General features: G+C 30.5%; 57 protein-coding genes (1 of these 57 running past the window's edge). 32 read left to right on the top strand and 25 right to left on the bottom strand.

Annotated features, from left to right (window positions below; translation table 11 throughout):
* Both G4L40_RS08005 and G4L40_RS08000 read left to right on the top strand, forming a co-directional pair.
* On the top strand, nt 1-745 hold the final stretch of the coding sequence (locus G4L40_RS08005) for a transglutaminase-like domain-containing protein (RefSeq protein ID WP_166236682.1). Its footprint begins 1163 nt before the window's first position; only the last 745 of its 1908 coding nucleotides appear in the window; the start codon falls outside the window, past its left edge; its stop codon occupies nt 743-745.
* 10 nt (nt 746-755) lie between these two features.
* Nucleotides 756-2900: a DUF3857 domain-containing protein gene (locus tag G4L40_RS08000; RefSeq protein WP_166236681.1), complete on the top strand. Its 2145-nt coding sequence runs from the start codon at nt 756-758 to the stop codon at nt 2898-2900.
* Nucleotides 2901-2937: 37 nt separating this feature from the next.
* Here G4L40_RS08000 and G4L40_RS07995 read toward each other — a convergent pair whose 3' ends face one another.
* From G4L40_RS07995 to G4L40_RS07980, 4 genes are read right to left on the bottom strand one after another with little or no spacing between them, the layout of a single operon-like run.
* On the bottom strand, nt 2938-3834 hold the full coding sequence (locus tag G4L40_RS07995) for a DUF5777 family beta-barrel protein (protein WP_235922616.1): 897 nt from the start codon (nt 3832-3834) through the stop codon (nt 2938-2940).
* 9 nt (nt 3835-3843) lie between these two features.
* A complete protein-coding gene (locus G4L40_RS07990; protein WP_166236680.1) occupies nt 3844-4620 on the bottom strand; it encodes a T9SS type A sorting domain-containing protein in 777 nt (258 codons plus the stop codon).
* A 6-nt stretch (nt 4621-4626) separates the two neighbouring features.
* Nucleotides 4627-5139 (bottom strand): ankyrin repeat domain-containing protein, encoded by a 513-nt coding sequence (locus G4L40_RS07985; RefSeq protein ID WP_166236679.1) that lies wholly within the window; start codon nt 5137-5139, stop codon nt 4627-4629.
* A gap of 2 nt (nt 5140-5141) precedes the next feature.
* Nucleotides 5142-5528, bottom strand: coding sequence for an OB-fold protein (locus G4L40_RS07980; RefSeq protein WP_166236678.1), 387 nt, complete (start codon nt 5526-5528; stop codon nt 5142-5144).
* A gap of 84 nt (nt 5529-5612) precedes the next feature.
* On the opposite strand from G4L40_RS07980, the gene G4L40_RS07975 reads away from it, so the two are divergent.
* The 4 genes from G4L40_RS07975 (at nt 5613) to G4L40_RS07960 (ending at nt 7946) form a co-directional block, all read left to right on the top strand.
* A complete protein-coding gene (locus G4L40_RS07975) occupies nt 5613-5975 on the top strand; it encodes a c-type cytochrome (protein WP_166236677.1) in 363 nt (120 codons plus the stop codon).
* Nucleotides 5976-5986: 11 nt separating this feature from the next.
* Entirely contained in the window at nt 5987-6526 is a 540-nt protein-coding gene (locus G4L40_RS07970) for a YceI family protein (protein ID WP_166236676.1), read from the top strand.
* A 38-nt stretch (nt 6527-6564) separates the two neighbouring features.
* Entirely contained in the window at nt 6565-7236 is a 672-nt protein-coding gene (locus G4L40_RS07965) for a hypothetical protein (protein WP_166236675.1), read from the top strand.
* 293 nt (nt 7237-7529) lie between these two features.
* Nucleotides 7530-7946, top strand: coding sequence for a hypothetical protein (locus G4L40_RS07960; RefSeq protein ID WP_166236674.1), 417 nt, complete (start codon nt 7530-7532; stop codon nt 7944-7946).
* Nucleotides 7947-8059: 113 nt separating this feature from the next.
* Here G4L40_RS07960 and carB read toward each other — a convergent pair whose 3' ends face one another.
* Complete coding sequence (carB, locus tag G4L40_RS07955) at nt 8060-10915, bottom strand: carbamoyl-phosphate synthase large subunit (RefSeq protein ID WP_166236673.1); 2856 nt, start codon at nt 10913-10915, stop codon at nt 8060-8062.
* A 172-nt stretch (nt 10916-11087) separates the two neighbouring features.
* Entirely contained in the window at nt 11088-11249 is a 162-nt protein-coding gene (rpmH, locus tag G4L40_RS07950) for a 50S ribosomal protein L34 (RefSeq protein ID WP_007136275.1), read from the bottom strand.
* A gap of 169 nt (nt 11250-11418) precedes the next feature.
* Between rpmH and G4L40_RS07945 the strand changes: the two genes are divergently transcribed.
* Together G4L40_RS07945 and G4L40_RS07940 are read left to right on the top strand one after the other, a co-directional pair.
* Nucleotides 11419-11934 carry a DUF2892 domain-containing protein gene (locus tag G4L40_RS07945; protein ID WP_166236672.1) on the top strand — a complete coding sequence of 172 codons (516 nt, stop codon included), beginning with the start codon at nt 11419-11421 and terminating at the stop codon, nt 11932-11934.
* A gap of 138 nt (nt 11935-12072) precedes the next feature.
* Nucleotides 12073-12771, top strand: coding sequence for a TlpA family protein disulfide reductase (locus G4L40_RS07940; protein ID WP_166236671.1), 699 nt, complete (start codon nt 12073-12075; stop codon nt 12769-12771).
* Between the two features lie 107 nt (nt 12772-12878).
* Here G4L40_RS07940 and G4L40_RS07935 read toward each other — a convergent pair whose 3' ends face one another.
* From G4L40_RS07935 to G4L40_RS07925, 3 genes are read right to left on the bottom strand one after another with little or no spacing between them, the layout of a single operon-like run.
* On the bottom strand, nt 12879-13247 hold the full coding sequence (locus G4L40_RS07935) for a sulfite exporter TauE/SafE family protein (RefSeq protein ID WP_166236844.1): 369 nt from the start codon (nt 13245-13247) through the stop codon (nt 12879-12881).
* A 9-nt stretch (nt 13248-13256) separates the two neighbouring features.
* A complete protein-coding gene (locus G4L40_RS07930) occupies nt 13257-14135 on the bottom strand; it encodes a lytic transglycosylase domain-containing protein (RefSeq protein ID WP_235922615.1) in 879 nt (292 codons plus the stop codon).
* 14 nt (nt 14136-14149) lie between these two features.
* Complete coding sequence (locus G4L40_RS07925; protein WP_166236669.1) at nt 14150-14809, bottom strand: alpha/beta hydrolase; 660 nt, start codon at nt 14807-14809, stop codon at nt 14150-14152.
* 51 nt (nt 14810-14860) lie between these two features.
* On the opposite strand from G4L40_RS07925, the gene G4L40_RS07920 reads away from it, so the two are divergent.
* Nucleotides 14861-15142 carry a GNAT family N-acetyltransferase gene (locus G4L40_RS07920; protein ID WP_166236668.1) on the top strand — a complete coding sequence of 94 codons (282 nt, stop codon included), beginning with the start codon at nt 14861-14863 and terminating at the stop codon, nt 15140-15142.
* A 54-nt stretch (nt 15143-15196) separates the two neighbouring features.
* Here the strand turns inward: G4L40_RS07920 and mtaB are convergent, their stop codons facing one another.
* The 3 genes from mtaB to G4L40_RS07905 all read right to left on the bottom strand — a co-directional run bounded on the left by mtaB (nt 15197) and on the right by G4L40_RS07905 (nt 18970).
* Complete coding sequence (mtaB, locus tag G4L40_RS07915) at nt 15197-16525, bottom strand: tRNA (N(6)-L-threonylcarbamoyladenosine(37)-C(2))-methylthiotransferase MtaB (RefSeq protein ID WP_166236667.1); 1329 nt, start codon at nt 16523-16525, stop codon at nt 15197-15199.
* A gap of 877 nt (nt 16526-17402) precedes the next feature.
* A complete protein-coding gene (locus tag G4L40_RS07910; RefSeq protein WP_166236666.1) occupies nt 17403-18578 on the bottom strand; it encodes a GlmU family protein in 1176 nt (391 codons plus the stop codon).
* A gap of 140 nt (nt 18579-18718) precedes the next feature.
* Nucleotides 18719-18970 carry a type B 50S ribosomal protein L31 gene (locus G4L40_RS07905; protein ID WP_129433046.1) on the bottom strand — a complete coding sequence of 84 codons (252 nt, stop codon included), beginning with the start codon at nt 18968-18970 and terminating at the stop codon, nt 18719-18721.
* Nucleotides 18971-19196: 226 nt separating this feature from the next.
* Between G4L40_RS07905 and G4L40_RS07900 the strand changes: the two genes are divergently transcribed.
* From G4L40_RS07900 to G4L40_RS07880, 5 genes are read left to right on the top strand one after another with little or no spacing between them, the layout of a single operon-like run.
* Nucleotides 19197-19724: a DUF4199 domain-containing protein gene (locus G4L40_RS07900; RefSeq protein WP_166236665.1), complete on the top strand. Its 528-nt coding sequence runs from the start codon at nt 19197-19199 to the stop codon at nt 19722-19724.
* A 4-nt stretch (nt 19725-19728) separates the two neighbouring features.
* On the top strand, nt 19729-20670 hold the full coding sequence (locus G4L40_RS07895) for a glycosyltransferase family 2 protein (protein WP_166236664.1): 942 nt from the start codon (nt 19729-19731) through the stop codon (nt 20668-20670).
* A 40-nt stretch (nt 20671-20710) separates the two neighbouring features.
* On the top strand, nt 20711-22438 hold the full coding sequence (locus G4L40_RS07890; protein WP_166236663.1) for a phospho-sugar mutase: 1728 nt from the start codon (nt 20711-20713) through the stop codon (nt 22436-22438).
* Nucleotides 22439-24286 carry an ABC transporter ATP-binding protein gene (locus tag G4L40_RS07885; RefSeq protein WP_166236662.1) on the top strand — a complete coding sequence of 616 codons (1848 nt, stop codon included), beginning with the start codon at nt 22439-22441 and terminating at the stop codon, nt 24284-24286.
* Between the two features lie 12 nt (nt 24287-24298).
* Complete coding sequence (locus G4L40_RS07880) at nt 24299-25000, top strand: hypothetical protein (protein WP_166236661.1); 702 nt, start codon at nt 24299-24301, stop codon at nt 24998-25000.
* Between the two features lie 46 nt (nt 25001-25046).
* On the opposite strand, the gene G4L40_RS07875 is transcribed toward G4L40_RS07880, so the two are convergent.
* Genes G4L40_RS07875 through G4L40_RS07865 form a run of 3 tightly spaced genes read right to left on the bottom strand, consistent with a single transcriptional unit; the run spans nt 25047 to nt 29968 of the window.
* The gene (locus G4L40_RS07875) at nt 25047-25760 is read right to left on the bottom strand and encodes a hypothetical protein (RefSeq protein ID WP_166236660.1); all 714 of its coding nucleotides are present in this window, start codon (nt 25758-25760) and stop codon (nt 25047-25049) included.
* 44 nt (nt 25761-25804) lie between these two features.
* Nucleotides 25805-28267: a TonB-dependent receptor gene (locus tag G4L40_RS07870; protein WP_166236659.1), complete on the bottom strand. Its 2463-nt coding sequence runs from the start codon at nt 28265-28267 to the stop codon at nt 25805-25807.
* 15 nt (nt 28268-28282) lie between these two features.
* Nucleotides 28283-29968, bottom strand: a complete 1686-nt coding sequence (locus G4L40_RS07865; RefSeq protein ID WP_166236658.1) for a M23 family metallopeptidase — start codon at nt 29966-29968, stop codon at nt 28283-28285.
* Nucleotides 29969-30160: 192 nt separating this feature from the next.
* Here G4L40_RS07865 and G4L40_RS07860 point away from each other — a divergent pair, with 192 nt between their 5' ends.
* The 3 genes from G4L40_RS07860 to rny all read left to right on the top strand — a co-directional run bounded on the left by G4L40_RS07860 (nt 30161) and on the right by rny (nt 32526).
* Entirely contained in the window at nt 30161-30451 is a 291-nt protein-coding gene (locus tag G4L40_RS07860; RefSeq protein ID WP_166236657.1) for a V-type ATPase 116kDa subunit family protein, read from the top strand.
* 7 nt (nt 30452-30458) lie between these two features.
* Nucleotides 30459-30752: a cell division protein ZapA gene (locus G4L40_RS07855; RefSeq protein ID WP_166236656.1), complete on the top strand. Its 294-nt coding sequence runs from the start codon at nt 30459-30461 to the stop codon at nt 30750-30752.
* Nucleotides 30753-30963: 211 nt separating this feature from the next.
* Complete coding sequence (gene rny / locus G4L40_RS07850) at nt 30964-32526, top strand: ribonuclease Y (protein ID WP_166236655.1); 1563 nt, start codon at nt 30964-30966, stop codon at nt 32524-32526.
* A gap of 50 nt (nt 32527-32576) precedes the next feature.
* Here the strand turns inward: rny and G4L40_RS07845 are convergent, their stop codons facing one another.
* The 4 genes from G4L40_RS07845 to G4L40_RS07830 all read right to left on the bottom strand — a co-directional run bounded on the left by G4L40_RS07845 (nt 32577) and on the right by G4L40_RS07830 (nt 36468).
* The gene (locus tag G4L40_RS07845) at nt 32577-34073 is read right to left on the bottom strand and encodes a sensor histidine kinase (RefSeq protein ID WP_166236654.1); all 1497 of its coding nucleotides are present in this window, start codon (nt 34071-34073) and stop codon (nt 32577-32579) included.
* A 105-nt stretch (nt 34074-34178) separates the two neighbouring features.
* Nucleotides 34179-35078: a site-specific tyrosine recombinase gene (locus G4L40_RS07840; RefSeq protein ID WP_166236653.1), complete on the bottom strand. Its 900-nt coding sequence runs from the start codon at nt 35076-35078 to the stop codon at nt 34179-34181.
* 74 nt (nt 35079-35152) lie between these two features.
* Nucleotides 35153-35737, bottom strand: a complete 585-nt coding sequence (locus tag G4L40_RS07835) for a porin family protein (RefSeq protein ID WP_166236652.1) — start codon at nt 35735-35737, stop codon at nt 35153-35155.
* Nucleotides 35738-35871: 134 nt separating this feature from the next.
* Entirely contained in the window at nt 35872-36468 is a 597-nt protein-coding gene (locus tag G4L40_RS07830; RefSeq protein ID WP_166236651.1) for an outer membrane beta-barrel protein, read from the bottom strand.
* Nucleotides 36469-36779: 311 nt separating this feature from the next.
* Here G4L40_RS07830 and G4L40_RS07825 point away from each other — a divergent pair, with 311 nt between their 5' ends.
* The 3 genes from G4L40_RS07825 to G4L40_RS07815 all read left to right on the top strand — a co-directional run bounded on the left by G4L40_RS07825 (nt 36780) and on the right by G4L40_RS07815 (nt 40332).
* On the top strand, nt 36780-37334 hold the full coding sequence (locus tag G4L40_RS07825) for a porin family protein (RefSeq protein ID WP_166236650.1): 555 nt from the start codon (nt 36780-36782) through the stop codon (nt 37332-37334).
* 74 nt (nt 37335-37408) lie between these two features.
* Nucleotides 37409-37822 (top strand): type II 3-dehydroquinate dehydratase, encoded by a 414-nt coding sequence (gene aroQ, locus G4L40_RS07820; protein WP_166236649.1) that lies wholly within the window; start codon nt 37409-37411, stop codon nt 37820-37822.
* Between the two features lie 44 nt (nt 37823-37866).
* Nucleotides 37867-40332, top strand: a complete 2466-nt coding sequence (locus tag G4L40_RS07815) for a DUF5686 and carboxypeptidase regulatory-like domain-containing protein (RefSeq protein ID WP_166236648.1) — start codon at nt 37867-37869, stop codon at nt 40330-40332.
* Between the two features lie 52 nt (nt 40333-40384).
* On the opposite strand, the gene ribH is transcribed toward G4L40_RS07815, so the two are convergent.
* A complete protein-coding gene (gene ribH / locus G4L40_RS07810) occupies nt 40385-40870 on the bottom strand; it encodes a 6,7-dimethyl-8-ribityllumazine synthase (protein WP_166236647.1) in 486 nt (161 codons plus the stop codon).
* A 2-nt stretch (nt 40871-40872) separates the two neighbouring features.
* Nucleotides 40873-41652 carry a tetratricopeptide repeat protein gene (locus G4L40_RS07805; protein ID WP_166236646.1) on the bottom strand — a complete coding sequence of 260 codons (780 nt, stop codon included), beginning with the start codon at nt 41650-41652 and terminating at the stop codon, nt 40873-40875.
* A 135-nt stretch (nt 41653-41787) separates the two neighbouring features.
* On the opposite strand from G4L40_RS07805, the gene recF reads away from it, so the two are divergent.
* From recF to G4L40_RS07765, 8 genes are all read left to right on the top strand, one after another.
* Nucleotides 41788-42867 carry a DNA replication/repair protein RecF gene (recF, locus tag G4L40_RS07800; RefSeq protein WP_166236645.1) on the top strand — a complete coding sequence of 360 codons (1080 nt, stop codon included), beginning with the start codon at nt 41788-41790 and terminating at the stop codon, nt 42865-42867.
* Between the two features lie 36 nt (nt 42868-42903).
* Nucleotides 42904-43911: a UDP-N-acetylmuramate dehydrogenase gene (murB, locus tag G4L40_RS07795; RefSeq protein ID WP_166236644.1), complete on the top strand. Its 1008-nt coding sequence runs from the start codon at nt 42904-42906 to the stop codon at nt 43909-43911.
* Between the two features lie 65 nt (nt 43912-43976).
* Nucleotides 43977-45083 (top strand): glycosyltransferase, encoded by a 1107-nt coding sequence (locus G4L40_RS07790; protein WP_166236643.1) that lies wholly within the window; start codon nt 43977-43979, stop codon nt 45081-45083.
* On the top strand, nt 45074-45640 hold the full coding sequence (locus tag G4L40_RS07785) for an RNA polymerase sigma factor (protein WP_166236642.1): 567 nt from the start codon (nt 45074-45076) through the stop codon (nt 45638-45640). The genes G4L40_RS07790 and G4L40_RS07785 overlap by 10 nt, the downstream gene beginning before the upstream one ends.
* Nucleotides 45641-45753: 113 nt before the next feature.
* The gene (locus tag G4L40_RS07780; protein WP_166236641.1) at nt 45754-46557 is read left to right on the top strand and encodes an energy transducer TonB; all 804 of its coding nucleotides are present in this window, start codon (nt 45754-45756) and stop codon (nt 46555-46557) included.
* 145 nt (nt 46558-46702) lie between these two features.
* Complete coding sequence (gene lipA, locus G4L40_RS07775) at nt 46703-47575, top strand: lipoyl synthase (protein WP_166236640.1); 873 nt, start codon at nt 46703-46705, stop codon at nt 47573-47575.
* Nucleotides 47576-47641: 66 nt separating this feature from the next.
* Complete coding sequence (gene gap / locus G4L40_RS07770; protein WP_166236639.1) at nt 47642-48652, top strand: type I glyceraldehyde-3-phosphate dehydrogenase; 1011 nt, start codon at nt 47642-47644, stop codon at nt 48650-48652.
* 89 nt (nt 48653-48741) lie between these two features.
* A complete protein-coding gene (locus G4L40_RS07765; RefSeq protein ID WP_207785349.1) occupies nt 48742-50916 on the top strand; it encodes a tetratricopeptide repeat-containing hybrid sensor histidine kinase/response regulator in 2175 nt (724 codons plus the stop codon).
* Here the strand turns inward: G4L40_RS07765 and G4L40_RS07760 are convergent.
* Together G4L40_RS07760 and lpxK are read right to left on the bottom strand one after the other, a co-directional pair.
* A complete protein-coding gene (locus G4L40_RS07760) occupies nt 50891-51703 on the bottom strand; it encodes a purine-nucleoside phosphorylase (protein ID WP_166236638.1) in 813 nt (270 codons plus the stop codon). The genes G4L40_RS07765 and G4L40_RS07760 overlap by 26 nt on opposite strands.
* Entirely contained in the window at nt 51675-52691 is a 1017-nt protein-coding gene (gene lpxK, locus G4L40_RS07755) for a tetraacyldisaccharide 4'-kinase (protein WP_166236637.1), read from the bottom strand. Before lpxK ends, G4L40_RS07760 begins: the two co-directional genes overlap by 29 nt.
* Nucleotides 52692-52794: 103 nt before the next feature.
* Here lpxK and G4L40_RS07750 point away from each other — a divergent pair, with 103 nt between their 5' ends.
* From G4L40_RS07750 to G4L40_RS07735, 4 genes are all read left to right on the top strand, one after another.
* Nucleotides 52795-53889, top strand: a complete 1095-nt coding sequence (locus G4L40_RS07750) for a Nif3-like dinuclear metal center hexameric protein (RefSeq protein ID WP_166236636.1) — start codon at nt 52795-52797, stop codon at nt 53887-53889.
* A gap of 2 nt (nt 53890-53891) precedes the next feature.
* Complete coding sequence (locus G4L40_RS07745) at nt 53892-54671, top strand: zinc ribbon domain-containing protein (protein WP_166236635.1); 780 nt, start codon at nt 53892-53894, stop codon at nt 54669-54671.
* Nucleotides 54672-54815: 144 nt separating this feature from the next.
* On the top strand, nt 54816-55604 hold the full coding sequence (gene rluF / locus G4L40_RS07740) for a 23S rRNA pseudouridine(2604) synthase RluF (RefSeq protein ID WP_166236634.1): 789 nt from the start codon (nt 54816-54818) through the stop codon (nt 55602-55604).
* Between the two features lie 24 nt (nt 55605-55628).
* Nucleotides 55629-56258: a class I SAM-dependent methyltransferase gene (locus tag G4L40_RS07735; RefSeq protein ID WP_166236633.1), complete on the top strand. Its 630-nt coding sequence runs from the start codon at nt 55629-55631 to the stop codon at nt 56256-56258.
* An 8-nt stretch (nt 56259-56266) separates the two neighbouring features.
* Here the strand turns inward: G4L40_RS07735 and G4L40_RS07730 are convergent, their stop codons facing one another.
* Both G4L40_RS07730 and G4L40_RS07725 read right to left on the bottom strand, forming a co-directional pair.
* Nucleotides 56267-56758, bottom strand: a complete 492-nt coding sequence (locus G4L40_RS07730; protein WP_166236632.1) for a GNAT family N-acetyltransferase — start codon at nt 56756-56758, stop codon at nt 56267-56269.
* Nucleotides 56759-56826: 68 nt separating this feature from the next.
* Nucleotides 56827-57671, bottom strand: an 845-nt coding sequence (locus G4L40_RS07725; RefSeq protein WP_166236631.1) for a T9SS type A sorting domain-containing protein, incomplete at its 5' end; no start/stop codon positions are given.

Raw genomic sequence — 57671 nt, 5'->3', positions numbered from 1 at the left:
GGATGGAACTGAAAAATACAATTCCTTAGGTGAATATGCCCAAAGAATTCAAGGCAAAGAAGTAATGATTGAAGATGGGGATAAATTTATTTTAGACAAGATACCTATACAAAATGCAATTTCTAATACAGAAAAAAGTATCTTAAATTATACTATTGAAAATGTAACATTAAAAGGAAAAATAAAAAAAGAATTTTTAGGCGAAAGTAAAGCTTCATTTTTATACAGTTATAACACCATTAAAAACGATAAAAAAGAAGATGCTTTAAGATGGTATTTAAATTCAAAAGATAAAAACTGTTCAGTTAGCAATATTAAAACATCCGATTTATTAAATAGAGATCAGAAACTCACATTGGAATATGACGTATCAATCGCTAACCATATTTCTTCATTCGATAATGAAATTTATATTGATTTGAATTATGACAAAGAATATAACTCTTTTGATTTTAAAGAACGTAAAACTGATTTCGTTTTAGATTATAAATCTTTTGATGACATTACAATTAATTTGCAAATTCCTGAAGGGTATAAAGTAACTAAAGTGCCTGAAAATATTTCAATTGAAACTGACGATTACACAATTACTATGAAATATGAAATTAAAGACAATACTTTAATATATACCAAACAGTTCCTATTTAAAAATGGAATCATCAAATCATCAAAATTTAATGACTGGAAAAACCATTATGAAGCCATTCAAAAAAATTATTCTGAACAAGTTGTTTTAACCAAATAAAATTCTAAAAATGAAATTTAAACTATTTTTACTAACTTTTATAATGATTAGTATTTCTCAAGCACAAACAAAAGATGAAATAAAAGATTTCTTTTGGGGTAAAAATGACAATTATAAAATTATAAATGAAATTCCAGAAAAATATAAAAACGAATCTGCAGTAGTAATTTATAAATATGAAGATTATGATTTTCATAAATTTGGCAAAAATGTTACATTTAGATCTGCTTACAGAAAAAAAGTAAAACTAAATGACCAAGCTGCAGTAACAAACTTTTCTGAATTTAATTATTCTGAAAAAACAAATCCTAGATATGGAGCAGTAATCAAAACTGTTATTGGAATAAAAATCATCAAACCAAATGGGAATGAAATCATAATAAACACTGAAAAAGAAGCAGTTACATTAGATAAAGAAAAAAAAATAGCTGTGCCTAATTTAGAAATTGGTGATATTATTGATTTTTATAATTATAGTACTGAAACTTTTAGTTCCACGTTTGAATTTGGATTTGACCCAGTTGAAAGAACATTGGGAGAAAATTATCCTATACTAAATTACAAATTAACTTTTCAAACAGAGAATGATTTCTTTGTAAACTTCAATACATACAACAATGGTCCTGAATTAAAACAAATCCCATTAGAAAAAAGTGGCGAACGTAAATATGAGATTATAGCTAGCGATATTCCAAAAAACGATTTCCCTAGATGGTTTTTACCTTTAGTAGAACTTCCTTGTTATAAGTTTCAAGTTTTCTTTGCTCGATCAGGTAAGTTTGAACAAAGAGCAGAAGCTTTTTTACCTGAAAAAGAAAGCATTATAAAAAAAACTGTTACTAAAGAAGATATTTTTAATTACTATGATTCTAAATTTTTCCCTTCTGCTGATTTAAGAGATGTAAATGATTTTCTTGAAGGAAAAAATTTCAACTCAAAAGAAGAAAAAGTAAAAGAAGTATATTACTTCATGAGACATCAGTTTTACACAAGGTATATAGAAGCTTTTGTAATAAACGAGGCTCAAATAATGAATCCTTTTTACTTATATGGTAATTATCCAACATTTTTTAATAAGGAAGAACAATTCATTAATTATTTCATGCAATTTCTAAAAAAACAAAATATTGAATTTGACATCATTGTAGCAACAGGAAGAGAAAATGGACCTATAAGTGATGTTTTAATTCAACAAAATATTAGAATATTATTAAAAGTAAATACAGAAAATCCTATCTATTTCGGAATTTTTGATCCATTTGCAATTCCAAATCAATTTGATAGTTCTTTAGAAAACACTCAAGCCTATGCTTTAAAAGTTTCTAAGAGTAAAAAGGTTAGTGATATTGAAGAAATAAAACTTCCAAGTCTTTCATACAAAGATAATGTTAGTAAAGTAATAACAACTATTTCTTTAGCTTCAGATTTTTTAACTGCAAATGCAACAAAAACATCTTCACTTTATGGTCATAATAAAGAATATGAGCATAATAGCAAAATTTTCTTTTATGATTATGTGACTGAAGATTACGAAAAATACGGTACTAGTCCAGTTTTAGAGTTAGTGAAAAATAAAAAAGATAAAGAAAAATATAAAAAAGAATATGCTGCTTTAATTGAAAAATACAAACAAAATCAAGTAGATAAATTCAAGAAAGAGATAGAAGATGAATATGACATTAAAGTTGATAAACACAACTTAAAAGTTTCTAAAACTGGAAGATTTGGCATTGACGATCCATTAGTAATAACAGAAAATTTCTCAATCACATCAAATTTTATTAAAAAAGCGGGGAATAATTACATATTGGATATCGGTAAATTTATAAGTTCACAAGTTGATATTGAAGAAAAAGAGTATGAAAGAACTAATAATATTTACACACAGTTTCCGCGTTCATTTGAATATAGCATAATATTAGACATTCCTACAGGATATTCAATCAGCGGCGTAGAAAAACTAAATATAAAAATTGAAAATGAAACTGGAAGTTTTATCAGTAAAGCAGAAATAAAAGATAGCAAACTAATCATTACTTCTTCCAAGAATTATATTAATTCCTATGAACCAAGTAAGAATTGGAAAAAAATGATTGCCTTTTTAGATGCTGCATATCAATTTTCTCAAGAGAAAGTGTTACTTAAGAAAAATTAAAAACATAAAAAAACCGAGCTAAGCTCGGTTTTTTTTATTAAAACACTCTTATCAAATTAAATCCAAAGGCAAATTCTCCTTTTCCCCAATCACCAACAGTTTGTCCGAGATAACCTGTTTCATGCATAGCGTTTGCGTTTGTAAAGTGCATTTGAAAAACATGTCCTCCGGTTTCTAAATCAAACCCAATCGATAATGGATTTTTATAGATCGATTCACTTGCTCTATTCAAATGTGCCGCATAATCTACATTTACAGACCAACGATTTGTTAACTTATATCTTCCACCTAATCCAACAGCAAATTGCGTATTATCCTGAGGGTTTGGAGAAATCACAACATTATTTTCATCTAAAATATCTCGTAAAGTATTTTCATGAAATACACTAGGAGCAATTTCAAAAGAAAATTTATCAGAAAATTTTCTAGAAATTAATATTTGTGTAACATAGCTTAATCGGTTATTAAATTTCAATTTTGGATAATCTTCCTCTTTCATTTCTGAATTAATTGCTAAGCTATTGTATCCAACAATTGTTACCGGAAATCCATTTTCTTTTTGAGAATACAATCTATATTTTACACCTAAATCATATGTTTCTTGAAACCCACTTCTTGCCGCATGAACTGTTAACCAATCATTTACACCATATAAAAATTTAATTTGTGTATTTGCATTATCCAATCCAAAAAAATCATCAAACCCTTTATCTACAAATCCAAACCTATGCGCTACAACAAAATATAAATCGCCTTTAGCTGCTAATTTAGTAGATTCTAAATTTATAATTTTCAATGACTTAAAAGCCGACTCAACAGTTACATCTGTAGCAGTTGTATCAATTTCGTTTAATAAATCATCTTGTGCATAGATAGTTAGTGGAAATGTTAATAACATCAATACTTTCCACATGTTTTCTTTAATATTTAACATATATTAGATTTAATTTACAATTACTTTTTTCCAAAATTTTTCTATGTCATTCTGAAGCTCTAATAGATATACCCCAGATTCCAAGCCAGAAATATTGACTTCAACATTCTCAGAATTTTCTTCAACTTCGATTGTTTTTACAAAAGCTCCTGTAATTGTATATACATTAACTTTGGTCAAAAAGGTTTTAGTTGTAATTGTAAAATCTCCATCATTTGGATTTGGATACAATTGTGAATCTTTTAAAGAAAAACTTTCAGTTCCTAAAGTAAATGTTCTATCTAATAAAACACCTCTATTTGTGCCTCCATGATTTGCCAAACTATATGACGCTGAACCACTTCTTGCCCAAGCTAAATCAATACTAGTATTAGCAAAAACAAATGTAAAATCATTTACATCTCCTGTATTAAATGCTCTAGTGGCTACAATGGTTCGTAATCCTGCACTAGGTGTATTATTCAAGTTTGATGTTACCGTCCAATTATTTGTGGCATCATTTGTAGGAGTAACACCAACTCCATTATGTCGTGCATCAACCAATGTGACATTATTCCAATATACTAAATCCGCTCCTGATTCCATACCTCCAGCGAAAGAGCCAAACTGTAATGCAAACCATCGATCGTTTGGCCCAGTTAATGTAAGTGTTGCAAGTGATGTCCCACTATCAAGTAATAGAGTTGCAGACATGTTTGTTGACAAAGTAACAAGTCCGGTGGATTTTTGCTGAGCATTTGCAAATGCAGCAATCAGTACTAATAATAAAGTAATTTTGTTTTTCATAGCTAATTATTTTAATAGATTAATAATTTCATCATTTTTAGTATAAACAGCATATTCAAAAGCTGATTTACCCTCTTTATCCAACAATAATTTATTAGCATTATATTCTAATAACAATTTTATGATGGATACGTTTTTAAATTGAACCGCATACATTAAAGCCGAAATTCCTAATTCATTAGTCAAATCTGTATTTGCTCCTTTTTTTAATAATAATTGAACCATAGCCACATTTCCTTTCACTGTTGCAGCCATTAAAGCAGTACCTTCTGGCGAAACATAATTAATATTAGCATTAGCCTCAATAAGAAAACTAACAACATCTAAATTTCCACCATAACAAGCAATTATTAGAGGTGAAAATCCATGCAAATTAGTTTCATTTACACTATTTGGCTGCTCTGTTAAACACTTCTGAGCTTCTTCAACAGTTCCTTTTCGAGCAATAGTAAAAATCTTGTTTTCTTGTGAAAAACATTCGAAAGCAGTAAAAAATAAAATCAATAAAAAGTACTTCATTATTACTCAATTATAGAACATTCATCCATTTTAAATTCTTCTAACAAATCATCATATCCTATAAATCTACCTTTCAACTTTATAGAATCATTCTGTTTCAATTCTACATTATTATCTTTTATAACTGCTGCTAATGATGTATCTATCATTAACATCTTATTCGATAAATCCATACTGGTTATTTTCCCATATATTACTATAGTTTTATCCAAATATTTAGCATTGGCAAGACTATCATTTTTTGAAAAATCTTCTTTTAAATCTACAACCGTTACAACAAATGACTCCGTTTCATTTGCAATATTTCGATGCTCCTTATAAATATAGTTATACAATAAAAAACCTCCAAAAATTACAAAAACAACAAAAATTAACAATTTTTTTTTCATTTTCTTTATTTTAACATAACAAAATTAATGATTTTATTTGTACATACAAGTGAATTCGTTATTTTTGTTTAATAAAAAAACACTATGAAAAACAAAATTAATCTATTCATTTTATCTGGATTTATAGCTTTCAGCAGCTGTACATCAGATAGTGTTTCCGATTTAGGAGAACCAAATGACCTAAACGAAATCACTTACACTACAACGATAAAATCAATTATTGACAACAATTGCATTTCTTGTCACGGAAGCACACCAACAAATGGAGCTCCAATGTCATTAACCACATACGAAAATGTCAAAGATGCAGTTTTAACTCGTAACCTATTAGATAGAATTTCCAGAACTGAAGGCTCTTCCGGGGCCATGCCACTCGGTGGACCAAGATTACCTCAAAATGACATCAATGCAGTATCTGAATGGATTGATACTAATTTCCCACAATAAAAATTTTAACTATGAGAATTAGACTATTTATTTTAATATTTTTTTGGGGTTGTTCAATAATAGCTCAAGAAAAAATACTTACCAAAAGCGGCACAATTACTTTTGAGGCATCAGTTCCTGCTTTTGAAGAAGTAAAAGCAAAAAATACTGGGGCATCGTGTGTTTTAAATACCAAAACAGGAGAAATTGCTTCATTAGCTCTAATGAAAGGATTCAAATTTAAAGTAGCTCTAATGGAGGAACATTTCAACGAAAATTATGTTGAAAGTGCAAAATACCCAAAAGCAACATTTAAAGGTAAAATTGAAAACTTTGATTATTCAAAAGTTACAACTTCCTCCCAAAATTATACTTTAAAAGGCAAGCTAGAACTCCATGGAAAATCAAAAGACATAGCTGTCATTGCTAAGATCAAAAAAACGAGTGAAGGCTTAGAAATAATTTCTAATTTTTCGGTGAATAGTGATGATTTTGGAATTGAAATTCCTAGTGTTGTAAGCAAAAAAGTTTCTAAAAAGGTAAATGTTTCTTTAGAATTTTTACTGAAGTAAAATATTTTATTACATTTACGAAACAAAAATCCATTTAAATGAAAAAAATAACAAAAATCGCATTCGCTTTCTTATTGCTTGCGGGTGTTACCATGAATGCTCAAACAGCATTAAAAAAAGGTTCTGTAACTTACAAAATGAGCCTATCAGGAAATGACGAAGCTGCTGCCATGATGGGAGAAAGCACAATATCAATTCATTTTGACGAAAAAAATCAAGCTACAGATATGAATATGATGAGCGGCATGATGCTTATGAAAACTATTACTCCGATTGGCAATCTTAAAGACGCTAAAATGACGATTGAAGTAATGGGAATGAAATATGAAATTATTGAAGTTGGTGAAGAAGCTTTAAAAGCTAACAAAGGTTTAGGAGATCTTGAAAATGCTATTGAAGTAGCTTATGACAAAAAAGATACTAAAGAAATTGCAGGTTTTAAGTGTTACAAAGCAACTGTAAAAATGAATGATGGAACTTCAAGTGTTTTCTACATTACAGATGCAATTGCTCCTCAACAATCTGTAAAAGAAACTAAAGTAAAACTAGCTGGATATCCGTTAGAAATAAAAGTAGCAACGGAACAAGGAGATATGACAATGACTGCAACTTCTTTCTCAAAAGAATTACCAAAAGATTGCTTTACTATAGGTGAAGGATATACAAAAGTAACTATGGAAGAGTTTCAAAAACAAATGGGCGGTATGTAATACCGATTGTTTATAAGCATAAAAAAAGCACTGAGAAATCTCAGTGCTTTTTTTATGCTTATAAAAGACAAAATTTCAAGTATTCAATTTTTTTCATTGCTTCACCACAATTAAACAATAATTCATACCCCAAAAACACTAAAACTTTAACAAAATGTACAGAAAATCTGTAATGCGCATAATGCATCTTTTCCTACATTTGACTAAAATAAAGCACAAAATAAATATCCCAAATTTTGATTGTTACTTTTTTAATAACAACAATCACATGAAACGTTGCAAATAAAAACTCTATGGAGCTGGATGTAAGAAGAATTGATTTATTGAGCAATTGGCAAAAACACTTTACACTAATTTTAGGTAAAGCTTTTTTAAGAGAACGAAATAATAAAGGAGAATTAGTAACTGAATTACTTCTGTCTTCAACTTTATTTGACAACATAATGATGTCAAACTATAATTTTAGAAATTTGGACAAAAATAGTGTTGTATATAAATATTGCACGACAAGAGATAAAGATGAAAATTGCTGGGCAGAAAACAAAGAAGAAGAATGCGAAAGAATCGAAGAATTATACCAACAATTAATAAGCATTAAAGATAATATAGATTTTGATTTATTACTTTCAGAATATGAAGAAGTGCTTAAAATATGTCTGTCAGCAATAAATAATAATAATAAACTTTTTTTGATAATAGATAGCTACTAAATAAAATTTAAACAACTACTAAATTCAATACAATTAAATTTCGTTTTGTAAACTATGGGGGCTTGGTTTACAAATAAAAATCCCAATCTTTCGATTGGGATTTTCTTTTATTTTTATTTTGTCAAATACATTTTTCTTCTTGAATACAAATCGTAGAATTGATCATCTTTTAAATCATCTATGAATAGTATGCTTTCTCCTGTTGATTTCATCTCTGGTCCTAATGCTTTATTTACATTTGGAAACTTACTAAAAGAGAATACTGGCTGCTTAATCGCATAACCATTAAGTTTCGGATTGAAATCAAAATCAGTTACTTTATTGTGCCCCAACATTACTTTTGTTGCGTAATTTACATACGGTTCGCCATACGCTTTTGCAATAAATGGAACAGTACGAGAAGCTCTTGGATTGGCTTCGATAATGTAAACCGTATCATCTTTAATCGCAAATTGAATGTTGATTAACCCAACTGTTTTTAAAGCTATTGCAATTTTTTTAGTATGATCTTTGATTTGTTGCATTACAAATTCACCCAAGTTAAACGGAGGCAAAGTCGCATTACTATCTCCCGAGTGTACTCCACAAGGTTCGATATGCTCCATAATTCCTATGATATACACATTTCCATCAGCATCGCAAATCGCATCAGCTTCTGCTTCAATAGCGCCATCTAAATAATGGTCTAACAATAATTTATTTCCAGGAATCGATTTTAATAAATCAATTACGTGTTCTTCTAATTCTTGTTTGTTGATGACGATTTTCATTCCTTGTCCACCCAACACATACGAAGGACGAACTAGTAATGGAAAATCTAACGTATCTGCTAATTTTGTAGCTTCTTCAGCGCTTTCAGCAATTCCAAACTTAGGAAATGGAATGTTTAATTCGGTTAATAAATCCGAAAAACGTCCTCTATCTTCTGCTAAATCCAAAGCATCAAATGAAGTTCCTAAAATTTTGATTCCGTATTTTGCTAATTTTTCAGCTAATTTCAAAGCTGTCTGTCCACCTAACTGGACGATTACACCTTCAGGTTTTTCGTGTTGGATGATATCGTAAATATGTTCCCAAAAAACAGGTTCAAAATATAATTTATCTGCCGTATCAAAATCGGTAGAAACCGTTTCTGGATTACAGTTAATCATAATAGTTTCATAACCACACTCTTTTGCAGCTAAAACCCCGTGAACGCAAGAATAATCGAACTCAATTCCTTGTCCAATTCTATTTGGTCCCGAACCTAAAACCACTACTTTTTTCTTATCGGTAACAATACTTTCGTTGTGAACGTATTTGGTTCCGTCTGCTTTTTCAATTTCAGCTTCAAAAGTCGAGTAGAAATAAGGCGTTACCGCTTTAAATTCTGCCGCACAAGTATCTACTAATTTGTAAACACGTCTGATATTTTGCTCTTCACGCAATTTGTGTACTTGACTTTCCAAACAACCCATCATGTGGGCAATTTGACGGTCTCCGTATCCTTTTTGTTTTGCTTCTAAAAGCAATTCTCTTGGTAATGTATCTACTTTATAATTCGAAATTTCTCTTTCTAAATGGAATAATTCTTCATATTGTTTCAAGAACCACATGTCGATTTTAGTAATCTCATGAATTCTACTCAATGGAATTCCCATTGCAATAGCATCATAGATTACGAAAACTCTGTCCCAACTTGCGAAAGTTAATTTCTCAATGATTTGTTCGTAGTTTTTATAGCCTTTTCCGTCTGCTCCTAACCCATTGCGTTTAATTTCTAACGACTGCGTAGCTTTGTGAAGTGCTTCTTGGAACGAACGTCCAATTCCCATTACTTCTCCAACCGATTTCATTTGTAAACCTAAAGTTCTATCAGAACCTTCAAATTTATCGAAATTCCATCTTGGTATTTTTACGATTACATAATCCAACGTTGGCTCAAATAAAGCGGATGTTGATTTTGTAATTTGATTTTGTAATTCATCTAAATTATATCCTAAAGCTAATTTTGTTGCGATTTTTGCAATTGGGTAACCCGTAGCTTTTGAAGCTAATGCCGAAGAACGCGAAACACGGGGATTAATCTCAATCGCCACAATATCTTCTTTATTATCTGGCGAAACTGCAAATTGCACATTACAACCACCTGCAAAATTTCCGATAGAGCGCATCATTAAAATAGCCATATCACGCATTTTTTGGAAAGTTGTATCTGACAACGTCATTGCTGGCGCTACTGTAATCGAATCTCCAGTATGAATTCCCATTGGATCCATATTTTCGATAGTACAGATGATAACTACGTTGTCGTTACTATCACGTAATAATTCTAATTCATATTCTTTCCAACCCATTAAAGCTTTATCAATCAATACTTCATGAATTGGTGATGCTTCTAAACCATAGGTTAACGCTGCATCAAAATCTTCTTTTTTATAAATAATTGCCGCACCTGTTCCCCCTAAAGTAAACGAAGGACGAATTACTAAAGGAAAACCAAATTCTTGTTCTATTTCTTTCCCTTTTAAGAAAGAATTAGCTGTTTTAGCTGGTGCTTGAGGAACTCCTATTTTATTCAATAAATTTTTGAATTGTTCCCTATCTTCAGTAATATTGATCGCATTAATATCTACTCCAATCAATTTTACACCAAAATCTTTCCAAATCCCTTTTTCATCAGCTTCTATACATAGATTCAAAGCTGTTTGTCCTCCCATAGTTGGCAAAACTGCATCAATTTGAGGATGCGCTTTTAAGATTTCAATAATAGATTTTGTAGTAAGCGGTTTTAAGTAAACGTGATCCGCCATTGTTGGGTCGGTCATAATGGTTGCCGGATTTGAGTTAATTAAGATAACTTCAATTCCTTCCTCACGAAGTGAACGAGCTGATTGAGAACCTGCGTAGTCAAATTCGCAAGCTTGACCAATAACGATAGGTCCAGATCCAATAATTAATACCGATTTGATTGTTGTGTCTTTAGGCATTGTATGTTGTTTTGTTGTTGTGGGTTGTAGTTATATTGTGATTATAAAATTACTAATTTTCAAAGAGTTGTATCGAAACAAGCTTTAAAACTTATTCAAATTTTATAAACAGTTTAAAAAAAAGCCGCTACTAATAAAAGTAACGGCTGATATATTGTTTTAAGCTAAAACATTATTTTTTGTGTCTTGGTTCGCAAGAAACAGTTAATTTATGTCTTCCTTTAGCTCTTCTACGAGCAAGCACTTTTCTTCCATTAGCAGAAGCCATTCTATCCATGAAACCGTGCTTATTTCTTCTTTTTCTTTTTGATGGTTGAAACGTTCTCTTACTCATTGCTAGTATCTTTTAAAATCTATAATAAAAATCTTTTTAAAACTCTAAGGTTTTTCATCTCCTGAAAACCGAGTGCAAATATACAAAGACTTTTTTCATTCGCAAGTACTTTTTTAAAAATATTTTTAATTGATTTTATTATCTTTGCACACAACAAATATACACTATAATGTTTCACAAAAATATCAAATTAGTTTTAGCTGCTTTAATTATAGCTTTCGGAATTTATCAGTTCACAGAAAATAATATTGGAAATGGTATCTTCTTATTATTATTCTCAACGATATTTATTTTCTTATACTTTAAAAACGAATTTATTTTATTAGCTTTTTTAAAATTAAGAAAACAGGATTTTCCTGGAGCTCAAAAATGGTTAGCACACATTAAAAATCCAGAAGCTGCTTTAGTAAAAAAACAACAAGGTTATTTTAACTATTTACATGGTTTAATGGTTTCTCAAACTAATTTAAACGAAGCTGAACGCTATTTCAAAAAAGCAATCGCTTTAGGTTTGTCGATGGATCAAGATTTAGCGCTTGCAAAATTACAATTAGCTGGTATCGCTATGACTCGTAGAAGAAAATTAGAAGCAACAAATTTATTAAACGAAGCTAAAAAATTAGACAAGCAAAACATGCTTAAAGATCAAATAAAAATGATGAAAGATCAAATGAAAAAAATGTAACTGATTCATTTTCAACAAAAAAAGCACTCTATTTGGGTGCTTTTTTTGTTAATCAACGACTTTTTTGTTGTTTTTAACGAGTTTTCAATTGTTAACTAATTAGTTTTCATAGCTTTATATAGAAGAAAAAGAAAGGCTATGAAAAAACTATACTTACTTCCGCTATTTATATTTTATTCGCTTACTAGTTTCGCTACTAAAGATACTATTGTTCCTTTTTCATCTGCTGTTAAAAAGAACATTAAAAACTTTATTAGTTACAGCAACAAAGCATACAATAAAAAAGACTACGAAAAAGCAACTTATTTATATGATTCATTAGTAAATCATACATTAATTGGAACTCAGTTTGACGATTTTACTTTTAAAAGAATTGGAAAAAAGAAACTACAATTAAGTACAATTAAAATTCCAACACTTATTTTTACTTATGCTTCGTGGTGTGTTATGGAAAAAGGAGAAATTCCAGCGTTAAACAAAATGGCATTAGATTATAAGGGAAAGATAAAAATAATTGTTCTTTTTTGGAACAAGAAAAAAGACATGAAAAAGATTGCTCGCAAGTTCAATTCACAAATTGATGTTTGCTATGCTCACGAAAGTTACGCCAACGATTGTATAACCATTAAATTATTAAAGAAAACGTTTGGCTTTCCTACTTCTTATTACATAGATGCCAACAGAACTGTAGTTGATATTAAAAAAAGAATTGTAAAGCCAGACTATAAAACAACTTTTAATGTTTCTTATGAAAATTGCTTAACCGTTTTGAACGAAGACATTAATACATTGCTTGTTTCAAACAGTTTTAATGAATCAAGACTTGCAACCCATTAATATTTGTCCACATAGAAAAACAGTCTATAATTGAGACTTATTTTATTATGTTTTCATCGTCTCAACTTTTTTTTAATTACAATTCGACTGCACTTCTATGTGGATTTTTATTTTTCCAAAAGCATTTTTCCCGCTATTACTAAAAGAACAACGCCGAATATTTTCTTTAGCATTTTTTGATCAATATTGATGGCTAACTTACTTCCAAAATAACCCCCAATTACAAAAAAAACTGCAATTATAGCAGCATAACGCCAATCTATATATCCTTCTTTATAATAGTTGTAAACAGCAATTGCTGTTACTGGAACTACCAAAACAGCTAAGCTTGTTCCTTGTGCTTGATGTTGAGAAAAACCCAAAAACAAAACCAGCATTGGCACCATAACAACGCCACCTCCTACTCCAACCAATCCACTTAAAATTCCTGCCATAATTCCAATTATGACAAGTGACAAAATAGTATGTAAGGTCATTGTTTTCATTTATTTTGAATATCCTTCTGTCGGAATTTCGATTTCATATTGTTTTCCAGATGCAACCGTTAATTTCTTATCTCGCAACCAAGGATTATGAATTTTTAAAATTTTATAATTTACACCTTGCGTTTTAGCAAAGCTAGCCAAATCTGTGATTGTAGAATCTACAACTACTTTTTTTGTTGGAATATTATAATACAACGCTTCTTTAGGAATTGAAAAACCATATTTTTCAGAATTTTTCATTATTTCCTTTAAAGCTAAAATTCTAAACACATAACGAGACGTTTCTTCTGTCAATAACAAATCATAGTAATTATCAACTTGTTGTTCTTCCATTTTGCTTTTTATACCGGCAATTCCTCCGTTATATGAAGCTGCAGCAAGTGTCCATGAACCAAATTTTTCTTTTGCAGCTACTAAATATTTACAAGCCGCTTCGGTTGATTTCTCTAAATGATATCGCTCATCAACTTGTTCGCTTACTTCCATTCCTTTTTCTTTAGCAGTTGAAGGCATAAATTGCCAAACACCTCTTGCTCCAGCTGGAGAAACTGCATTTACTAAACTACTTTCAATTACTGCCAAATATTTAAAATCATCAGGTACTCCATATTTTGCTAAAATAGGTTCAATAATTGGGAATACTTTATTCGCACGTTTAATTACCAAAGTGGTATTCGTATGATAATTCATATTGGTAATCATTTCTTTGTCTAAGCGCTCTTGCACATCAGCCATAAAAGTAGGAACTTCTTCTCCAGCAAAATCCATACTCAAATTATATCCTACTGGGGAAAATTTTGAATTATTTGAAAGCACTCCATAAATCAAGAAACTTGCTAAAACAGCAGCCAATCCCATTACTATTATTTTCTTCTTCATATACTTTTTCATTTTTACTTTAGTATTATTTTAGGTAAATTTTCATTTAACCATTTGAATTTATTGATTATCATAATATGAGTTCCTCCTTTAACCACAATACAATTTTGAATATGTTTTATTGGAAAAACCTCATCTGCATCACCATGAATATGAATTACCGATTCATTGATTTCTTTTTGATTCCAGCATAATATAGTTTCAATAGCCCAATCCAAATATTTTTTATCACGAACAGATAAATATTTTTCGTACAACTTCAATCGTTTTGCTACAATATTATCTCCAAAAGCATATTTAACCAATTTTTCTATATCTGCCAAAAGTTGAGTTGGAATTAACTTATATGCTTTTGTAGCTCTTGCAACCTTAAACCTTGGTGGAAATTCTGTATTAGACTTTACGCTTGAAATAATAATTACTTTGTCCGTTTTTATGATTTTTGCAATTTCTTGTACTAAAACACCTCCAAAAGAAACGCCCACTAAAACCGGATTTTCATGTGTTATTTTTTCGGTCATTCGAAGTGCATAACTCTCGATACTTTCTTTTTCATTAGGCAAAAACCATTCCAAAAAAAACATTTCAAATTCATCTTCAGGCAATTTTATATTTTCAAAAATAGATGGGCTTGCTGCTAAACCAGGCATAAAATAAATTGGAATTCTGTTCATTACCACAATGTTAAAAAAGTTTTGTAAATTTGCACTATAATTGAAGTTATCATGGAAATCAAAGATAATGAACTTTTAAGACAATTTGAAATTATTACAGAAACTGGTTTGATTGCTATTGAATATTCTATTCAAGAACGCAAGTTATTTTTAACCAAGTTTTGTACTAACAACAATGAGGACGAAGAGTTACAAAATGAGTTTATTAAAAATGTTTTAGTAATTGCTGAAGAACGAAAATTAAAAGTGGTGCCTACGCATGCAAAATTTATAAGTTTCTTTAGAAAAAACAGAAAATACAGAGAACTTTTACCACCTGGAATTATGATTTAATCCTTTCCAGAAAAAAGAAAAATCCCAAGTTTAATTCTAGACTTGGGATTTTTTTTATGCTTCAACGTTTAGGAATTCCATCCTTACACTTCCGTCTTCGTCAATCTTGGTTAGATTAATTTCGTGCAATGTATTGACTAATTCTGGATTCCAAGGCGTTTTTACTTTTACGTAATTTTCTGTAAATCCATGAATGTAGCCTTCTTTGTTTTCGCTTTCAAATAAAACCGTTCTATTGGTTCCGATTTGACTTTCGTAAAATGCTCTTCTTTTCTTAACCGAAAGTCCGCGCAACATTTTGCTCCTTTTTGAACGAATATTTGCTGGAACTACTCCATCCATTTCAACCGCTTCAGTATTATCTCTTTCTGAATAGGTAAAAACATGCAAGTAAGAAATATCTAAATCATTTAAGAAATGATAGGTTTCTAAGAAATGCTCATCTGTTTCACCAGGAAAACCAACAATTACATCAACTCCAATACAAGCATGTGGCATTACTTCACGAATTTTAGTTACTCTATCAGTATAAACTTCACGTAAATAGCGCCGTTTCATTTTTTTTAAAATCTCATTTGAACCCGATTGTAAAGGAATATGAAAATGTGGCACGAATGTTCGGCTTTGTGATACAAATTCAATTGTTTCGTTTTTCAACAAATTAGGTTCGATGGAAGAAATTCGTAAACGCTCGATACCTTCTACTTCATCTAATGCTTTTACTAAATCTAAAAAAGTGTGTTCGTGTTTTTTATTTCCGAATTCTCCTTTTCCATAATCACCAATGTTTACACCGGTAAGAACAATTTCTTTAATACCTTGCTCCGAAATTTCTTTAGCATTTTTCAATACATTTTCCAATGCATCACTTCTAGAAATTCCTCTTGCTAATGGAATGGTACAATACGTACATTTATAATCGCAACCGTCTTGTACTTTTAAAAACGCACGCGTTCTATCTCCAATTGAATAACTTCCTACATAAAAATCTGCCTCTTCAATTTCGCATGAATGCACTTCACCCATATCGTTTTTCGACAAATCGTTAATATAATCTGTGATTTTGAATTTTTCTGTGGCGCCTAAAACTAAATCCACGCCATCAACTGCTGCTAATTCTTCTGGTTTTAATTGAGCATAACAACCAACTGCGGCAACAAAGGCTTTATCATTCAGCTTCATTGCTTTTTTAACAATCTGCTTGAATTGTTTATCTGCATTATCAGTAACCGAACAGGTATTAATTACATAGATATCTGCAATTTCTTCGAAATCAACACGTTCAAAACCTTCATTTTGAAAATCACGTGCAATTGTAGACGTTTCCGAGAAGTTCAATTTGCATCCTAAAGTATAGAATGCGACTTTTTTCTTGTTTTCCATAAATAAAACTCAATTAATGAAATCGTTGTCAAAAAATTGAGGTTGCAAATTTACAGACAAAATTTTACAAATAAAACTAGAACTATGTAAAAAAGAAAGGCTCGACAAATGTCGAGCCTTTCAAAAATTCTTAAATTCCCCCTACAGAACTAAAAATCCTTTTCTAATGGTGTAAAAGTAGAAAAAATGCTTTTAGAAGGTTAGTGCTTTTTAATAAGTGTATTGATTTTTGGAATAAGTGTATTTTATTTTAGAATAGTCATCTTTTTTATCAAGAATATTATAAAAAAGAAAAGGCTTAGATAATCTAAGCCTTTTAAAATTTTAAATCCCCCCTACAGGACTAAAAATCCTTTTCTGATGATGTAAAAGTATATAAAGTAATTTTATATAAGTAATGCTTTTTAATAACTATGGCTTTTAAAGGAATAAGTGTTTAAATATTAGAATAACTATAGTTTAAAAATTTCTTTTTTTTAATTAAGTATATAAAAAACAAAAGGCTTGACGTTTGTCAAGCCTTTCAAAATTCTTAAATTCCCCCTACAGAACTAAAAATCCTTTTCTAATGGTGTAAAACTAGAAAAAATGTTTTTAGAGAGTTAGTGCTTTTTAATAAGTGTATTGATTTTTGGAATAAGTGTATTAAAATTAAGAATAAGCAATTATTTATTCATTTTTAACAATCAAGTATTATCATAAAAAAAGGCTTGACAAATGTCAAACCTTTTAAAATTCTTAAATTCCCCCTACAGAACTAAAAATCCTTTTCTAATGGTGTAAAACTAGAAAATATTTTTTTAGAGGGTTAGTGCTTTTTAATAAGTGTATGAAATACAGAATAAGTGTAACATAATTAATAAATTTATATTTTTAATTATTCCTTTCTGTATTTCTTCGTTTCTTCAAATACATGTTCTAAAATATTTGCATCTTGCTCAGAAAATTCTACATTTCTACGCGCCATAACTATTTTAGCAGTTTGAAAAGCTTTATTAGTTAAATAAGTTGTAAATCCTGAAGCACCTCCCCAAGAAAAACTAGGTACAAAATTTCTTGGAAATCCAGATCCAAAAATATTTGCCGAAACACCAACAACAGTTCCTGTATTAAACATTGTGTTGATTCCACATTTACTATGATCTCCCATCATTAAACCACAAAATTGCAATCCAGTCTTTGCGAAGCCTTCGGTTTCATAGCTCCATAAGCGCACTTCTTCATAATTATTTTTCAAATTGGAATTATTAGAATCTGCTCCAATATTGCACCATTCACCTAAAACAGAATTCCCTAAAAACCCATCATGCCCTTTATTAGAATAACCGAATAAAACCGAATTATTTACCTCACCACCAATTACAGAATGTGGCCCCACAGTTGTTGCTCCATATACTTTGGTTGCCAACTTCACTCTTCCTGATTCACATAAAGCAAATGGACCTCTAATTACTGAACCTTCCATTATTTCAGCATTTTTTCCAATGTAAATAGGCCCTGTCGAAGCATTTAAAGTTACAAATTCTAATTTTGCTCCTTCCTCAATAAAAATATTTTCTGGAGCAATTACATTAACCGATTTAGGAATAAATTGTGAAATTCTATCTTCAGTAAGCAAATCAAAATCTTCTCGCAAAGCAGCATCATTTTTTGCAAAAATATCCCATGTATTTTCTATTCGCAAAATATCACCTTCATATTCTATCAAATCATATTCATCAAAATTAACTTCATCTTGTGTATCATTTGTATAAAAGGCGACGATTTCTTCTCCAAAAACAACGGCTTGTTGAGTTTCCAAGTTTTGAATCATTTCTACTAAAATTGGATTTGGCAAAAATGATGCATTAATCATTATATTTTGTTCCATTTCTACCATTGGATATTTTTCCATTAGGTATTCTTCGGTTAAAGTAGTTGTAGTAATTCCTAGATATTTCTCCCATTTTTCACGAATAGTCAATATTCCTACACGAATATCTGCTACTGGTCGTGTAAATGTAAAAGGCAGTAAGGCGTTGCGAACCGTTCCATCAAAAAGTATATAGTTCATATTTTAGTATTTTGTTGAGACAAGTCAATGCCTTGTCTGTACGATAAGTTTTTTCAAATTGTAAATTCAAAAATACAATTTATTCCATAAAAAAAGCCTCACCAAAGTGAAGCTTTTCTATATTTTGAAAATTCAAGCGATTATTTGCTGAATTTAGCGTATTTGTTTTTGAATTTATCAATACGACCTGCTGTATCAATAAGTTTAGATTTACCAGTGTAAAAAGGGTGAGAAGTTCTAGAAATCTCCATTTTAAATACTGGATATTCAACACCTTCGTGCATAATTGTTTCTTTAGTTTCTACTGTAGATTTAGTAATAAAAACATCTTCATTTGACATGTCTTTAAATGCAACTAATCTGTAATTTTCTGGGTGAATACCTTTTTTCATTTTGTAAATCTTTTATTAAGCGATTATAATTTGTTCCGCGGCTTTATATTTATAAAGGTGTAAACATTTTATAACCTTTTGGTTTATAAACTTTTTATTTGAGTGTGCAAAATTACATTTTATTTTTAATTTACCAATGTTTATGTAACTTTTTTTTATTTTTCATCCCTAATAGAGTAACGATAAGAATTCTTATATTTGTAAATTAATTAAACCAAAACAAACTATGAACGAAATTATTAAAAAGAACGGAATTAACTTTGGTATTATTACTGGGGTTATTAGTGTATTAATCACAAGTGCGATATACATTATTGATTTAGAATTAATGACTAAATGGTGGTTAGGGCTATCAATATTAGGATTATATATAGTAATTGGTTGTGTCCTTTTAGTTAAAACAAAAAAAGCTTTAGGCGGTTATATGAGTTTTAAAGAAGGTTTTACAACCTATTTTATTTCCGCAGTAATTGGTATCGCAATATCTGTGATATTTAATATCCTTTTATATAATGTTATCGATCCTGAAGCAGCAATAAGACTCAAAGAATTAACTTTAGAATCAACTGTTGAAATGATGAAAAAATTTGGTTCACCTAGTGCGGCAATTAAAGAAACAGTTGAAAAAATGAAAGATTATAATCAATTTTCTGCAGTTGAACAATTAAAAGGAAGTATTTGGAGCATTGTTGGCTCTGCAATTTTCGGATTAATTTTAGCTGCCATTTTTAAAAGAGACAAACCTGTATTTTAAATAAATGAATTTATCCATAGTTATCCCATTATTAAACGAACAAGAATCGTTGCCTGAATTGCACAATTGGATTGTAAAAGTTATGAACACTCATAACTTTTCTTATGAAATCCTTTTTATTGATGACGGCAGTACCGATGCTTCTTGGCAAACTATTTCAAAGCTTTCTAATGAAAATCCAAATGTAAAAGGAATTCGTTTTCTTAGAAATTACGGAAAATCACAAGCATTACATGCTGGTTTTGCTAAAGCGCAAGGTGATGTAATTATCACTATGGATGCCGATTTACAAGACAGCCCAGATGAAATTCCAGAATTATTCCGTTTAATTACAGAAGATAATTATGATTTGATTTCAGGTTGGAAGAAAAAACGTTATGATTCGGTTGTGGCAAAAAATATTCCGTCAAAATTATTCAATTGGGCAGCTCGAAAAACATCAGGCGTTCATTTGAACGATTTTAATTGCGGATTAAAAGCCTATAAAAATATCGTTATAAAAAATATTGAAGTTTCAGGCGAAATGCACCGCTATATTCCTGTTTTAGCTAAGAATGCTGGATTTGGAAAAATCGGTGAAAAAGTAGTGATTCATCAAGCTAGAAAATATGGTAATTCTAAATTTGGGATGAATCGTTTTATCAATGGTTTCTTGGATTTAATTACGATTTGGTTTCTTTCAACTTTCGGAAAACGACCGATGCACCTTTTTGGATTATTAGGTTCCATAATGTTTGTCATTGGATTTTTATTCGCTTTCTACTTAGGAATCGATAAATTATTCATCAACACTTCAGGAAGATTAATTACTGAAAGACCGCAATTTTATTTATCGTTAACCGCAATGTTAATTGGAACCCAATTATTCTTAGCCGGATTTTTAGGTGAAATTATCCTAAGAACCAAAAACAACGAAGAACGTTATAAGATTTCAGAAGTATTATAATATTATGAGACAACACTAGTTTTCTCAAAACATACAGAATATGCATATCGAACAAAGTATTTTAAACAAAGTAAACGAATGGTTAACTCCAACATTTGACGAAGCAACTCGAAACGCTATCGAAGAAATGATGACTTCAGCTCCAAAAGAGTTAGAAGAGAGTTTCTATAAAAATTTAGAGTTTGGAACTGGTGGAATGCGTGGCGTTATGGGTGTTGGAACGAATCGTATCAACAAATATACATTAGGTAAAAACACGCAAGGTTTATCGGATTATTTACACAAATCGTTTCCAAACGAACAATTAAAAGTAGCGATTGCTTACGATTGTCGTCATAACAGTAATACTTTAGCTAAAGTAGTTGCTGATGTGTTTTCAGCTAATGGAATTAAAGTGTATTTGTTTTCTGATATGCGTCCAACTCCAGAGTTGTCATTTGCTGTTCGTTATTTGAATTGCCATGCTGGAATTGTTTTAACGGCTTCTCACAATCCGCCAGAATACAACGGTTACAAAGTATATTGGCAAGATGGTGGGCAATTAGTACCGCCTCAAGATGCTGAAATTATCAAAGTAATTGAAGATTTAAAATACAGCGATATTAAATTCGAAGCGAACAACGATTTAATTGAATATATCGATACTGAAGTTGATGAAGCTTTCGCAAAATCAACCGTTGAAAATGCAAGTTTTAATACGCCAACTGAAGCTAAAGCGAATTTAAAAATCGTTTATACTTCTTTGCACGGAACTTCGATTAAAGCGATTCCAAACGTATTAGCAAAAGCTGGTTATACCGATGTTAACATCGTTCCTGAACAAGCAGAACCCAATGGTGATTTCCCAACCGTAGTTTCTCCAAATCCAGAAGAACCAGAAGCGTTGTCGATGGCAATTGCTTTGGCAGAAAAAATTGGTGCTGACATGGTTGTAGGAACTGATCCAGATTCTGACCGTTTAGGCGTTGCTGTTCGTGATTTAGATGGAAAAATCAAATTATTGAATGGAAACCAAACGATGGTTATCATGACGGCTTTCTTATTAGAACAATGGAAACGCGCTGATAAATTCCAAGGAAATGAATTCATTGGTTCTACTATCGTTTCTACGCCAATGATGTTAGAATTAGCATCGGCTTATGATGTAGAATGCAAAGTAGGATTAACAGGCTTCAAATGGATTGCAAAATTCATTAAAGATTTCCCAAATCAGAAATTTATTGGTGGTGGTGAAGAAAGTTTTGGTTTCATGGTGGGAGATGCCGTTCGTGATAAAGACGCGGTTGCCGCTATTTTATTAGTAAGTGAAATTGCAGCACAAGCTAAAACTTCAGGAAGTTCGTTATATCAAGAATTATTGAATTTATATATTGATTTTGGTTTCTATAAAGAACATTTGATTTCGATTACCAAAAAAGGAATTGAAGGTGCTAACGAAATCAAACAAATGATGATTAATTTACGTGAAAATCCAATGAAGGAAATCAACGGACAACGTGTAATTTGCATCGAAGATTATCAAGCATCTAAAGGAAAAGACTTTATGAATAATGAAGAATTTGAAATTCATGTTCCAAAATCGAATGTATTAATTTACTATTTGGAAGACGGAAGTAAAATTTGCGCTAGACCAAGTGGTACAGAACCTAAAATTAAATTCTATTTCAGCGTAAATGGAGTTTTAGATACAATTGAAAACGCTGAATCAGTAGAAAAAGAATTAGACAACAAAATTGCAGGAATTATTTCGGCAATGAAATTAAACTAGATGGACGAAAATTTAAAGAAAATATTACCGTTTTTAAAACCATACAAATCCAATGTATTTTGGAATGTAGTGTTCAATGTTTTGTATGCACTTTTCAGCACACTTTCTTATATTATGCTGATTCCTATGCTTCAAGTATTATTTGAAAATACGGATAGAGTAATAGAGAAACCTAAATGGGAATCTATATTCAAAATAACAAACTATGGAAAAGACTATTTGTATTTTTATATTACAAAATTATCTGAAGAAAATGGACCACAATATGCATTAATTCTTGTGGTAAGTTTAGTTATCTCGACATTTTTATTAAAAAACATATTCAATTATTTTGCTCTTAATCACCTAATGTTATTGAAAAATGGTTTTTTAAAAGATGTAAGAAATAAAATGTTTGATAAAATTATCGGACTTCCCATTTCCTACTATTCAGAAAAACGAAAAGGCGACATGATGGCTCGAATGCTTGGCGATGTAAACGAAGTTCGAAATTCGTTTTTTAGTATATTAGAATTAATTATAAAAGAACCTTTAACCATTATTTTCAGTATTGGAGCTATGCTAGCCATTAGTTTCAAATTAACCTTATTTGTATTTATTTTTATTCCTATTTCTGGATTTGTCATTTCTAAAATTGGAAAAAGTTTAAAAGGCAAATCTAAAAAAGCACAGAATGAAAATGGGTATTTGATTTCGGTTGTAGAAGAAACTTTAGGTGGATTAAAAGTCGTAAAAAGCTACAATGCAGAAGGTGCTTTTACCCAAAAATTCAACAATTCGATCGATCGATTATACCGATTAACCAACAGTATTGGAAGAAAAAACAACCTTTCTTCACCCTTGAGTGAGTTTATGGGCATCGTTGTGATAGCCATATTACTTTGGTATGGTGGAAATATGGTTTTGGTAGAAAGATTAGCTAATGGTGAACCTATGCTTGAAGGAGCACATTTCCTAGCCTATATGGGATTAGCCTACAATATTTTAACACCTGCTAAAGCCATATCAAAAGCTTCTTACCAAACGAAAAGTGGATTGGCTGCAGCCGAACGCGTTTTTGATGTATTAGAAGTTGAAAACACCATTACCGATAAAGAAAACGCAGTAGTAAAAACTTCATTTGACTCTTCAATTACAATTGAAAATATCAACTTTAAATATGAAGAAGAAAATGTTCTCAAAAATTTCTCGTTAGAAGTTCCAAAAGGAAAAACAGTCGCTTTAGTAGGACAATCGGGTTCTGGAAAAAGTACGATTGCCAATTTATTGACTCGTTTTTATGATGTACAAGAAGGAAGTGTGAAAATTGATGGCATCGACATCAAAGACATGACATTAGAGTCGTTACGTCATTTAATGGGATTGGTAACTCAGGATTCGATTTTGTTTAATGATACGATTAAAAACAATATTCTGTTAGGAAAGCAAGACGCAACAGATGAAGAAATCATTGCCGCTTTAAAAGTAGCTAATGCATACGAATTCGTAAAAGATTTACCTAACGGAATTGAAACCAACATTGGTGATGCGGGAGGAAAACTTTCAGGTGGACAAAAACAACGTTTATCGATTGCGAGAGCTGTTTTGAAAAATCCACCAATTATGATTTTGGATGAAGCCACTTCTGCTTTAGATACAGAAAGTGAAAAATTTGTTCAAGTGGCATTAGAAAATATGATGCAAAACCGCACATCTATTGTTATTGCACACCGTTTATCTACAATTCAAAAAGCAGACAAAATTGTTGTAATGCAAAAAGGCGAAATCGTTGAACAAGGAACGCATGACGAATTATTAGCATTAAACGGAACATATTCGAAGTTAGTGATGATGCAGAGTTTCGAGTAATTCAATTAAAAGATGTACATCAACAACTCAAATATAACCTTACCCGATGACAATGACACTATTGTTTGGAAATATTTGGACTTGTCTAAATTTTTAGACATGCTACTATCTCGTCAGTTGTTTATGTCGCGCTCTGATAAATTTGAAGATCAATATGAAGGTACATTTTCGGAACCAACATTTGAAGAAATCAAAAAAATTGCGGCAAATAATCCAAAATTTTTGGATTATTACAAATCTCATAGAGAAAAAGTAGTGATTAGTAGTTGGCACATCAATGAATATGAATCGTTTGCAATGTGGCAAATTTTTACCAAAAACAATGAAGGTTTGGCGATTCAATCCACTATTGGAAGATTAAAAGAAGCTCTAAAACCCGAAACTAGAATTGAGCAATATATTGGAAATGTTAATTATATAGATTACAAGAAAGAATATATTCCATTTGATGATACGTTTTTCCCTTTTTTATTCAAACGAAAAAGCTTTCAATATGAACGCGAAGTGCGAATTATTTCCGATGTGAGTTTACAAAACATCCCTGTAAATGATGGATTAAAAATTAACGTAGACCTCAACCAATTAATCGAAAAGATATATATTCACCCTAAAAGTGAAAACTGGTATAAAAAACTAGTCATTGAATTGGTTTCAAAACTAGATTTAAAAATTGAAATCGAAAAATCAGATTTAGAAAGTGATATTTTGATCTAAATTATTTAAAAAAAAAATTAATTTATGGAATTTGCTAACTGAAAAATTAAATTGGTTTGTATAGTTCCACTTTCCATTCATTTGCTAATAGATTTACAAAATGATAATGTACTTTATCATTTGTATCAAAAGCACCATTTTTATTGATATCTTCTATACATCTAAAGTACAAACGATTTTGTGTTTCGATGATATTCCAATCGATTAATTCTTGAAATTCTTCTGAAAGTTTAGTAAATTTTTCACCACTTGATGTACTCAAATACAATGATTTAATATCATTTTGATTAATTTTTCCATCTTTATTAGTATCAGCATCCACCAAAGTATATACAATAATTTGCTTTTTCGTTTTGGCAGCAATTGCATTTAAAAAAGTAGCGGTTTGAATTTGAACTACCTTGTCTGTCAAAGGTTTCACATTGGTTGAATCTATGTGTTGGAAATTCAAATTATCAAAATAACCTGTAATTTCAAATCGATTATAATTTGAAATAGCATAACTTACTTGATTTGTTTTACTACTACCATACACTTTATTATCATTGTCATAAACGCGTACATCGCCAATAGGATGGATAAGATAATTTGTACCTTCCATCAAAATCGGTAAATCGGCAACTTTAAAACCCGAAGTATCTTTTGCTGTAGTTTCTACCTTAGACTTGGCATCTTCGTAAATTACTTTTGGAGTTTCTTTTTCTTCTTTGCAACTTGCTAATGAAATCAACAAGGCTAATGATAAAATGATACGCGTCATATCTAAATTTTTATTGTTAAACATACTAAAAATAAACAATGCTACTATAACCTTGCAATCAGTTTTAAATTAAAAACACGAGTGGTCATATAGTTTGGAATTCCATATTGTGATTTAGTGTACACATCTCTAACCCAAGTGTTTGTAATAGCATTTTGATTATTAAACAAATTAAAAATCTCTAATCCTAATGAAAATTCATTAAAAGGTTTCAACCATGTTTTGCTAGATTTTATCTTTTCATCTTTAAAAACAAATGAAAATCCTACATCCGCTCTTCGATAATCATTCAAACGTAATTGATAATTATATGGATCTGCATATGAAGGTGAACCTCCTGGTAATCCTGTATTATAAACCAAATTTAGATACAATTTCAAATTAGGAATATTCGGCATATAGTCTTGAAATAATACTCCAAATTTCAATCGTTGATCCGTTGGACGTGCAATAAATCCTTTATTATTTTGATTTTCTTCTGTTTGCATATAACCAAAACTGAACCAAGATTCTGTTCCGGGTACAAATTCACCGTTTAATCTCGCATCAAAACCATAAGCATAAGCGGTAGCTTCGTTGTTAGCTCTATAACGTATTCTTACATTATCAATGGTGTAAGTATTTACGTCCGTTATATTTTTGTAATACGCTTCCGAAACCAATTTAAACGGTCGAGTCCACATCTTAAAACTATAATCGCCACTCAATACCAAATGAAATGATTGTTGCGCTTTGACATTGGTTTGAACAACTCCATCATAATCACGAAGTTCTCTATAAAATGGAGGCTGATGGTATAATCCACCTGATAATCTAAACATCATGTCTTTATCCCAATCGGGTTTAAAAGCAAATTGAACACGTGGTGAAAATGTCATTTGAATATCTCCTTTAGGTCTTCCGTCTGCATCTACTTGCCATTGATGCCCACGAATTCCTGTATTTAACCAATAGCTATGAGTTCCTATTTTTCCTCTATAATTCCATTGTACATATCCAGAAAAACGGTTAATTCTAGTATAATTTGTTGCTCTTACATCTTGATATGGAGCCAATGGTCCCACATAAGGATTATAAGGCTGGTCATTTTGATAATCTAAAATGGGATTAGGTAATGAAAAACCTGCAGAATCAATAACTTCCCATTCTACAATTCTATCTCTTATATCTTCTAACGTAAATTTTGCACCCCACTCAATTTGTGATTTTTGATTTAACTCATGAAATCCTTTCACTTCGGCATTAGCTATCAAAGCATCCAAATCATTACGGGCATGTGTTAATTGAGAACCAATTCCTCTTGTGTAAACCACATCTCCAAATGTTTCAGAACCAATATTAGCATCTACTTCACCCAAACGATATTGTGCTAATATATCATAATATTCTTGCTCTTGTGTATGATATGCAGAAGCTATGAACTTTAATTTATTCTTTTCGTTGTATTGATAAACAGCTTTACCTGCACCAAATAGCGTTAAATAATTATCTTTTTCTTGTCCTTCATAAAAAACCAAAAGTGCAATTGGTTCACTAACTGTCCCAAAATTAGTTTGACGACTTAATGGCTGATAATTGTATTTATTTTGAGAAATATTTCCCAAAAAACTAAAATTCCATTTTGTTGAAGCATTAAAATTTAACAAAGTTTGTACATCAAAAAAAGTAGGCTTAAAGTTCGTTTCTGTTTCCTGACTATTCACTAGCAAGCTATTATCTCTATAACGAACACCTGTTATATTTGACCATTTTTGATTTTTGGAAACACCTTCAGCTGTTAAACTTCCTCCTAATAAACTCGCTTCTAATCCTGCTTTAAAACGTTTTGGATTGCGATAGGTAATATCTAAAACCGATGACAACTTATCACCATATTTTGACTGAAATCCACCAGCAGAAAAATCAACATTTTCAACCATATCGGTATTCGTAAAACTCAAACCTTCTTGTTGACCTGAACGAATTAAAAAAGGGCGATAAACTTCAATTTCATTGACATAAACTAAATTTTCGTCATAATTTCCACCTCTAACAGCATAGGATGTACTTAATTCGTTATTTGAATAAACCCCTGGAAGTGTTTTTATAATATTTTCAATTCCGGCATTAGCACCTGGAATCATTCTAATAATTACTGGGTCAATTGTGGTTACCCCATCAATACGTTTTTTACTATTACTAGTGATGACTAGCTCACCCATTTGTTCAATTTTTGAATTAAGCACCGGATTTAACTCAAAATCTTCATTGGTTTTCAATTCAACAGAAACTGTACTATTTTTAAACGATTGATGGGAAAAAACTATTACAACTTTCTGGTTGGCAGGAATTTCAATTATATAAAATCCGTTTTCATTTGTTACGGTAACTTTTTCATTCGCTTTAACAGTTACATTTTCAATAGGATTTTTAAATTCGTCTAAAATGACACCTTTCACACGTGCTTTTTGACTAAATGCGACCACTGAAAACAAACTAAAAACAAGAAATACAATACTATTTTTCAAAAGAATATGTTTTAATTATTTAAAAAAATAAGATTCAAAGGTAGTTGAATTTTGCAAATTATCAGTCACTACAATCTTTAAATCGTTTCTACCTTGAACGTAAACTGCATCATCTAAATTGTGTACTAACTTTTTTGTTTTATAATCATACTCCATCAATATCCATTTTCCGTTTAAGTAAGCATTATAAGTATCAATATCTGAATGCAAATCTGAAACAGAAACACTAATTATTTTTTGATCTTTCAAAGTTTTACCTTCTACAAAGTTAATGTTATAAATTCTAGGTGGAATAGAATCTTGTGCTAATTTATATTTCCCTAATGTTTTTATTTTGGTAGAAAAAGTATTCCCTTTTCGATAGGTTTTATTGTAATCTAACTTGTATCCATCTAAAGTTGCAATATATGTTTTACTCAACTGTTCTTCAGTTAGACCAACAACATCATTAAAAGTGAGCGTGATATTTTTGTGCACAGGAACACTATCATCATGAAGTGTTGCAATATCGTTATTTACCTCAAAATTCATGTAAAAATTATTATAAAAAGCATTTTCTGGAACATAAACAGAAACATTATTTCTTTCAAAAATAGATTCTGTCTTTGCTTTTACATAAAAAGGTGTTTTCTGAATTTCTTTTTTAATAGTTGCTTGTTGTATAGCAAATTCTATAGGAATAATTAATTCTATCTTGTTTTGATGAAAATCATACAATTCAACTCTGTAAGTATAACTTGCATTGGGCAATATTCTCAATGTTCCATCTTTACTATTTCCAGCTACTACTGAAAGTGGATAACTTGATAATTCGAATAATTTTTGAACGCGCTGACCCATTTCATGAAACCGCTCATAATCGATAAAATTGTTAATATAGCGCGATTCATCAAAAGCAAAGGAGTCAAAACCATATTGATATTGCAAAACGCCATTCAAATAAGCCCTTACTTTGTATAATCCGTTTTTATTATAGGCATTTGTACAAAAATCGTAGGCATTAATCCCAAAAGCAATTTTTCCGTTTGCTTTTACTTTTGTACTCAAATACGTACCGTCAGTTTGTTTGTTAAATGAAACATTTATTGGCTTTTGCGAATTATTAACCACTGTAGAATCTAATGGATAAACTACAATTCCTTGAATTATTGGTTTTCGTTCATCTTTTACAAACTTTTTAAATCCAAAATGCAATGGATTAACAATTTGTTCTGATTTTGTATCTCTAAATTCAAAATGCAAGTGTGGTCCTCCACTCCCACCAGTGTTTCCGGTAAAAGCAATAATATCTCCTTTTTTTACAGGTAATTCTGTTGGATATAAATACATTTCTACTTCATAAGCTTTTTCTTGGTATTGCTTTTTCTTAATATACTCTTGAATGGCTCCATTTGCTTTTTGAAGATGTCCGTAAACAGAAGTGTATCCGTTTGGATGTGTAATATAAATTGCTTTTCCGTAGCCAAAAGTAGATATTTTAATACGAGAAACATAGCCATCACCTGTCGCATAAACAGGCAAACCCTCAACGCCAGTAGTTTTAAAATCTAATCCTGAATGAAAATGATTGCTTCTTAATTCGCCAAATGAACCTGAAATATCTAAAGGTATAGCTAAAGGCGATTGAAATACATCTTGAGGATAAGTTTCTTGACTAAGTGCAAAAAGAGGAAATAGGATTAGGGCTAATAAAATTCTCATAATACAACTGTTTACCGCTAAAATAATAAAAATATTCGAGTTAAAACAATCAAAAATCATTCCCGAAACAAACCATTAACAATCAAATACTTACAATGGATAAAAATTTAATTATAAAAATTAATGAAAACTATTGCTATTTTTGAATACTAATGCTAACTTTGTGACTTATTGAAATGAATTGTATCATTAATGAATGGATTATCTGAATTAATTGATTCTCTAGAAGTTAAATTTTTTAAGCTCAATCAGAAACTGATTCAGTTAGAAAAGAAAAACTCTGAGTTACAAGAAGAATTGTTGGTTTCTAAAAAAACGCAACAACAGCAATCAGGTGAGATTGATTCTTTAAAAAGTCAGTTAGATACTCTAAAAATGGTCAATTCGTTACTAGGCAGTGAAGAAAACAAACGAGAAACAAAACTCAAAATAAATTCATTAATACGAGAAATCGATTATTGTATAGCCCAACTTTCTGATTAGAAAGATTATGAGTGAAAAACTAAAAATTAAAATATCAATCGCAGATCGCGTGTATCCATTAACAGTGGACCCATCGCAAGAAGAAGGATTAAGAAGTGCTTCAAAGAAGATTGATGCTATGATAAAACAGTTTGAACAAAGCTATGCAGTAAGAGACAAACAAGATGTTTTAGCCATGTGTGCACTACAATTTGCTGCACAAGTTGAGCAAAAACAAATTAACTCTTCTCAAGACAATGAAACCGCTTTAATTAGATTGCAAAATCTAGATAAAAAGTTGAGTGAGTTACTTGCTAAATAAATAATACGTTCTTACAACATAAATACGATACTGCCTACATTAGTATATATTTGATAAACTCAACACTAACAAATTAAACGAGTGAATCTTTGCAACTATAACAGGCCCTTTAGTGGGAAGTTTGAACTGCAGGTTAGCTCAAATCTTGTATAACCGAGTTTATACAAACACCTAATGTAGGCTTTTTTTATATAATTTTTTAAAACATATCATGGATATACTAAGTATAATAATAGGAATAGTTGTTGGTCTTGGAGGAGGTTTTGGAATTGCAAAATTTTTAGAGAGAAGCAATGTCTCTAACCTTATTAAAAATGCAAAAAAAGAAGCTGGCTCAATTTTAAAAGACGCTAAAGCAGAAGCAGAAGCAACAAAAAAAGAGAAAATTCTTCAAGCTAAAGAAAAATTTTTAGAATTAAAAGCAGAACACGAACAAGTAATTCTAGCTAGAGATAAAAAAACAGCAGAAGCTGAAAAAAGAACCCGTGATAAAGAGTCACAAATCTCTAATGAGTTAGCTAAAGCCAAAAAAGTAAATGACGAAGCTGAAGCTAAAATAGCTGAATACTCAACTAAAATTGAGCTTTTAGATAAAAAACAACAAGAAATTGACAAATTACATAAAAGCCAAGTTGAGCAATTAGAAATGATTTCTGGTCTTTCTGCTGAAGAAGCCAAAAATCAATTAGTAGAAAGCTTAAAAGCTGAAGCTAAAACTAGCGCAATGTCGTTTATTCAAGACACTGTTGAAGAAGCTAAAATGACAGCTCATCAAGAAGCTAAAAAAGTAATCATTAGCACTATTCAACGTGTAGGAACAGAAGAAGCTGTTGAAAACTGCGTTTCTGTATTCAATATTGAATCTGATGATGTAAAAGGTAGAATTATTGGTCGTGAAGGTCGTAACATTAGAGCATTAGAAGCTGCAACAGGAGTTGAAATCATTGTTGATGATACACCAGAAGCAATCATCTTATCTTGCTTTGATCCTGTAAGAAGAGAAATTGCTCGTTTAGCATTACACAAATTAGTAACTGACGGTCGTATTCACCCAGCTCGTATAGAAGAAGTTGTTGCAAAAACAGCCAAACAAATCGATGAAGAAATTATCGAAACTGGAAAGCGTACAGTTATTGATTTAGGAATCCACGGATTACACCCTGAATTAATCAAAGTTGTAGGAAGAATGAAATACCGTTCATCATACGGACAAAACTTATTACAACACTCAAGAGAAGTAGCTAAATTATGTGGTATTATGGCTGCTGAATTAGGCTTAAATGTTAAATTAGCTAAAAGAGCTGGTTTACTTCACGATATAGGAAAAGTGCCAGATACTGAAAGTGAATTACCTCACGCTATTTTAGGTATGCAATGGGCTGAGAAATATGGCGAAAAAGAAGAAGTATGTAACGCTATTGGAGCTCACCACGACGAAATTGAAATGAAATCTTTAATTTCTCCTATCATCCAAGTTTGTGATGCTATTTCTGGAGCACGTCCTGGAGCAAGAAGACAAGTTTTAGATTCTTATATCCAACGCTTAAAAGACCTAGAAGATATTGCTTTTGGATTTGGTGGCGTTAAAAACGCTTATGCAATTCAAGCTGGTAGAGAACTTCGTGTAATTGTAGAAAGTGAAAAAGTTTCTGATGAAGCGGCTTCAAACTTATCATTTGAAATTTCACAAAAAATTCAAACAGAAATGACTTACCCTGGTCAAGTTAAAATTACAGTAATTCGAGAAACAAGAGCTGTAAATATTGCAAAATAATTAAAGAATAACATAACAAAAAAGCGGCTTGGAAATTACAAGCCGCTTTTTTATTTCTTAAAATATACTTTAAAAGTTGTGCCTACATTTGGCTTACTTTCCACTTCTATCTTTCCTCCCATGGTTTCAATTTGATTTTTAGTAATATACAAGCCCACACCTCTTGAATCTTCATGACCATGAAATGTTTTATACAAACCAAAAATAGAACCTCCATAACGCTCCATATCAATTCCTACACCATTATCTGAAACATGTAAAATTAAATAATCATCAACATCTGACACATCAAAAGAAATTTTAATCTCTTTCTTCTCATCTGAATACTTAATTGCATTAGTAACCAAATTCAACAAAATACTTTCTAAGTAAGCAGGAATACAATTGACACGAATATTAACATCCACACGATTATCAATAGTTATGTTCTTATGAGAAATATCTTCATTTAAAATATATAACATCCTTGTAACATAGTCCGACAATTGCAACGATTCAAATTCTTTGTTAGTTTGCGTATGCACCTTTACTAAATCATTCAAATTTTCAATGGTTTCATTCAACTCTTTTGACACAATATCAATATTTGACAATGTTTCTTCATGTGTAAAACTATTGTCGTGATATAATTCTAAAAGTGATTTAATATTTCCTGCGTGAGTACGCAAATTATGAGAAACAATGTGTGCAAAATTCAGCAATTTATTGTTTTGAGAATTGACAATTTCAAGCATTTTTAGCAGTTCTTGCTCTTTTTCTTTTTGCGCCGAAATATCTGTATGAGTTCCTGCAATCCGTAATGGTTTACCGTTTTCATCGCGTTCAATTACTTTTCCTCTGTCTAAAATCCATTTATAACTTCCATTACACATCACCCGGTGACATGTTTCATAAAAAGGAATTTTATTTTCAAAATGCAAATTGATGTTTCCATAATACTCTTCTCTATCATCTGGATGCACTTTTTCATCCCATTCTTCTGGCGAAGCAACTAAATCAGATTCTGTTAAACCAAGAATTTTCATAGATTCAGAAGAATAATACACTTTATTAGTCACCATATCCCAATCCCAAACACCTCTATCTGAGGCTTGAACTGCAAAATGATACCGTTCATCTGCAACTCTTAATTGAATTTCTTGCTCTTTAATTGTGGTAATATCTGACAACAACCCATAAAAAATGGTTTCATCATTTTCAGATGCTTTTGGAGTGGCCTCAATACGTAACCACTTATAACTGCTATCTGGCAAAAGAAAACGAAAATCTACTTCCCATTTTGTTTTGGTTTCAATAGCTTCATTAAAAGTTTTTTTGAAAATTACTAAATCACTTTCATAAATTCGATATTTAGCAAATTTGTATGAATCTTCTAAAATTTCTTCAATAGAAAATTGATACAAAAACTCAACAGGTTTACTAATAAAGTCAAGATGAACTTCTCTATTAGCCGTAACTCTTATTTGAAAAATTATATTTGGAAGTTGCTTTATTAAACTTTCGTATAATTTATTTAAATCTTCAGGTTTCTTTGATGTAAAAATCATGTATAGGGATTTTTTTTAAACACATTTACCAGAAAATAAATTAGGGGTATGCAAAATTACTGAAAACCAATTGTTTATTTTGTTAAAAACTAAACAAATGTTAACTTATTTTCTAGGATGAAAGTTATGCAAAACTTGTGCCAAATATTTTCTATCTAAATGCATATAAACCTCCGTAGTCGTAATAGATTCGTGACCTAACATTAATTGAATCGAACGCAAATCGGCTCCATTCTCTAATAAATGAGTCGCAAAAGAATGGCGAAAAGTATGCGGGCTTATTGTTTTTTTTAAGTTTATTCTCACAGAAAGATCTTTGATTATAGTAAAAATCATTGCGCGAGTTAGTTGACGGCCTCTCCGATTTAAAAACAAAGTATCTTCAAATCCTTTTTGAATTGGATAATGTACCCTGATTTGATTCACATATAAAGTTACAAATTTAATTGTGGTTTTGCCAACAGGGACAAACCTTTGTTTATTACCTTTTCCTGTAATCTTTATAAATCCTTCCTCAAAAAACAAATCTGAAATTTTAAGCGAAACCAATTCTGATACACGCAAACCACAGCTGTATAATGTTTCTAGCATAGCTCTATTGCGTTCGCCTTCAGGTGTTGATAAATCTATTGCTCCGATTAACAAATCTATCTCATCTGTTGAAAGCGTATCGGGAAGTTTTCTACCTGTTTTTGGAACTTCAATCAATTCTAAAGGTGTATTGTTTCGATAATCTTCAAAAATTAAATAATTAAAGAAACTTTTCAGTCCCGAAATTAAACGCGATTGACTCCTAGGATTAACCTGAGATGCCATTTCATAAATAAATTGTTGAACAACTTCTTCAGAGATGTCAATTGGTGAAACTTTAATTTCTTTTTGAGCCAAAAAAAGCACTAGCTTCTCAATATCAAAAGTATAATTATCGATGGTGTTTTTTGAAAGACCACGCTCTAATTTTAAATAATTTTGATATTCTTTAATATACGATTGCCATGTACTCATATTTCAAATATAAACAATTTAGTGCAATAAAAAAATCCCGCCGAAGCGGGATTAATATATAAGAAATAGAGTAATTACAATTTAAATACTCCACCAACATTTATTGAACTGTAAGCATTTTTTAAAGTAAAATCACTTTCTTTAGGAACCTCTGTAAGACCAGTAATTCCTTGCATATCAATTAAAATGCTAAATTTTTCATTTACCTCAATTTTATATCCAATTCCATAAGCTAAACCTAATTGAAATGAATTAGCTTCATCTTTTATATCTCCAAAATTATTTTCCGCTGACATCAACATACTAAAACTTGGACCAAAATTCAAATTCCATTTTCTTGTAGAGCCAAAATGCCAATTTGCATTTACTGGAAGTGTCAAGTAATTTAATTTTTCTTCATAACCACCCGTTCCTTTAGCTCCCATTTTTTGATAATGTAATCCTGAACGCAAACTCCATCTATCATTAAAAAAATAATCAGCACCAACTCCAAAAGTAACTCCTGAAATTGTATTTGAATCAAAATCCTCTTCTCCATAATAGTTTGCACTTGAATAACCAATTTGAGGAATTAACTCAATTGCACCTTTTTCTCTGTTTTGAGCCTCAGCAAATCCAAAAGCTAATAAAGCAATAGCGGATAATAAAATTTTTTTCATGTTTTTGTTTTTAAATTTTGCCAAATGTAAGAAAAGTAAATCAAACTTATAATATAATCGACAAAATGAATAAAAAATAGATGAAACAAAAAAATCCCGCCGAAGCGGGATTTTTAACTTATTTGATTTACAAATTAGAATTTGTAGTTTACTCCGAAACTAACTGTTCTCCAATCTCCACCAAAATTAAATCCAGTTGTACCTTTAGCTCCTGAAGCGTCAGATTTTTCAGATGAAAAACCTAATACAGCTACACCTGCTTCGATAGAAAAGTTTGAAGAAACGAAATAGTTTAATCCAGCACCTAAACCTGCATCAAATCCATTTACTTTAGAATCAGCTAATTTATTTTCCATTGAAGAATAATCTAAACCTAAATTAGCAAATAAAGAAAATTGGTTTGCTGGAGTAAAATAGTAACGTCCAAACGCTCCTACAGTTAAACCTGCCATATCTTCAGTATCAACACCTGAAGACTCTTCTTTCATTGATGAATAACCAATTTTTCCACCAATTGCAATGTTTTCAGTTAAGAAATATCCTACTTTAGGAGCAATTTCGAATCCGTTAGTTTTTACATCACTGTCTTTGTCATTAGTACTTCCAAAAGTAAAAGCACCAGTTACAAATACATCACCTTTTGAGAATCCACCGTTTCCTTTTGATTCTTCTTGTGCGTTAGCAAAACCGAAAGCCAATAATGCTACAGCAGAAAATAAAACTTTTTTCATGTTTAGTTTAAATTTAAAGTTAATGAGGCAAATTTATATGTTTTTTTTATATAAACGAACAAAAAATATAGGGTTATTAACATTTTTTTCAACCATAATCATCTTCTTATTTGACTATCAAATAGTTACACAAACCGAGTGTTTTCAATATTTTAACAAAAAATGATTCTGAAAGTTATTAACAATTTAAAACGTTGTAGTTAATAAACGTGTTTCTCTAAAATATCTAATTGTAGTTAAAATTCGACAAAAGAGCATTTTATGTCCAATATTTTAACTTATTTTACGTTGTACTTAAAAAAAGTAAAATTATGAGAAAAACATTTTTATTCGCAGTACTTTTTATTCTAGGAATAAGTACTTCACAAGCGCAAAGTTTAAAATTTGGAGTTAAGGGCGGTGTCAATTTTGCCAATTACACTGGTGGAAATGTGGATGGTATGGATTTCAATAACATCACTAGCTATCATGCAGGTGTAGTTGCAGAAATTAATATTTTTCAAAATTTTTCTATCCAACCTGAGCTTTTATATTCAACCCAGGGTTCAGAATTGGACTATTTAGGCGATCAAATTAAAAACGAATTAGGTTACTTGTCTTTGCCTGTTTTAGTAAAATTTTATTTAACCGAAAACAAATTAAGTTTAGAATTAGGCCCACAAGCATCTGTATTAGTGAGTGAAAGAAACGAAGTTGATGCAGGAGATAGCAACACCTTTGATTTTGCAGTTGCTGGCGGTTTAAGCTACAAAATAACAAATGGTTTATTTATTTCAGGAAGATATGCCGCTGGTTTGACCGAACCTAAAAAAGATGCTGATGTAAAAAATTCAGTGATACAATTTTCGGTTGGATATATGTTTTAGAAAAATAAGCTAAACTTTTATTAAAACCATTCCTTAAAACGAATGGTTTTTTTATTTTTACAAAAACAAATACCATGAAAATACTTATTATTAATGGGCCAAACCTCAACTTATTAGGAAAACGCGAACCAGAAGTCTATGGTAGTGAAACCTTTGAAGCATATTTTGAAAAACTAATAACACAATTTCCTTCTATCGAATTAAGTTACTATCAAAGTAATATCGAAGGCGAAATGATTTCCAAAATTCAGGAAGTAGGATTTAGCTACGATGGAATCATCTTAAATGCTGGAGCTTATACTCATACATCAATAGGTATTGCAGATGCTATCAAAGCCATAACTACACCTGTTATTGAAGTTCATATCTCCAACACCTTTTCGAGAGAATCTTTTCGTCATCAGTCATATATATCACCAAATGCAAAAGGTGTAATTATTGGATTTGGTTTAAAAAGTTATGAATTAGCCATCCAAGCATTCATATAATACAACCTTTTTATTTTTTTTCTCGTCTTTAAAAATAAACCCTTATGAATAAAATTGTACTTGCCTTCTCTATTTTTTTTTCAGTTCTATCCTTTTCACAAATAAAAGGAACAGTAAAAGATGTTAATGGAAATCCATTGCCTTATGTAAACATTTATATTGAAAACACCTATATAAATACAACTACAAACGAATTAGGCAATTATGAATTAAATTATTTTGAGAAAAAAAATGTACCCCTTATTTTTCAATATTTGGGCTACAAAACAGAAAAACATGTTTTAAACATTACACAATATCCATATCAATTTGACAATGTATTAGAGGAAGAAAAATTTCAATTAAACGAGGTTGTCATTGACCAAAGTATAAATCCAGCAGACGAAATAATTAGAAAATCCATCGCATCTAGAAAGAAAAATGCAGCAAGAACTGATAAATTTGAAGCCGATTTTTATTCTAGAGGAATCTTTAGAGCTAAAGATATTCCTAAAAAATTTATGGGAATGGAAATTGGCGATTTTGAAGGAAACCTAGACTCAACAAGAAGCGGAATCATTTATCAATCCGAAACAGTTTCTAAAATCAAATTTGAAAAACCAGATAATTTAAAAGAGGAAATTATCGCTTCAAAAATAGCTGGAAATGATAATGGTTTTAGTTATAACACAGCTTTAAACACAAATTATGATTTTTATGAAAACTATGTTGATTTAGGTATCAATATGGTATCTCCAATTGCAAATAATGCTTTTAATTATTACAAATTCAAATTAGAGAGTTCCTTTCTTGACGACAAAAATCAATTAATCAACAAAATTAAAGTTACTCCAAAACGTGATAAAGAGCCTGTTTTTGAAGGTTATATTTATATCGTTGAAGATTCGTGGGCAATCTATGGAATCGATTTAGACATCAAAGGATATCGCATGCAACAACCCATTTTAGAAAACATGAAATTGACTCAAAATTTCAGCTACAATGAATCTACTAAAATTTGGGCAAAAAACATACAGTCTTTAGAATTTAGTGCAGGTATATTTGGAATGAAATTTACTGGAAAATTCACACACGTTTTTAGTAATTACATATTTAAAGATGCGTTTGAAAAGAAAACATTTGGAAAAGAAATTGTCACATTTGCAGATAATGCTAACAAAAAAGAAGAAAGTTTTTGGAATGAGTTTAGACCTGTTCCATTAACCACAGAAGAAGCAACAAATTACGTTAAAAAAGATAGTATTCAAACTGTTAGAAAATCAGAAATTTATTTGGATTCAATTGATGCAAAAGGAAATAAATTTAAAATTCACAAACTTATTACAGGATATACTTACAAGAAAACCTTTAAAAAATGGAGTTTTAATTACCAAGGAATGACCAACTTGAGTTCTTTAAGTTTTAATACTGTTCAAGGTTGGAATTTAGACAGTGGTTTTTCATTTAGAAAATGGGATGAAGAAACTGGAAAATACACCTATATCAGTTCTACTTTCAACTATGGTTTTGCAGAAGATAGAGTAAGAGTTAACGGAAGATACTATCATCGTTTCAATAATAAAAACAATGCATACATAGCTATTGCAGGTGGAAGCAGTATTAATCAATTCAATTCAAATGAACCTATTAGTAATATAGTCAACTCGGTTAGCACTCTTTTCTTTAAAAACAACTTTATGAAACTATACAATAAAGAGTTTGCAGAAATTAGTTATGGACGTGAAGTTACTAATGGTATTTATGTTTCCGGAAAAATGTTATATGAAAATCGTCATGCTTTATTCAACAACACAGATTATACGTTTATTAAAAATGATGATGCCTATTTTTCAAATGATCCGTTGCAACCATTTAATTATACCTCAACTCCATTTGAAAAACATCACATAATGAAAGCTAGTATTGGAACTCGTATTCGATTTGGACAAAAATATATTTCTCGCCCTGACGGAAAAATTAATATTCAAAATGATGATTATCCGATTTTAAGTTTCAATTATGAAAAAGCATTTGGCGCAACTAATAATGATTATCATTACGACTTAATTAGTGCTTCTGTTGATTATAATAAAACTATTGGTAACAAAGGAGATTTTGGATTACGCTTTAAAGCTGGAAAATTCTTTAATGCAGAAAACATCTCTTTCATCGATTACAAGCATTTTAATGGCAATCAAACTCACGTAAATTTGCTAAATAATTCACTAAATTCATTTAATTTATTACCTTATTATAGTCATTCTACAAATGATGCTTATTTTGAAACACATATTGAGCATAATTTCAAAGGATATATTATGAATAAAATTCCGCTATTAAACAAACTACAATGGAATTTAATTGGCGGATTTCATCAAATAAATATTCCAGACAGAAAACCATATCAAGAAGTTACAGTAGGTTTTGATAATATTGGATGGGGCAAATTGCGCTTTTTACGAATTGATTATGTTCGAAGCTATCAAAACGGTTTTCAAGGTGATGGAATTATGTTTGGTGTAAAATTTTAATAAAAAAAACACTTCCAGATGGAAGTGTTTTTTTTATCTATTATTTAAAATACTAGCTTCTGTTCAATGCAACCATTTTAATGGCAGCTATAGCAGCTTCAACACCTTTATTACCGTGTTTACCTCCACTTCTATCGATTGATTGCTGTATGTTATTATCAGTCAGTAAACAAAAAATAGTTGGAATGTCATATATTACATTCATGTCTTTTATTCCTTGTGTAACGCCTTCACAAACAAACTCAAAATGCATTGTTTCTCCTTTGACCACACAACCAATAACAATTACGCAATCTAAATCTAATTTTTCATGCATTTGTTTTGCACCAAAAATTAATTCAAAACTTCCTGGCACATTCCATCTTATTATATTTTCTGGCAAAGCACCACAATCTGTTAATGTAGCAAAAGCTCCATTGAACAAGCCTTCTGTAACTTGTTCATTCCATTCTGAAACAACAATCCCAAACCGAAAATCTTTCGCGTTTGGGATTGTGTTTTTATCGTAATTGGATAAATTTTTATTTTCTGTTGCCATTCTTATTCAGTCATCGCAATAAATGCTTCAATATTCATTCCTTCTTTAGAAGTTTCATATTTTTCTTTAATCTCAACAAATAATTTATTTGCTTCCGCTTTTTTACCAGAAAGCACTAGTAATTGAGCCGCTTTAAATAAAAATCTCGGAGTAGTGAAATCATTTTCGTTTGCCTCAGCTGCTTTTTTATAATATGAAATTGCATCATCAACTTTATTTGTTTCAGATAAAGCATCTCCAATTCCACCAAGCGCTAAAGGTTTTAAAATAGCATCGTCAGATTTGAAATTTTCTAAATAAGTAATTGCATTTTTGTAGTCACCTAAATTCAAGTAAGACATACCTGCATAATAGTTAGCTAAATTTCCAGCTTCAGTACCTGCATACTCTTCAGCAATTCCAATAAAACCTAATTTTCCTTCACCACCTTTAAGTGCCAAGTTATATAATGAATCTGGTTTTGCAGTAGCATCAACAGCTTGTTGAAAATATTGTTGCGATTGAAAAATTTGATTTGTTGCTTTTTCTTCTTTAACTTCAACAACATATTTGTTATATAAAACATATCCTAAAGTTGCGATAGCAATAGCACCAACTACACCTAAAATTAATTTTTGGTTTTTAGCTACCCAGTCTTCTGTTCTAGAAGCTGTTTTGTCTAATGTATCGAATACCTCAGCTGTAGTACTATCACTTACATCTACTACTTCTTCAAACTCATTTTCAACTTTAACTTCTTCTGGTTTTGGAGCTTTGTATCCTCTTTTGTTATATGTTGCCATTTATATTAAATTTAATGAGGTGCAAAAATATAATTTTTATTAAAATTAAAAACCATTTTTGTAGATATTTTTAACAAATTCGATATACTTTTGCAAAAAGTCCTATTTTTAGCCATAAATTAAAGTGTCATTAAAGTGTTTTTAAAGCAATTATCTCTTCTTAACTACAAAAATTTAGCTCAAATTGAATTTGATTTTGATGCTAAAATCAATTGTTTTGTTGGAAAAAATGGCGTTGGAAAAACAAATATTTTAGATGCTATTTATCATTTGGCCTATGGAAAAAGTTATTTTAATCCATTAGCCATTCAAAACATTAAACATGGTGAGGAATTTTTTGTAATTGATGCCTTATTAGACAAAAACAACAAAGAAGAAAAAATTGTTTGTAGTTTAAAAAAGGGTCAAAAAAAGACCATCAAGCGAAACGGCAAAGTGTATGAAAAACTTTCTGAACATTTAGGCTTAATTCCTTTAGTAATCATTTCTCCATCTGATGTTGATTTAATAGTTGAAGGAAGCGAAACCCGAAGAAAATTTATTGATAGTGTTATTGCTACTTTAGACAATTCATACCTACAATTATTAATTCAATATCAAAAAACACTTGCTCAACGCAATGCGCTATTGAAATATTTTGCCTTGAATCAAATTTTTGATGCAGACAATTTATCTATTTATAACGAACAATTGAGTAATGCTGGACAATTAATCTTTGAAAAAAGAAAACAATTTCTTGCAGCGTTTATTCCCATTTTTGAAAAACACCATACCAATATTTCTGGCGGAAATGAAAAAGTAGCTTTGAAATATGAAAGTCAATTGTTTGAAAAAGACTTACCAACACTATTAGAAGAATCGTTGCAAAAAGACCGAATTATTCAATACACAAGCGTTGGCATTCACAAAGATGATTTGGTTTTTGAAATTGAAGGTTTTCCAATTAAAAAATTTGGATCGCAAGGTCAACAAAAATCATTTTTAATTGCTTTGAAATTAGCCCAATTTGAGTTCATGAAAAAACAAAGTGGCGAACTACCAATTCTTCTTTTTGATGATATTTTTGATAAATTGGACGAAACGCGTGTTCAAAAGATTGTTACCATGGTAAACGACGCTGTTTTTGGGCAGATTTTCATCTCTGACACACATGCAGAACGAACAGAACTTATCATTAAAGAAACACATCAATCGTATAAAATATTTCCAATTTAAAATTCATAATAGTACATTTGAAAAAAAATTATTCTCATGAATATTCAAAACAATTTTTCTCTAAAAAATTATAATACTTTTGGTATTGAAGCCAAAGCAAATCAATTTGTTTCTGTAAGTTCAATAGAAGAATTAAAAGATGTGTTGACACAAAGTGATGACATTTTTATTTTGGGCGGAGGAAGCAATATGTTGTTAACCCAGAACATAGAAAAATTAGTAGTTCATGTTAATTTAAAAGGAAGAGAAATTGTTGAACAAAACGATGATTTTGCCATTGTAAAAGCTCAAGCTGGAGAAAATTGGCATGAATTTGTACTTTGGTGTATAGCTCAAAATTTAGGTGGAATTGAAAATTTATCTTTGATTCCAGGAAATGTAGGCACTACTCCTATTCAAAACATAGGCGCTTATGGTGTGGAAATTAAAGACACGATGTTTTCATGCGAAGCTTTAAACCTAAAAACATTAGAAATAGAAACTTTCACAAATGCACAATGCAAATTTGAATACCGTGAAAGTGTGTTTAAAAATGAATTAAAAAATCAATATATCATTACGTCGGTTTCTTTCAAATTAACCAAAAGAAATCATAAAGTTTCTACTACTTATGGTGCAATAGAAACTGAATTACAGCATCAAAACATTAAAAACCCTACATTAAAAGATGTGAGTAATGCCGTAATTGCTATTCGTCAAAGCAAATTACCAGACCCTAGAGAACTTGGAAATAGCGGTAGTTTTTTTAAAAACCCTATTATTTCTAAAGAAGCTTATGAAAAAGCAAAAACACATCATCCCGAAATACCACATTATGTTGTTTCAGAATCTGAAGTAAAAGTCCCTGCGGGTTGGTTAATTGAACAAGCTGGTTTTAAAGGAAAACGCTTTGGCGATGCTGGTGTTCATAAAAATCAAGCTTTAGTTTTAGTAAATTATGGTACTGCAACTGGAGCTGAAATAGTGGCGCTTTCAAAAAGAATCCAACAAGCCATTTTAGAAAAATTTGGAATTGCTATTGAAGCTGAAGTAAACATTATTTAATTATTAAAAATTATTTTAATTAATTACCTTTGCACGATATTAAAATCGACACAATTTTTAGTTATATGCTGTTAATATTATTATTTGTTTTCATAGGAATTACACTGATTCAATTAGTGTATTACGTGTTTATTTTTGGGCGATTTTCTTTTGCAAAAAAACAAACTATACAACCTAAAAAACTTCCCATTTCAATTATCGTTTGTGCTAAAAACGAAGAAGAAAACATCAAAAAACATTTTCCTTTATTAGTTTCTCAAAACTATCCAGATTATGAAATTGTTTTAATTGACGATGCTTCTAGCGATGAAACATTAGAACTTTTTGAAATGTACGAGAAACAATATACAAACGTAAAACTAGTAAAAGTTCAAAATAACGAAGCATTTTGGGGCAACAAAAAATTTGCATTAACATTAGGAATAAAAGCTGCTAAAAACGAATATTTAGTTTTTACAGATGCTGATTGTTATCCAGCTTCTAATGACTGGCTATTACATATTTCGAGTCAATTTTCTAAAGAGAAAACCATAATTTTAGGATATGGAGCTTATGAAAAAATTAAGAACTCTTTCTTAAACAAAATTATTCGATTTGAAACATTACTAACCGCTACACAATATTTTTCTTGGGCAAAAATAGGAAACCCATACATGGGTGTTGGTAGAAATTTAGCTTATAAAAAAGAAGAGTTTTTCAATGTTCGTGGTTTTATGGATCATATGAAAATTCGTTCAGGAGATGATGATTTATTTATTAATCAAGCTGCTACGAATAAAAACACTGAGATATTATTTACTCCTGAAAGCTTTACACTTTCAGAGCCTAAAACCACTTTTAAATCTTGGTTTTATCAAAAAAGAAGGCATGCAACCACAGCTAAACATTATAAAGGATTTGATAAATTCCAACTAGGATTATTCTTTTTTTCTCAATTTTGGTTTTTCATTACAGCAATTGTTTTACTTGCTTTTCAATTTCAATGGATGATAGTTTTAGGAATACTATTGTTCAGATATTTATTTACTTGGATATCGCTTGGATATGCAGCTGCTAAACTAAAAGAAAAAGATGTAATGTATTGGTATCCAATCATCGAATTAATTCTTACTTTTACACAACTAAATGTATTTTTTAGAAATTTAATTTCAAAACCTGTCCATTGGAAGTAAATTCAGTACTTATTCAAAAAAACATCGAAAAAGCAAAAAAGGGAGACCAAGTTGCTTTCACATTTCTATTAGATTTTTTTTGGAATGAAGTATACGGATTTATGCTAAAACGCACTGAAAACGAAACAGATACAGACGATATCGTAATCGAAACCTTTGCAAAAGCATTTGACAAAATTGCAACTTATAATCCCGAATATGGTTTTAACACTTGGCTAATTGCCATTGCCAAAAACGTCCATATCGACATGCTTCGCAAAAAGAAATCTTCGCTTTTTGTAGACATTACTGACGAAGAAGACCAACAAGCTTATCGTGTAGCAGACGAATCTGCATCTGCAGAAGACGAACTAATTATTGAGCAAAACTTAGCTCAATTACTTCAATATATAAAAAAGCTAAAACCCGCTTACCAAGAAGTAATTCAAATGCGCTACTTTCAAGAAATGACGTATCAAGAAATGGCCGACCAACTCGAAGAACCACTTAACAATATCAAAATCAAGCTTTTACGAGCTAAAAAATTACTATCCGAAATTATTCAAGAAAAAAATTAATTTTTTTTTAACTTTTGGCACAATATTTTATATATAATTTATGTTATATGTTAAAATAGTGTAATTATTTAGCTTATGAAACATATATACTTAACAATTTAAAAATAACAATTATGAAAAATGTAAGTATCTATGAGAAGAAATGGATTGATTTGGTTTTTGAAGGTAAAAACAAAGAATACGGTGCATATCAATTGCGTCAAGAAAATCCTAGAACAACACTAATGGCTTTATTTAGTGGATTAGCATTTATAAGCACAATTGTAGCTGTTTTTGTAATTCAAGGAAAATTCAGCACACCAGATATTATCCCAAGCACGCCAACTATTGATGACCCAATAGTCATAACTTCAATTGACCTTGAGCCAGATGTAGTGTTGCCTGAAGTAAAGCCTCAACAAGAAGTTGCTGCTCAACAAGATGTAACACCAACTAATCTAACTAATATGGTTGTTGCTCCTACTGAAGCATCTGTAAATGTACCAACAAATAGCCAAGCTACATATACTCCTGCAACAACTGGCGAAGGAAACGGAACAGGTATTATTCCTAGCAATGGAGGATCAACTGGCGTTGTAATCAATCCACCTGTTGACCCAGGACCAATGATTTCAGCACTTTTAGACAAACAACCAACTTTTCCTGGTGGAATTGACAAATTTTACGAATATGTTGGAAACAAATTTGAAAAACCAGAAACAGAATTTTCAAAACCGGTACGCATTATGGTTTCATTTATAATTGAAAAAAATGGAACATTAACAGATATTAAAGTTGTACAAAATCCCGGATATGGCTTAGACAAAGAAGCAATTCGTGTTTTAAAATCGTTAAAAACAAAATGGACACCTGGAATTAAAAATGGAAATCCGGTAAGAACTGCTTACACACTGCCTATTGTAATTCAACCTGAATAATTAAAAGCTACTTCGGTAGCTTTTTTTTATTTGCATTAAAATGTAAAACAAATCACAAAACTTTATTAATGTTATTATTTTTTCTAAATTCATACTTCTAAATTCTAAATTTGATGTCGTATCTTTGCTTTTCAAAATTTAGATTATGAATACTGTTTTAGAATCAGTTTTACCACCAACTCCAAAACCTAAATGGTTAAGAGTAAAATTGCCTACTGGTAAAAAATACACTGAACTTAGAGGATTGGTAGACAAATATAAATTGAACACAATTTGTACTTCAGGTAGTTGTCCAAACATGGGCGAATGCTGGGGAGAAGGAACTGCTACCTTTATGATTTTAGGAAATATTTGCACACGCTCATGTGGCTTTTGTGGTGTAAAAACTGGTCGCCCTGAAACTGTAGATTGGGATGAGCCTGAAAAAGTAGCTCGTTCAATAAAACTAATGAACATTAAACATGCTGTAATTACGAGTGTTGACAGAGACGACTTGAAAGACATGGGTTCGATTATTTGGGCAGAAACAGTAAAAGCAATTCGAAGAATGAATCCAAACACAACTTTGGAAACTCTTATACCTGACTTTCAAGGAAATACTAGAAATTTAGATAGAATTATTGAAGCAAATCCAGAAGTGGTTTCTCATAACATGGAAACTGTAAAAAGATTAACTCGTGAGGTTCGCATTCAAGCAAAATACGAGAAAAGCTTAGAAGTACTTCGCTATTTAAAAGAGCAAGGTATCAAAAGAACAAAATCGGGAATTATGCTTGGATTAGGTGAAACAGAAGAAGAGGTAATTCAAGTTTTACATGATTTAGCAGCTGCAAAAGTTGATATTGTTACTATTGGCCAATATTTACAACCAAGTAAAAAACATTTACCTGTTAAAGAATTTATCACTCCAGAACAATTTGCAAAATATGAAAAAATAGGCAAAGAGTTAGGTTTTAGACATGTAGAAAGTGGTGCTTTGGTTCGTTCATCTTATCATGCAGAGAAACATATTCATTAATTTCAGTGATTAGTGACAAGTAATTAGCAAATTGAATTCCAAATAAAAATCTGAAACAAATAAAACTTGAAACCTGAAACAAAAATAAAAATTGCCATTAATGGTTTTGGAAGAATTGGACGTAACTTGTTTCGATTGCTTTTAAATCATCCTACAATTGAAGTAGTTGCCATAAATGATATTGCAGACAATAAAACAATGGCACATTTGATTAAATATGATAGCATTCATGGTGTTTTAAATCAAGAAGTTTCGTTTTCAGATGATTCAATTTTAATTAATAAAAAAGCGTATTTATTTTTTCATGAAAAAGAAATTAAAAATTTAGATTGGAAATCATTAAACGTAGATATTGTAATTGAATCTACTGGGAAATTCAAGTCGTTTGAAGAAATTAATCAGCACATCTTAGCTGGAGCAAAAAAAGTGATTCTTTCTGCTCCATCAGAAGTTGACGAAATTAAAACAGTTGTTCTAGGTGTCAATGAGCATATTTTAGATGGAAATGAAACAATAATCTCAAATGCAAGTTGCACTACTAATAATGCAGCACCAATGATTAAAATCATTCAAGAATTGTGCGAAATTGAACAAGCATATATTACTACTGTTCACTCCTACACCACCGACCAAAGTTTACACGATCAACCTCATAAAGATTTGCGAAGAGCAAGAGGCGCTTCACAATCTATAGTTCCCACAACAACGGGTGCAGCAAAAGCACTAACAAAAATTTTCCCTGAATTAGAAGGTAAAATTGGAGGTTGTGGCATTCGTGTTCCAGTTCCTGATGGCTCACTAACAGATATTACTTTTAATGTAAAACGACAAGTTTCAATAGAAGAAATAAATCAAGCATTCAAAAAAGCAGCCGAAACAAATCTAAAAGGAATTCTAGATTACACAGAAGATCCTATAGTTTCTGTTGATATTATTGGCAATCAAAATTCATGTTTATTTGATGCTCAGCTTACATCAGTAATTGATAAAATGGTGAAAATTGTTGGATGGTATGATAATGAAATTGGTTATTCATCTAGACTAATAAACTTGGTATCCTATATTTCAAAAAAATAAAGTTTTTTTTTAGCTGTAAAAAACTTAAATTGCAGGGTTAAAAAATAATCTCTAACCAATTGATTAAGCAATTTATCACATATTTACTATTGGCAACCTCTATAGGTTACTCCCAAGTGTATAATGATGCTGCAAAAATTAGTGATAGTACAGATTACTACTTAGAGATTGGATTATTCAATAAAGAAGACAAAAAATCTTACAATAAAGCGATTTTATTTACCGAAAAAGCAATTGAATATGCTAAAAAAAACAGTCTAAACAATAAACTTGCAGATTGTTATTTGCAACTCGGTAATATTTATTATGATCTAGAAAAAAATGATTTAGCTATTGATTATTTCATAAGAGCAGTAAATCTTTTTAACAAAAAAGAACCTAAAACAAATTTAGCGCTATCTTATTATGGCCTTGGAAAATGCTACTTGAAAAAAGATAATATTCAGGTAGCTGAAATTTATTTTGAAAAAGCAGCTTCTTTATATGAAGAATTAAATTTTTTAGAAGCAATTGAGTTAATCAATCTTCAAAAAGGGATCATTAAAAAAGAGAAAAAAAATTACATTGCTGCAACAGAAACGCTAAAATCTGTAATTGAAAATCTAACAGACGACACTTTTTTAACCACAAAAACAGAAGCTTACATTCAATTAGGAGAAATTGAGCTTATTCAAAAAAGATATTCAGCTGCTATAAATTATTTTAATTTAGCCAACACCACAAATAGTTCAAACAAAACTGATTTTGAACTAACTAAGAGAATATTAAAACAGTTGAGTATTGCATACGAAAAAACAAACAATACCAATCAATCTTTATTATACTTAAAAAAATACACTCATTTAACAGATTCAATTAGTAGTCATCTTTACAGTTATGAATCCGAAAATATGATTAATAAAATTCAATTTGATGAGCAACTCAGAACAATTGAACAACTTGACAAAGACAAAAAAAGCCAACAAAAAACATTGCGCTTCTCAAAATTAATAAGTATCCTAAGTATTGCACTTATATCTATTTTGTCGTTATTGAGTTTATCGCTTTACAAAAACAATAAAATAAGAACAAGTACAAACAAATTATTAAAAGACAAAAACAAAGAACTTACCATTGAAAAAGAAAGAGCCGAATTAGCTTCAAAAGCTAGAGCCGATTTCCTATCAACTGTAAGTCATGAATTGAGAACTCCTTTGAATGCCATTAATGGTATTACTTATTTATTGCTCCAAGAAAAACCAAAAGCGAGTCAATTAAATTATCTAAAATCATTAGAGTTTTCTGGTAATTACTTGCTAAATTTTATCAACGATATTTTAGAGATAAATCGATTAGAATCTGACAAAGTTATTGTTGAAAAAATCAATTTCAACCTAAAAGAGTTAATCGAGAATATCACTATTTCATTCAAAGAATTCATACATGAAAACAACATAAAATGTCATTTAAAAATTGACGAATCTATTACCACAAACTTAAAAGGAGACCCAACAAAACTTTCTCAAATTGTCATTAATTTATTAAACAACGCCATTAAATTTAGTAAAAATGGTGACGTGTGGTTTACAATTAAAAAGCAACATGAAGATTCAAATGTGATTAAATTATATTTTGAAATTAAAGATAATGGTATAGGAATTCCTTTAGACAAACAAGACGCTATATTTGACAGTTTTAGTCAAGGATCAGTTGAAATCAATCGCACCTATGGAGGCACAGGACTTGGACTTTCAATTGTTAAAAAAATTCTTGAACTGATGGGAAGTACTATTCATTTAAAAAGCGAAAGTGGAAAAGGAAGTACTTTTTCATTTGAACTAGAATTTGAAAAAGGAGTAAAAAGCGAAATAAAACCTGAAGTAAAACCAACGATTAAAAATTTAACTGAGAAAATTGTTCTTTTAGTTGAAGACAATAAAATCAATCAAATGATTACGCAAAAAATGCTAGAGAAAAAAGGCATTTCGTGTATCATTATTGACAACGGAGAAGAAGCAATTGAAAACGCTAAAACAAATCATTACGATCTTATTTTAATGGATGTACACTTACCTGGAATCAATGGAACGGAAGCTACAACAGAAATAAGAAAATTTAATACTACAACTCCAATTGTAGCGCTAACTGCAATTTCTTTAAATGAAAATAAAGAAATGCTCTTGTCCTTTGGCATGAATGAAGTAATTACAAAACCATTTGAACCAGAGCATTTTTATAATGTAGTAATAGACTATTTAACTAATACTGAACTATCAAATTCTTAATCAAGTTTCTTACATGTGGTTCTGCTTTCTTAGCAGCTTCTAAAACCTCATCATGGTTTACTTCATCAATATTTTCCTCATCCCCCATATCTGTAATTACTGAAATACCAAAGCATTCCATATTCATATGACGAGCAACTATAACTTCTGGAACTGTTGACATTCCTACACAATCTGCTCCTAAAGCCTTTACCATTTTATATTCGGCAAGGGTTTCAAATGTTGGTCCTTGTAAGCCTAAATAAATTCCTTTTTTCAAATCGATATTCAATTCTTTGGCTAATTCAAATGCTTTTGCATTCATGGCTTTTGAATACGGTTCGCTCATGTTGACGAATCTTGGTCCAAAACGCTCATCATTATGACCTCTTAATGGATGCTCAGGCATCATGTTGATGTGATCTGTAATTACTGCAACATCACCTACTTTATACGAAGGATTTACACCACCCGAAGCATTAGAAACAATTAGTTTTTCAACTCCTAAATATTTCATTACACGAACAGGAAACGTTACCTGTTTCATGTCGTAACCTTCATAAAAATGAAAACGTCCTTGCATCGCCACTACTTTTTTCCCTTGAATGGTTCCAAAAACCAATGCACCTTTATGTCCTTGAACTGTAGAAACAGGAAAATTAGGAATTTCTGTATATGTCAATATATGCTCAATTGTAATATCTTCAGTAAATCCTCCTAATCCTGAACCTAAAATCACCCCATATTCTGGTGAAAAATTGGTTTTATTCTTAATATAATTAACGGTTTCTTGTACTTTGTCCCACATAATCTTTTATCGTTTTATCAATGTTCATACTATTTAAAAATACTGATTTTATTGGCAAATAGAACAATTGCTCTTGAGGCAATAATCCGTTTAAGCGAACAAAATCTTTCTCTGTTGTAATTATTTTTCTACCATTTGCTTTTGCCAAAATTTGCTCACAATCTTGCTTTGAAAAATGATGATGATCTGGGAATACCAATGTTACATCATTCTCATTTTTTAAAAAATCAAAAAACAATTTAGGTTTTGCAATTCCAGCAACCAATACTTTACTTTCTGATTGAACTTCCGAAACTAACATTTGACTATGAGCTCCAAAAACAAAATCATCATATTGTATAGAAGAAAAATAGACAGGCTGTTTGCTATTTAATTTTTTTCTAATTTCCAACTGCGCAAGTTCGGATAAATCATTTGGACATTTGGTGACAATTATCATATCAGCTCGTTTTTTTCCAGAAGATGGTTCACGTAAATTTCCAAAAGGTAAAATATAGTCATCACTAAACAAATCATCATAAGCTGTCAGCAAAATATAAAACCCTGCTTTTACTTTTCTGTGCTGATAAGCGTCGTCTAATAGAACAACATCCGGTTTGTTTGAAAGTTGTAATAAATTCTCTATTCCATTTTTACGATTAGCATCAACAGCAACTTGAATGTTTGAAAATTTAGAATAAAACTGATAAGGTTCATCTCCTATTAAACTAGCAGTTGCGTTTTTGTCTGCTAAAATAAATCCTTCTGAAGTTCGCTTGTAACCACGACTCAAAACAGCTACTTTATAATTTTCTGAAAGTAATCGGATTAAATATTCAATTTGTGGTGTTTTTCCAGTTCCACCTACACTTAAATTTCCAACAGCTATAATTGGAATATCAAAAGAATGACTTTTGAAAATGCCTTTATCGTAAAGCCAATTTCGGATATATGTAATAAGCCAATACAAAATGGCTAACGGGAAAAGTATTTTTCGTAACAAAATCATACTACGAAAGTATAATATTTTATCTTTATAATAAAGTTTATGTGATTTATCATTTCATTTGTAAGCTGTATTTCGTTATTTTGTGTAATCAAATTTAAAAAAGATGAAACTTTCCAATATACTTTCTGTTCTTGAAGAAATGGCGCCGCTGGGCTATGCCGAAGATTTTGACAATGTTGGACTCTTAGTTGGAAATCCAAATCAAGAAATCAATGGAATTTTAGTTTGCCATGATGCTTTGGAATCAGTTATTGATGAAGCTGTAACTAAAAAATGTAATTTGGTCGTTTGCTTCCACCCTATTTTATTTTCGGGAATTAAGAAAATTACGGGGAAAAATTATGTGGAACGCTCAATTTTAAAAGCGATTAAAAATGATATTGCCATTTATGCTGTTCATACCGCATTAGACAATCATCAAAATGGTGTAAATAAAATTTTCTGTGACGCTTTAGGATTGAAACACTCAAAAGTCTTAATTCCAAAAGAAAATTACATTCAGAAATTAGTTACTTATACCATTCCTGAAAATGTTGAAAAATTGCGAAACGCTTTATTCGATGCTGGAGCAGGAAAAATTGGCAATTATGAAGATTGCAGTTTTAATTCGCAAGGATTTGGAACCTATATGGGAAATGAAAATTCTAATCCTGAATTTGGTGAACGATTTGAATTTGTTGAAACACAAGAAATAAAAATCGAAGTTACATTTGAAAAACATTTACAAAATAAAATTTTGAGTGCTTTGTTCAAAAATCATGTTTATGAAGAAGTCGCTTATGAGATTTACAATATAGAAAATAAACACCAAAATATTGGTTTAGGAAGAATTGGTGAATTCGAAAATCTACTTTCTGAAACCGAATTTTTACAATTGGTAAAAGAGAAATTACAATGTGAAGGCATTAGGCATTCAATTTTTATAGGAAAATCAATAAAAAAAGTAGCCGTTTTAGGTGGTAGCGGCAGTTTTGCAATTAAAAACGCAATCAACTCAGGAGCAGACGCTTACCTAACAGCAGACTTAAAATATCATCAATTTTATGAAGCTGAAAATCAGTTACTTTTAGCCGATATTGGCCACTTTGAAAGCGAAAAATTTACAAAAAATTATATTGTTGATTTTCTTAAAGAAAAAATCACTAATTTTGCAATCATTTTATCAGAAGAAAATACAAATCCAGTTAAGTACTTTTAAATATGGCAACAATCAAAGAGATAAGCGTAGAAGATAAGTTAAGAGCCCTTTATGCTTTACAACTAGTTGATTCTAAAATTGACGAAATAAGAAATGTTAGAGGAGAATTGCCTCTTGAAGTAGAAGATTTAGAAGATGAAGTAGCAGGACTTTCTACTCGTTTAGACAAGTTAAAAAGCGATTTAGAAACTATTGATGATCAAATCAAAGAAAAGAAAAACGCAATTGACGAGCACAAAGCTGCCATTAAAAAATATTTAGAACAACAAAAAAATGTTCGCAATAATAGAGAATTCAACTCTTTAACTAAAGAAGTGGAATTTCAGGAATTAGAAATTCAATTGGCTGAAAAACACATTAAAGAAATGAAAGCTTCTATTGAGCACAGAAAAGAAGTAATTGCTCAAACTAAAGAAAAATTAGAAGGAAAACAAACGCATTTAAAACATAAGAAAGCTGAATTAAGCGACATTATGGCTGAAACTGAAAAAGAAGAAAACTTCTTATTAGGTAAATCAGAAGAATTAAGAGGTCAAATTGAAGAGCGTTTAATTGCAGCATACGACAGAATTAGAAACAGTGTTAGAAATGGTTTAGCTGTTGTTTCTATTGAACGTGGTGCATCTGCAGGTTCTTTCTTTACAATTCCACCACAAACACAAATGGAAATTGCAGCTCGTAAAAAAATTATTACAGATGAGCACAGTGGAAGAATTTTAGTAGACGGTGTTTTAGCTGACGAAGAAAAAGAAAAAATGGAAAAATTATTTGCTACCATCTAATTGATTCCAAAATAATAAATGAAAGTCCTTTTTTTAAAAGGGCTTTTTTTGTTTCTAACCGCAAAGAAGAATAGTCATCATAACTATCAAATTACTATTCACTAATCACTTTTCACTTTTCACTAAAAAACCTATCTTTGCTTCATGGAAGAAAATGCAACCCGAATCAATAAATTTTTATCAGAAACTGGTTTTTGTTCTCGCAGAGAAGCCGATCGTTTGATTGAGCAAGGAAGAGTTACAATTAACGGAAAAATACCAGAAATGGGTACAAAAGTTACACCAAGTGACGAAGTACGCGTAAACGGAAAATTGATTCAGGAACGTAAAGAAAAACCTATTTATTTAGCCTTTAATAAACCCGCGGGTATTGAATGTACAACAAATTTGGACGTAAGAGATAACATTATAGATTTTATAAAATATCCAGAGCGTATTTTTCCTATAGGTCGATTAGACAAAGCCAGTGAAGGATTGATTTTTATGACGAATGATGGCGATATTGTAAACAAAATTCTTCGTGCGAGAAACAATCACGAAAAAGAATACATTGTAACGGTAAACAAACCAATTACGGATAGATTTATTGATAGAATGTCAAACGGAATTCCGATTTTGGAAACGATTACCAAAAAATGTAAAGTAGAACAAATTAGCAAATACGTTTTCCGAATTATATTAACGCAAGGCTTAAACCGTCAAATTCGCAGAATGTGCGAATATTTAGATTATGAAGTAACGGCTTTAAAACGTACCCGTATTATAAATATTTCCTTAGATGTACCAGAAGGCAAATACCGAAACTTAACCGATGCTGAAATTGCTGAATTGAACCAATTAATAGCGCCTTCTAGTAAAACTGAAGAAGCAAGCTTACCAAGCAATAAAGGTAAGTTTACTGGAAAGAGAAATTATGGGGAGAGGAATCGATAAATTATTATTTAGCATATTGAGTAAATGGACAAATACGAAGAAACATTTGAAACTTGGGACAAAGTAGCTTATCTATACCAAGAAAAATTTATGGATTTAGATTTGTACAACGAAACATATGATTTCATTTGTAATTCAATTCTGAAAGATAACGCCAAAATTTTAGACTTAGGCTGCGGACCAGGTAATATTACTAAATATCTTTTATCGAAACGTCCTGATTTTGATATTTTGGGAATTGATATTTCTCCTAATATGATTAAACTAGCTGAAAAAAATAATCCAACAGCTCGATTTAACGTTTTAGATATCAGAAATAGCAACCAGATTCAATCAAATTTTGACGGTATTATTTGTGGTTTTTGTTTGCCTTATTTATCTCAAAATGATTGCAAAAATTTAATTACAACCTGTTCTGATTTACTAAATGAAAATGGGCTTTTATACATAAGTTTCATTGAAGGCGATCCCAAGAAATCCGATTTTCAAACTTCTTCAACTGGTAACCGAACTTATTTTTATTTTCATGACCTAATTGAATTAAAAAATCAATTCTCTAAATCAGGATTTACTGAACAATTTACATTAAAAACTGAATACAAAAGATCAAAAGATAAGAAGGAATTGCATACAATATTAATTGTAAAAAAATAATCATCTCTTTATAGTAGTATTTCCATCACATAATCATCCATCACATAACCATTTCCAATATCAATAACTTCATCTTTTATTATAGTAAAACCTAACTTTTCATAAAAAAAGCGAGCTTTATTGTATTTATTTACGTTTAAAAAAACAGCTTTTTGTTGGTGTGCTGTTGCAATTTCAATAGCTTTATCTATTAATAATTTACCCAAGCCTTTGCCTTGCTCTGTGGGCAATATGTATATTTTATGGATTTTTAAGTTGCCAGTTCCGTAACAATTCAATTCATAGGATAAAAAACCAATCGCTTTTTCTGCATCTTTGAGAAGTAAAAAATATTGCCCATTTTGGATTTGAATTTCTAATGCATCGAGGCTATAAAACTGCTTTAACATATATTGCAGTTGTGTAGGTGAAAGAATTTCTCCATAAGCTTTGGGCCAAATTTCGTAAGCTAATTGTGCTACAATATGAAGTTGTTCTTTTTTGAGTGGTACTATTTTCATACTGCTAAAATAAAAACAAAAAGGGTCAACCTATAAAGATTGACCCTTTTTTTATTAATAAACTAAAATTATTTTTTAATTACTTTAATCTCAGTTTGTTTTCCATCTGCATCAACTTTAACAATATACATTGCTGCTGCTAATTCAGACATATCAACCTGTGCTTCTAATTGCTTAGGATTTAATTGTCGTACTAATCTTCCGCTTAAATCAAAAACATTGATTGATTGAATTTCTTTATTGTATTTAATTGTAAAGAAATCAACAACTGGATTTGGATAATAAGTTAAATTCGTTAAGTCGAAAGTATTTCCACTTAAAGTTGTAACATTAATACATGTACTTCTTAACATACATCCATTAGCACTTGTAACTTCAACTGCATAACTTCCAATTGCAGTCACTAAGTAAGATTGACCTACAGCACCACTGATTGGTGTAAATGATCCATCACAAAGAACCCATTGATAAGTTGCTCCAGTTTCAGTAGCTGTTAATGTGTCTCCTGATTGAGTTGTAGCATTATTTGGTAATGGGTTGATTGTTAAGTTTAATGTTTCTGTATGACATCCAACTACGTTAGTATAAGTTCCTGATGCAGTATAAGTAGCTCCATCAACTGCCCAAACATAACTATCACATGCTGATGCTGTTGTACTGTTTGATGTACTTGGCGTAATTGTTAAGTTTAATGTTTCTGTATGACATCCAACTACGTTAGTATAAGTTCCTGATGCAGTATAAGTAGCTCCATCAACCGCCCAAACATAACTATCACATGCTGACGCTGTTGTACTGTTTGATGTACTTGGCGTAATTGTTAAGTTTAATGTTTCTGTATGACATCCAACTACGTTAGTATAAGTTCCTGATGCAGTATAAGTAGCTCCATCAACCGCCCAAACATAACTAT

Origin of the sequence: Flavobacterium celericrescens, assembly GCF_011392075.1 — a bacterium.
In the GTDB taxonomy this organism is placed as follows: domain Bacteria; phylum Bacteroidota; class Bacteroidia; order Flavobacteriales; family Flavobacteriaceae; genus Flavobacterium; species Flavobacterium celericrescens.
The sequence above is the reverse complement of the archived record's forward strand: the minus strand, read 5'-3'. Positions and strand labels throughout refer to the sequence as shown.

Bases quoted from the DNA above. Each gene is read 5' to 3' on its own strand.
- G4L40_RS08000 (WP_166236681.1), top strand. From the start codon at position 756: ATGAAATTTAAACTATTTTTACTAACTTTTATAATGATTAGTATTTCT.
- G4L40_RS07995 (WP_235922616.1), bottom strand. From the start codon at position 3,834: ATGTTAAATATTAAAGAAAACATGTGGAAAGTATTGATGTTATTAACA.
- G4L40_RS07990 (WP_166236680.1), bottom strand. From the start codon at position 4,620: ATGAAAAACAAAATTACTTTATTATTAGTACTGATTGCTGCATTTGCA.
- G4L40_RS07985 (WP_166236679.1), bottom strand. From the start codon at position 5,139: ATGAAGTACTTTTTATTGATTTTATTTTTTACTGCTTTCGAATGTTTT.
- G4L40_RS07980 (WP_166236678.1), bottom strand. From the start codon at position 5,528: ATGAAAAAAAAATTGTTAATTTTTGTTGTTTTTGTAATTTTTGGAGGT.
- G4L40_RS07975 (WP_166236677.1), top strand. From the start codon at position 5,613: ATGAAAAACAAAATTAATCTATTCATTTTATCTGGATTTATAGCTTTC.
- G4L40_RS07970 (WP_166236676.1), top strand. From the start codon at position 5,987: ATGAGAATTAGACTATTTATTTTAATATTTTTTTGGGGTTGTTCAATA.
- G4L40_RS07965 (WP_166236675.1), top strand. From the start codon at position 6,565: ATGAAAAAAATAACAAAAATCGCATTCGCTTTCTTATTGCTTGCGGGT.
- G4L40_RS07960 (WP_166236674.1), top strand. From the start codon at position 7,530: ATGGAGCTGGATGTAAGAAGAATTGATTTATTGAGCAATTGGCAAAAA.
- carB (WP_166236673.1), bottom strand. From the start codon at position 10,915: ATGCCTAAAGACACAACAATCAAATCGGTATTAATTATTGGATCTGGA.
- rpmH (WP_007136275.1), bottom strand. From the start codon at position 11,249: ATGAGTAAGAGAACGTTTCAACCATCAAAAAGAAAAAGAAGAAATAAG.
- G4L40_RS07945 (WP_166236672.1), top strand. From the start codon at position 11,419: ATGTTTCACAAAAATATCAAATTAGTTTTAGCTGCTTTAATTATAGCT.
- G4L40_RS07940 (WP_166236671.1), top strand. From the start codon at position 12,073: ATGAAAAAACTATACTTACTTCCGCTATTTATATTTTATTCGCTTACT.
- G4L40_RS07935 (WP_166236844.1), bottom strand. From the start codon at position 13,247: ATGACCTTACATACTATTTTGTCACTTGTCATAATTGGAATTATGGCA.
- G4L40_RS07930 (WP_235922615.1), bottom strand. From the start codon at position 14,135: ATGAAGAAGAAAATAATAGTAATGGGATTGGCTGCTGTTTTAGCAAGT.
- G4L40_RS07925 (WP_166236669.1), bottom strand. From the start codon at position 14,809: ATGAACAGAATTCCAATTTATTTTATGCCTGGTTTAGCAGCAAGCCCA.
- G4L40_RS07920 (WP_166236668.1), top strand. From the start codon at position 14,861: ATGGAAATCAAAGATAATGAACTTTTAAGACAATTTGAAATTATTACA.
- mtaB (WP_166236667.1), bottom strand. From the start codon at position 16,525: ATGGAAAACAAGAAAAAAGTCGCATTCTATACTTTAGGATGCAAATTG.
- G4L40_RS07910 (WP_166236666.1), bottom strand. From the start codon at position 18,578: ATGAACTATATACTTTTTGATGGAACGGTTCGCAACGCCTTACTGCCT.
- G4L40_RS07905 (WP_129433046.1), bottom strand. From the start codon at position 18,970: ATGAAAAAAGGTATTCACCCAGAAAATTACAGATTAGTTGCATTTAAA.
- G4L40_RS07900 (WP_166236665.1), top strand. From the start codon at position 19,197: ATGAACGAAATTATTAAAAAGAACGGAATTAACTTTGGTATTATTACT.
- G4L40_RS07895 (WP_166236664.1), top strand. From the start codon at position 19,729: ATGAATTTATCCATAGTTATCCCATTATTAAACGAACAAGAATCGTTG.
- G4L40_RS07890 (WP_166236663.1), top strand. From the start codon at position 20,711: ATGCATATCGAACAAAGTATTTTAAACAAAGTAAACGAATGGTTAACT.
- G4L40_RS07885 (WP_166236662.1), top strand. From the start codon at position 22,439: ATGGACGAAAATTTAAAGAAAATATTACCGTTTTTAAAACCATACAAA.
- G4L40_RS07880 (WP_166236661.1), top strand. From the start codon at position 24,299: ATGTACATCAACAACTCAAATATAACCTTACCCGATGACAATGACACT.
- G4L40_RS07875 (WP_166236660.1), bottom strand. From the start codon at position 25,760: ATGACGCGTATCATTTTATCATTAGCCTTGTTGATTTCATTAGCAAGT.
- G4L40_RS07865 (WP_166236658.1), bottom strand. From the start codon at position 29,968: ATGAGAATTTTATTAGCCCTAATCCTATTTCCTCTTTTTGCACTTAGT.
- G4L40_RS07860 (WP_166236657.1), top strand. From the start codon at position 30,161: ATGAATGGATTATCTGAATTAATTGATTCTCTAGAAGTTAAATTTTTT.
- G4L40_RS07855 (WP_166236656.1), top strand. From the start codon at position 30,459: ATGAGTGAAAAACTAAAAATTAAAATATCAATCGCAGATCGCGTGTAT.
- rny (WP_166236655.1), top strand. From the start codon at position 30,964: ATGGATATACTAAGTATAATAATAGGAATAGTTGTTGGTCTTGGAGGA.
- G4L40_RS07845 (WP_166236654.1), bottom strand. From the start codon at position 34,073: ATGATTTTTACATCAAAGAAACCTGAAGATTTAAATAAATTATACGAA.
- G4L40_RS07840 (WP_166236653.1), bottom strand. From the start codon at position 35,078: ATGAGTACATGGCAATCGTATATTAAAGAATATCAAAATTATTTAAAA.
- G4L40_RS07835 (WP_166236652.1), bottom strand. From the start codon at position 35,737: ATGAAAAAAATTTTATTATCCGCTATTGCTTTATTAGCTTTTGGATTT.
- G4L40_RS07830 (WP_166236651.1), bottom strand. From the start codon at position 36,468: ATGAAAAAAGTTTTATTTTCTGCTGTAGCATTATTGGCTTTCGGTTTT.
- G4L40_RS07825 (WP_166236650.1), top strand. From the start codon at position 36,780: ATGAGAAAAACATTTTTATTCGCAGTACTTTTTATTCTAGGAATAAGT.
- aroQ (WP_166236649.1), top strand. From the start codon at position 37,409: ATGAAAATACTTATTATTAATGGGCCAAACCTCAACTTATTAGGAAAA.
- G4L40_RS07815 (WP_166236648.1), top strand. From the start codon at position 37,867: ATGAATAAAATTGTACTTGCCTTCTCTATTTTTTTTTCAGTTCTATCC.
- ribH (WP_166236647.1), bottom strand. From the start codon at position 40,870: ATGGCAACAGAAAATAAAAATTTATCCAATTACGATAAAAACACAATC.
- G4L40_RS07805 (WP_166236646.1), bottom strand. From the start codon at position 41,652: ATGGCAACATATAACAAAAGAGGATACAAAGCTCCAAAACCAGAAGAA.
- murB (WP_166236644.1), top strand. From the start codon at position 42,904: ATGAATATTCAAAACAATTTTTCTCTAAAAAATTATAATACTTTTGGT.
- G4L40_RS07790 (WP_166236643.1), top strand. From the start codon at position 43,977: ATGCTGTTAATATTATTATTTGTTTTCATAGGAATTACACTGATTCAA.
- G4L40_RS07780 (WP_166236641.1), top strand. From the start codon at position 45,754: ATGAAAAATGTAAGTATCTATGAGAAGAAATGGATTGATTTGGTTTTT.
- lipA (WP_166236640.1), top strand. From the start codon at position 46,703: ATGAATACTGTTTTAGAATCAGTTTTACCACCAACTCCAAAACCTAAA.
- G4L40_RS07760 (WP_166236638.1), bottom strand. From the start codon at position 51,703: ATGTGGGACAAAGTACAAGAAACCGTTAATTATATTAAGAATAAAACC.
- lpxK (WP_166236637.1), bottom strand. From the start codon at position 52,691: ATGATTTTGTTACGAAAAATACTTTTCCCGTTAGCCATTTTGTATTGG.
- G4L40_RS07750 (WP_166236636.1), top strand. From the start codon at position 52,795: ATGAAACTTTCCAATATACTTTCTGTTCTTGAAGAAATGGCGCCGCTG.
- G4L40_RS07745 (WP_166236635.1), top strand. From the start codon at position 53,892: ATGGCAACAATCAAAGAGATAAGCGTAGAAGATAAGTTAAGAGCCCTT.
- rluF (WP_166236634.1), top strand. From the start codon at position 54,816: ATGGAAGAAAATGCAACCCGAATCAATAAATTTTTATCAGAAACTGGT.
- G4L40_RS07735 (WP_166236633.1), top strand. From the start codon at position 55,629: ATGGACAAATACGAAGAAACATTTGAAACTTGGGACAAAGTAGCTTAT.
- G4L40_RS07730 (WP_166236632.1), bottom strand. From the start codon at position 56,758: ATGAAAATAGTACCACTCAAAAAAGAACAACTTCATATTGTAGCACAA.